Raw genomic sequence first — 56,019 nt, 5'->3', positions numbered from 1 at the left:
CGTCTTCAACGTGTCCGCGCAGACGATCGCGCTGCAGGCCGCCTGCTCGCTCGCGGTCGGCGTCGCGGCCGCGCTCGTGCCGGCGTGGCACGCGGCGCGGGTGCGCGTCGTCGAAGGCCTGCGGGCGATCGGCTAGGCGCCGCGATGGCCATTCCGCTCGCCTACATCGCGCGCAACCTGTGGGCCCGCCGGCTGACCACCGTGCTCACCGCGGGCGGGATGGCGCTCGTCGTGTTCGTGTTCGCGACCGTGCTGATGCTCGACGCAGGCCTCACGAAGACGCTCGTGTCGACCGGCGAGCCCGACAACGTCGTGGTGATCCGCAAGGGCGCGGAAACCGAGGTGCAGAGCGCGATCGACCACAAGCAGGCCAACGTCATCGAGATGCATCCGTCGGTCGCGCTCGGCCCCGACGGCCGGCCGCTGACGTCGAAGGAGGCCGTAGTGCTCATCTCGCTCGTGAAGGCCGCGACCGGCAAGCCGTCGAACGTGGTGATCCGCGGCGTGTCGCCCGCGGGCCTCGGGCTGCGCCCCCGCGCGCGGCTGGTGGCCGGGCGCATGTTCAACGCGGGATCGTCCGAGATCGTCGTCGGCAGCGCGATCGCGAAGGGCTTCAGCGGCACGCGGATCGGCGACCGGCTGCGCTTCGCGCAGCGCGACTGGACCGTCGTCGGCCACTTCGACGCCGGCGGCAGCGGCTTCGATTCGGAGATCTGGGGCGACGTCGACCAGCTGATGCAGTCGTTCCGGCGCACCAGCTATTCGTCGATGATCGTGCGCATCGCGCAGGCCGACGCGTTCGCGCGCTTCAAGGCGGATATCGACGTCGATCCGCGGCTCGCCGACGAAGCGAAGCGCGAGCAGGCGTTCTACGGCGACCAGTCGCGGGCGCTGTCGACCTTCATCAACATCCTCGGCATCACGCTGTCGTCGATCTTCTCGATCGCGGCGATGATCGGCGCGATGATCACGATGTATGCGTCGGTGGCCAACCGGGTCGCGGAAATCGGCACGCTGCGCGCGCTCGGCTTCAAGCGCGCGAACGTGCTCGCCGCGTTCCTGCTCGAGGCGCTGCTGCTCGGCCTCGTCGGCGGCGTCGCCGGGCTGGGCTGCGCGGCGCTGATGCAGTTCGCGTCGTTCTCGACCACGAATTTCCAGACCTTCTCGGACCTGTCGTTCCGCTTCGTGCTCACCCCGGCCATCGTCGTGAAGACGCTGCTGTTCTCGCTCGCGATGGGGCTGGTCGGCGGCTTCCTGCCGGCGATGCGCGCCGCACGAATGAACATCGTCGACGCGCTGCGGGCGCGGTGACGCCCGCTGACGCCGCCCGCCGTCAGGCCGGCGCCCACGCCGGCGCGAGCCGGGCGAGCGGAAGCGCGGCATCGAGCGCGACGTGCCCGTCGAACGCCGTCGAAGCCGGCAGCGGGCGCTCGTCCTCGATCGCGTGGGCAAACTGCACGCCGGGGTCGTCGCCAAGCCGCGCGCGCAGCGCGGCGATGCGCGGGAACGCGGCGCCGTCGAACACCTGGTGATAATCGGCCCAGCGGGCGAGGCCCGCGAAATACGCGTCGGCAAGCGTGCGCTGCCGGCCGAGCAGCCACGGACCGTCGCCGAGCATCGCTTCGAGCTGCCGGTGCGCGCGCATCACGCGGTTGCGGCCGTACGCCTGCAGAGCCTCCTTTTCCGCGCCTTCGCCGGCGTGCTCGTAGACGTACCAGAGCGCGCCGAACGCGCTGAAGAACGTGGTGTTGAGGTACGCGAGCATCCGGTTCAGCCGGTCGAAATCATGCGTGCCCTGCCGGAACGCGAGACCGGTGCCAAGCGCCTGCGCGCCGATATGGCCTAGGATCGCGATGCTCTCGGTCAGCACGTTGCCGGCCTCGGTGATGAATGCCGGCGTCTCGGCGACCGGGTTGAGCTTGAGGAACGCGTCGCTCGTCACGAGGTCGGGCATCGTGATGCGGGAGAGCCGGTAGGGACGGCCGGCCCACTCGAGCGCGACGATCGAGCCGAACGAGCAGCCGGCGGGAACACCGTAGAAAAGGATCGGAGACATCGAACATTTCCGGTTGATTGAACGAGCTCGAATGCTCGCATTTCGAACGCTGCCGCTGTAGCCGGTAAAATCGAAACCCGTCGTTTCTCCTTGTGGACGCTGACCGGTGAATCTGAACGATCTCTACCTCTTCGTACAGGCGGTCGAAGCCGGCAGCATGTCCGCGGCCGCCCGCCTGCTCGACCTGCCCAAATCGACGGTGAGCAAGCGCGTCGCCGAACTCGAGCGCACGCTCGGCGCGCGGCTCGTGCACCGCACGTCGCGCAGCTTTCGCCTGACGCCGGTCGGCGCCGACTTCTTCAACCACGCCCGCGCGGCGGTGATCGAGGCGGAGAGCGCGCGGGACGCGGTGCTGCGGCAGGCCGCCGAGCCGCGCGGGATCGTCCGCATCACGAGCTCGGTGCCCGTCGCGCAGCATTTCCTCGCGCCCTGCCTGCCGGCGTTCGCCGCCGCCCATCCGCAGCTGCAGCTCCAGATCCATGCGAGCGACCGTCAAGTGGATCTCGCGCAGGAAGGCTTCGACATCGCGGTACGCAGCCACTTCGCGCCGCTGCCCGACTCCGCGCTGGTGCAGCGCCCGCTCGCGGTTTCGCCGATCATCCTCGTCGCGTCGCCGGACTATCTCGCGCGATGCGGCGAACCGGCCGAGCCGGCCGGACTCGCGCAGCACGACGGCCTGTATCCGAACCTGCAATCCGCCCCGTGGCGCATCGGCCGCGGGGTCGGCAGCGGCGACAGCGTCGAGATTGCGCCGCGCCCCCGCCTGCACGCGGACGAATCAACGGTGCTGCTGCAGGCGGCCGTCGCCGGCCTCGGCGTCGCGTGCCTGCCGGACTGGATCGCCGGCGCCGCGCTGCGAACGGGCGCGCTCGTGCGCGTGCTGCCCGCGTGGCACGCCGGCCAGGTGACCACGACGCTGCTGATGCCGCACCGCCGCGGCCAACTGCCCGGCGTGCGCGCCGCGGTCGAGTTCCTCGTGCAGCACGTGGCCGGAGTGCGCGCCGCTTCGAACGGCGATTCAAAAGCTGAATCGATCAAGTCATGAATTGGCATGAAAGCGGAATTTTCGCCATGCAAGAATGACCCGGACGTTCTCGATCGTCGCGCGTCGCGGCGACGGTAGAGGCGTCCGGCCGACGCGCGGGCGGCGGGCATCCGCCTGATCCGCGCCGCCGGCCGGCAGCACCGACACGAGATCGAGCGCGCCCGACGCGCCGGCCGCACCGCGGCCCCTTCCGTTTTCGGAGGAGACATCATGAATCCGCTCCACGCGTTGCCGGCGTCCGCGTCGGCGACGGCCGCGCGCACCCGCGTGCGCTGGCTCGTGCTGGCCGCGCTGTTCGCGGTCACGACGATCAACTACGCGGACCGCGCCGCGATCTCGATCGCGGGCCCGAGCCTCGCCCGCGCGCTGCACCTGAGCCACGTGCAGATCGGCTTCATCTTTTCCGCGTTCGGCTGGTCGTACGTCGTCGCGCAGCTGCCGGGCGGCTGGCTGCTCGACCGCTACGGGTCGCGCATCGTCTACGCGTTCAGCATCTTCTTCTGGTCGCTGTTCACGCTGCTGCAGGGTGCGATCGGCTTCTTCGGCGGCGGCGCCGCGTTCGCGCTGCTGTTCGCGCTGCGCTTTTGCGTCGGCGCGGCCGAGGCGCCGTCGTTCCCGGCCAACAGCCGGATCGTCTCCGCGTGGTTCCCGGCCCCCGAGCGCGGCACCGCGTCGGCGATCTTCAACGCGGCGCAGTACGCGGCGACCGTCGTGTTCGCGCCGCTGATGGGCTGGCTCGTGCACGCGTACGGCTGGCAGTCGGTGTTCGCGGTGATGGGCGTGCTCGGCTTCGCGTTCGTCGCGGTGTGGAACCGCATCGTGTACGACCCGAAGGACCACCCGCGCATCAACCGCGCCGAACTCGACTATCTGGCCGACGGCGGCGCGCTCGTCAACATCGACCAGGCGACCGGCCGGCGCGACGGCGGCCCGCAACTGCGCCACGTGAAGGCGCTGCTGAGGAGCCGGATGCTGATCGGCGTCTACGTCGCGCAGTACTGCATCAACGCGCTGACCTATTTCTTCATCACGTGGTTTCCCGTCTATCTGGTGCAGGCGCGCGGGATGTCGATCCTCAATGCCGGGCTCGTCGCGTCGATTCCGGCGGTGTGCGGGTTCCTCGGCGGCATCCTCGGCGGCGTCGTGTCCGATGCATTGCTGAAGCACGGCCTGTCGCTGTCGGTCGCGCGCAAGGTGCCGATCGTCATCGGCATGCTGCTGTCGATGTCGATGGTGATCTGCAACTACACCGAATCGCACGTGCTCGTCGTGCTGTTCATGGCGCTGTCGTTCTTCGGCAAGGGACTCGGCGCGCTCGGCTGGGCCGTCAACGCCGACACCGCGCCGCGCCAGATCGCCGGCCTGAGCGGCGCGCTGCTCAACACCTGCGGCAACCTGTCGAGCATCACGACGCCGATCGCGATCGGCTACATCGTCGACCGCAGCGGCTCGTTCAACGGCGCGCTCGTCTATGTCGTCGCGCATGCGCTCGTCGCGGTGATCTGTTACGTGTTCGTCGTCGGCGAGATCCGCCGCGTCGAGCTGGAATGAACGACGCGGGCGCGCACCGGCGCGCCCGGCCGCCCGCGCCAACCTGGAGCGAAGCAATGTCCGAACCCCGCAGCGCCGGCCCGACGCCGGGCACCCCGCTGGTGACGCGCATGCAGGTGATCCCCGTCGCCGGGCGCGACAGCATGCTGCTGAACCTGTGCGGCGCGCACGCGCCGTACTTCACCCGCAACCTCGTGATCCTCGCCGACAGCAGCGGGCGCACCGGCGTCGGCGAAGTGCCGGGCGGCGAAGGGATCCGCCACGCGCTAGAGCGCATGACCGGGCTCGTGGTCGGCCAGCCGGTCGGGCGCTACCAGGCGACGCTCAACGCGGTGCGCGTGGCGCTGTCCGGCGGCAGTGCAGCGGGCCCGGCGGCCGGCCGCGCGATCCGGCACGAGGTGACGTCGGCCGGCGAAGCCGCCGTGCTGAGGCAGCCGCACGAGATCAACCTGCGGCTCGACAACGTGATCACCGCGATCGAGGCCGCGCTGCTCGACCTGCTCGGCCAGTGCCTCGACGTGCCGCTCGCGGCGCTGCTCGGCGAAGGCCAGCAGCGCGACGCGGTGCCGATGCTCGCGTACCTGTTCTACGTCGGCGACCGGCTGCGCACCGACCTGCCGTACCGCGACGAACGGGGTGCGCGGGAAGCCTGGTTCCGGCTGCGCAACGAGGCCGCGCTGACGCCCGCGGCGATCGCGCGGCAGGCGGAGGCGGCGGTCGAGCGCTACGGCTTCGCCGATTTCAAGCTGAAGGGCGGCGTGATGGCGGGCCGCGACGAGATGGAGGCCATTGCCGCGATCAACGCACGCTTTCCCGATGCGCGCGTGACGCTCGACCCGAACGGCGCGTGGTCGCTCGACGAAGCGGTCGCGCTGTGCCGCGGGCAGGGCCACCTGCTCGCTTACGCGGAAGACCCGTGCGGCCCGGAAGCCGGGTATTCGGGAAGGGAGGTGATGGCCGAGTTCCGCCGCGCGACCGGCATCCCGACGGCGACCAACATGATCGCGACCGACTGGCGGCAGATGGATCACGCGATCCGCCTGCAGGCGGTCGACATTCCGCTCGCCGACCCGCACTTCTGGACGATGCAGGGCTCGGTGCGGCTCGCACAGCTGTGCCGCGACTGGGGGCTCACGTGGGGCTCGCATTCGAACAATCACTTCGACGTGTCGCTCGCGATGTTCACGCATGCGGCGGCGGCCGCGCCAGGCGCGATCACCGCGATCGACACGCACTGGATCTGGCAGGAAGGCGATGCGCGGCTCACGCGCGAGCCGCTCGCGATCGTCGGCGGGCAAGTGGCCGTGCCGGAACGGCCGGGGCTCGGAATCGAGCTCGACATGGCGCAGGTGGAGGTCGCGCACGCACTGTACCGGCAGGTCGGCGGCACGGCGCGCGATGATGCGGCCGCGATGCGCTACCTCGTGCCGGGGTGGACTTACGATCCGAAAAGGCCGAGTTTCGAGCGGGGGTAGGCGGTCGGCGCGGGTCGGCCGAAGCATCAGCAAAACAAAAAGGGCTCGACCTTGCGATCGAGCCCTTCGGATTCTGTTGGTGGAGCGGAGGAGGATCGAACTCCCGACCTTCGCATTGCGAACGCGACGCTCTCCCAGCTGAGCTACCGCCCCAACAAGCAAACATCATACACACGCTTTCGCGCGCTTGGCAACAGCGTCAAATTACTTCGACGGCGCGCCCGCCAGCACCCATTCGACGACCGACCGGGCGTCCGCATCGCTCATGCGCGGATGCGCGGGCATCGGGATTGCGCCCCACACGCCGGAGCCGCCTTCCTTCACCTTCTTCGACAGCTTCGCGACCGCCTGCGGATCACCCTTGTAGCGCGCCGCGATGTCCTTGAACGACGGGCCGACCAGCTTGCGGTCGACCGCGTGGCAGCCCATGCACGCATTGCTGCGCGCGACCTTGAGACCGTCGCCGACGTCCGCGTGCGCGAGCCCGCCGAACATGCCCGCCAGCAGCGCCGCGGCTGCGGCGCCCTTGATCCAGTGCTTCAACTTCATTGCGGTGCCACCTTCGGATTGCCCGGATGAACGTTGGTCGAATTCGAAATCGGCGCGGGCGACTGCAGCGGCGTCGCCGTCACCGACGCGTCGGGCACCGCGCCGACCGTCGCGCCGTCGGCTGGAGCCGCCGCCGCCGCGGATGCGCTGCTCGCGGGGGCCGCCGCCTGCAACGCCTGCGCGTCCATCGGCTTGATGTACTGGAACACCTTCACGACCTTCTCGACGCCGGGCACCTGGCTCGCGACTTCCGCGCCGCGGTTGCCTTCGTCGACCGTGACGAGCCCCATCAGGTACAGGTTGCCGCGCTCGCTGACGACCTTGTAGTTGTTCGCTGAGAGGTCCTTCGTCGCGATCAGCGCGGTCTTCACGCGCCCTTCGAGGTACGAGTCGTTCGCGCGATCCGACAGCGAGCTCGCCGGCCCGACCGCCAGTTCGTTGACGATGCCGTTCACGTTGTTGATGCCGCGCACGATTTCCTCGGCGCGCTGCTTCGACGCATCGTTCGGCACTTCGCCCGTCAGCAGCACGCGGCGGTTGAACACGGTCACGGCCACGTGCGACTGGTCCGGCAGGCCGTTGTTGATCTGCGTCGTCGCCTTGAGCTGGATCTCGCGGTCTTCCGTCTGCGCGCCGAGCGTGCGGCGATCGGTCGCGATCAGCGCGCCGCCGCCGGCCGCGGCGCCCACCACCCCGAGCACGCAGCCCTGTAGCGACACCGCGAGACCGGCCGTCAGCGCGGCCAGGAGCGTGGTTCTGACGAGCGTCTGTTGGACGCGGCTTTTCTTCATCGACGGCTCTCCTTCGTTCAATCCTCACCCAGCAGCATCGCGTCGATGCCGTCGCACAGGCAGTGGATGGTCAGCAGATGGATTTCGTGAATGCGCGCCGCCCGTTCGGCCGGCACGCTGATCAGGATGTCGGTGTCGGACAGCGCGGCTGCCAGCGCAAGGCTGCTGCCGCCCGTCAGCGCGACCACCGTCATCTCGCGCTCGTGCGCCTCGCCGACGGCGGCCAGCACGCGCGGCGACGCGCCGGTCGGGTCCAGCACGAGCAGGATGTCGCCGGTCTGCCCGAGCACGCGCACCTGTTGCGCAAACAGCTGATCCGGCGCCAGCGCGCCGGTCAGGCCGGCGTGGGACACGTCGGTGGCGAGCGCGATCGCCGGCAGGCCCGGGCGCTCGCGCTCGAAGCCGCCGACCAGCGACACGGCGAGGTAGTGCGCGGCGGCGGCCGACGGGCCGTCGCCGCATGCGACGATCTTGTTGCCGTTCGCCAGCGCGGCGAACATCGCGTCGACCGCGGCCGCGATCGGCAGCGACAGCGCGTCGCCGGCTTCGACATGAAGCGCGGCGCTGTCGCGGAAATGTTGCTGAATACGTTCGACTGACATCGATTCCTGATCGTGTGCTAGCGCGATGGCCCATCGCGCGACATCGTGGGTGCGGCGAGTTTACCGTACTCCAGGGCCTCTCCCCGAAGGCCGGCAGAACTCTTTACATCTCGTCACAGCTCGCGTTACGCGTCGTCCGCGCGAAACGCGTCGCGCAGCCATACGAGCTGCCCGGCCTCGAACGCGACCACGTCGAAGCGGCACGGTGCGTCTGCGCCGTGCCGCGCCCAGAAGCGCTGGGCCGCCGCGACGAGCCGCATGCGCTTGCGCCAGCCGACGCTCGCTGCCGCGCCGCCATGCCGGACGCTGCGCCGCGCGCGCACCTCGACGAACACCAGCGTGCCGTCCGGCTCCCGCATCACGAGATCGAGCTCGCCGCCGCGCATCGTCACGTTCGCCGCAACGAACGCGAGCCCGCGACGCTCGAGGAACTGCCGCGCGCGCGCCTCGAACGCCGCGCCGACCGACTTGGATCGCGCCGCGCCGGAAAAGTTGTCCGTGCGCGCAACCGGCTGCCCATCCGCGAGCGACGGCGCACGTGCGCCGCCCGATTCCGCAGGCGCCCCGTGGCACAATGCCGACCTTGTTCCGCTTGCGCCGCGACCGCGCGCGTTGCCCGCCATGACTGCCCTCCTCGAACTTGCGCACACGCAGCACTACCCGAGCGCCGCGCTCTACATCGTCGCGACGCCGATCGGCAACACCGCCGACATCACGCTGCGCGCGCTCCACGTGCTCGGCCTCGCCGACCGCATCGCCGCCGAAGACACCCGCAACACGGGCCAGTTGCTCGCCCGCTACGGGATCTCGAAGCCGCTCATCGCCGCGCACGAGCACAACGAACGCGAAGCGGCGCTGCGCGTGATCGAGCACCTGCGCGCGGGCGAACGCGTCGCGTATGTGTCGGACGCCGGTACGCCCGGCATCTCGGACCCCGGCGCGCGGCTCGTCGACGCGGTGCGCGCGGCCGGCTTCGCGGTGATTCCGCTGCCGGGCGCGAGCGCTGCCGTGACTGCGCTCAGCGTCGCCGGCGACTGGGCCGGCGCGTTCACGTTCGCGGGCTTCCTGCCGCCGAAGGCGAAGCAGCGCGCCAGCGAACTGCAGGCGCTCGCCGCGCATCCGTTCGCGCTCGTGTTCTACGAAGCGCCGCACCGGATCGTCGAGACGGTCGCCGCGCTCGCGGACGCGTTCGGCCCCGCGCGCCGGCTGCTGATCGCGCGCGAACTGACCAAGCTACACGAGCAACTGTTCCAGGGCACCCTGGCCGAAGGGCTGACGTGGCTCGAAGGGGACGCGAACCGGCAGCGCGGCGAGTTCGTGCTCGTCGTCGAAGGCGCGCTGGCCGACAAGGGCGCCGACGACGACACCGCGCACGACGCGCTGCTCAGGCTGCTGCTGGAAGAGGTGCCGGTGAAGAGCGCGGCCAAGCTCGCGGCCGCGCTGACGGGCGCGTCGCGCAATGCGCTGTATGCGCGCGCGCTCGCGCTGAAGGACGGTTGAGCGGCGGCGCCGCAGAAACGACAAAGGGCTGCCGATGGCAGCCCTTTGTCGTTGGGTCCGCTGGGGGAAGCGGAAACCCGTCGCGCGGAAACCCGCAGCGTTACTTCGTCGAGATCGACGCGAGCATTTCATCGCGCGCCGCGCGCGCTTCCTGCGGCGACAGCCCTTCGATCTTCACGCGCCCGGTGCCGGCATGCACGAGCCCGATCAGCTTGGCGGCCGCGTAGGACAGGTCGAGCACGCGGCCACGCTTGAACGGCCCGCGGTCGTTGACCTTCACGACGACCCACTTGCCGGTCGACGCGTTCGTCACCTTGATGTACGACGACAGCGGCAGCGTCCGGTGAGCGGCCGTGAACGCGTTCATGTTGAAGCGCTCGCCGTTCGCGGTGCGGCGGCCGTGGAAGCCCCTGCCGTACCACGACGCCCGGCCGGTCTGGCGGAAATCGGATACGTCGGCGCCGTTGATCGGCTGCGCATCGGCGAGCGACGCGCCCTTGGCTTCCTTGCTGTCGGCAGCCGGCATCGACGCCAGCGCCGAATCGAAATTCAGTTGCGCGTTGCTGTCCGCGGCGGTCGTCCTGACCGCGTTCTTCTGGTTCGTGTTGCTGCTCGTCTGGCTGGGCGGCACGGCACAGCCCGTCAGCGCGAAAAATACAGCCAAAGTTCCGAATCGGCTCGGAAATCGAATTTTCATCGACGTGTCGCCTTCTGGTTCGGGCCGCTTGGTTACTACGTCAATACGCGGCCCGGACGGCAAATGCGCGCACGCCCCGCTCGAACACGAGCAGGCGGCTAGCATGGACGCGGCTATCGTACTCGCCGCAACCGTCCTGATTAGCTTTCACGTCTGGCGCAACCTGTCCCCGGCAGCCTGACCAGACCCCACATGCCGCCATCGAACATGGCTTTCACGTTCGCGCGCGTCGATACTGCCAACGCACAGGAACGGCGGCACAGGCCTCATCCGGCGGCGCGGCAGCAAGGCCGCAGGCGGGCGCGCAGCACCCGGCCGGACAAGACGTGAGCACCGAACGCTCGGTGCTGGATTCACCGCCGGACTCCCCGGCGGCTGATGCTTTGACGGTGCTCATGACCCCGTGTCAATCGGGGCTCGAACACCAGCGGATTGCGTAAATTTCACGCAGGATAGGCGCCATTATACAGAAATCAAAAACGTGTCCCGAAAACCGGCCTGGGCACACCATTGATTCTCGCTATGGCTGTAACAATCGGCATGCGCGCGAGCGCATCGCGCGGCCCGCGCGGCGCGGCCGACCGGCCGCGTGTTCGCCCGGTACAATCGGTCCTTTCAACCTGCCGGTGCTTTCATGAAAGTCACGCTCATCCCGGTCACGCCGTTCCAGCAGAACTGCTCGCTGCTCGTCTGCGAGGCGACCGGCCGCGCCGCCGTCGTCGATCCCGGCGGCGATCTCGAACGGATCGAACAGGAAGTCGCCCGCCAGAACGTGCAGGTCGAGAAAGTGCTGCTCACGCACGGACACATCGACCACTGCGCGGGCGCGAAGACGCTCGCAACCCGCTACGGCGTGCCGATCGAAGGGCCGCAGGAAGACGAGCGCTTCTGGATCGAAAAGCTGCCGACGCAGAGCGAGCGCTTCGGCTTCCCGGCCGCGGACGCATTCGAGCCCGACCGCTGGCTGAACGACGGCGATACCGTGCAGTTCGGCGACGAGACGCTCGAGGTCTACCACTGCCCGGGCCACACGCCGGGCCACGTCGTGTTCTTCAGCCGCCCGCACCGGCTCGCGATCGTCGGCGACGTGCTGTTCGCGGGCTCGATCGGCCGCACCGATTTCCCGCGCGGCAACCACGCCGACCTCGTCCGCTCGATCAAGGAAAAGCTGTGGCCGCTCGGCGACGACGTCACGTTCGTGCCCGGCCACGGCCCGGTCTCGACGTTCGGCGACGAGCGCCGCACGAATCCGTTCGTCTCGGACAAGGTGTTCGGATGAACCAGAAGGCGATTCAGGAAATCTACGTCAGCACCGATGTCGAGGCCGACGGCCCGATTCCCGGCCCGCACTCGATGCTGAGCTTCGCGTCGGCCGCGTACACCGAGGACAAGCAGCTGATCGCGACGTTTTCCGCGAACCTTGAGACGCTGCCCGGCGCGCAGCCGCATCCGGTGCAGGACGCGTGGTGGAAGACCCAGCCCGATGCGTGGGCCGCGTGCCGGCGCGACCTGCAGGCGCCGGAAGCGGCGCTCGTCGCATACGTCGACTGGGTCGAGGCGCTGCCCGGCAAGCCGGTGTTCGTCGCGATGCCGGCCGGCTTCGATTTCACGTTCATGTTCTGGTACATGATGCGCTTCGCCGGCCGCTGCCCGTTCTCGTGGTCGGCGCTCGACATCAAGACGCTCGCGTTCGCGATGACGGGCCTGCCGTACCGCAAGGCGATCAAGCCGCGCTTCCCGAAACACTGGTTCGACGATCATCCGCACACGCACGTCGCGCTCGACGACGCGATCGAGCAAGGCGCGCTGTTCTGCAACATGCTCGCCGACCTGCGCGTGCAGCAGGCCGCGCTCGCGGCGCGGGCGTCCGACGACGACACGGCGGCGGACGACGGCACAGCGGGACAAAATCCTACGGACCCGCGCGCAAATTAGCGAATCTCCCTCAGCGGCGGCGCATCGGATTGCCTTTCCTTTCGCGCCCCTCTAACATTCGGAGTGTTGTAGCTGCCGCATGGAGGCGCAGGTGACGCTCGATTCCTTTTCGCAAAAAATCCTTCGCCTGTTGCAGCTCGACGCGCGCCGCTCGGTCCAGGAAATCTCCGACCAGGTCGGCCTGTCGAGCACGCCGTGCTGGCGCCGCATCAAGGACATGGAGCAATCCGGCGTGATCCAGCGCTACACCGCGCTGCTCGATCGCGAGAAACTCGGCCTGCACGTGTGCGCGCTCGCGCACGTGCACCTGACCCGTCACAACGAGGGCGGCGTCGAGCAGTTCGAGCGCGAGATCGCGACCTGCCCGGAAGTCACCGAGTGCTACAGCACGACAGGCGAAGCCGACTACATCCTCAAGATCGTCGCGCCCGACATCAAGGCGTACGACGTGTTCCTGCACGAACGCATCTTCAAGATTCCGGCGGTGTCGCAGGTGCGCACGAGCGTCGTGTTGCGCGAGATCAAGTTCGATACGCAGTTGCCGCTCTAGGACGCCAGGCAGCGCGCGGACCGCGTCCGCACCAACCTGCCTCCGTTATGGACGCTCCTGCACCGCCCGCGTGAAACGGATCCGGCGCGCGCCGAACTGCCGCGTCAGCGCATCGACGTCGAGGCGGTCGGCCAGCGTCGCGTCGGCGTCGGCAGTTGCGTGCGGATCGGCCGCGAGCGTCACGTCGATCTCGAGCCCCGTGCTCAGGTAGTGAAGATTCACCGTGTCGGCGCGCAGGCCGCGCCGCGCGAGCTCGGCCTCGAGCCGTGCCGCGATCTCGCCGCGCGGCGGCAGCGCGAGCGCCGGCCGGCGCGCGGCGTCGTTCTCCGGATCGACGTGGATCAGCGCATCGAGCACGCGGCGGTCGGACAGCACGCGCGCACGCGCGGTCTCCGCGATGTAATGCCCTTCCGATACCGAGATCATCGGGTCGACGAGGATATGCGCATCGACGAGCGCCGAATCGCCCATCTTGCGCGTGCGCAGGTCGTGCACGTCGCGCACGCCGGGCGTGGCCGCGAGCAGCGCGCGGATCTCCGCGGTGTCGGTCTCGTCGAGCGCGCGGTCGGAGAGGTCCTGCAGCGCGTCATAGCCGAACGTCCAGCCCATCCGCGCGACCATGAAGCCGACGATCGCGGCGGCGATCGGGTCGAGCAGCCTCACGCCGGCAAGACTGCCGACGATGCCGATCGCGACCACGAGCGACGACGCGGCATCCGAGCGCGCATGCCATGCATTCGCGACGAGCATGGCCGAGCGCACGCGCTGCGCCTCGCGCAGCATGTAGCGGAACAGCGCCTCTTTCGACACCAGCACGGTGACCGCGACGATCAACGCACTGAAATGCACGGGCGGAATGTCCTCGAGATGCACGAGGCGATCGCCCGCGCGCCAAAGCATGCCGATCCCCACCGCGATCAGAATCGCGCCGAGAAACAGCGACGCTACCGTCTCGTAACGGCTGTGCCCGTAATTGTGATCGGCGTCCGGCATTGCGCCACTGTGGCGATTCGCGACCAGGACGACAAAATCCGAGATCAAATCGGAGATTGAATGGATGCCATCGGCAATCAGCGCCTGCGAATGCGCAATCGTGCCGACCACGATCTGAAACGTCGCGAGCACGACGTTGAGCACGATACTGACCAGTGTGCTCTTGCGCGCAACCGCGTGCTTTTCGCCGCTTTGCACGTCGCCGGAAAAGGTGGACATGAAATATGAGATAAGGGAGTGTGATATCGGATTCTACCAAGGCGCGTTGCACGCCATTCCGATAACCCCAAATTTCTCATTTAAATCAATCGGTTATGCGAACGGGTCGCATTTGCATTCACACCGATTGTGACGCTTTCGTGACAGTCCGCACCCGCCGGCGGCGCCAAAACAAAAGGCCGCGCTCCAGTGACGGACACGCGGCCTTTCAGCGCAAGACTGTCGAACAGGCGTTTAGATTGCAAACTGTTCGCGGTTCTTGCCGGCGATCCAGCGCGGCGGCTTGCCGCGGCCCGACCACGTCGCGCCCGATTCCGGATCGCGGTATTTTGCCGCGACGCCGGCACGCGGACGGCCGACCTTGCCAGCCTTCGCACGGCTCAGGCCGAGCTCGGCGAGCGTGAAGCCGTAGTCAGCGATTTTCTGCTTCACGTCGTTCAGCACTTCGGCGTATTCGCGCGACTTCGCTTCTTCGATTTGCTTCTCCAGCTTTTCCCGCTGGGCCAGCAGGTCCTTGTAAGAAGACATAGTTTCCCTTTTTATCTGACCAATGGCGCCGGTCTTGAGCCGGTTCACCATTCTTGAAATATTTGTGCCTCGGATTTTGAAGGCAGAGATTAGCACAAAACAGAATTGAATGAAGTGGACTCAATGAAAATACCGAGTTGAATTGCCATTCGGCCGGGTCATTTTGACCCGTCGCGGCCATTTCTCAATTTTCCATGTCCTTACAGCGAGATTAGGACAAAAGCAGGCGACTATTAAGACTTTCAGCATACGCAATTACCCTGCACCCGAAAAATCAAAGCTTTCATCAGACGACAGGATCGGAAAAATCGACTTGTATAGTCAACGGAATAAACACCGATCGACGCCCGCGACCTCACGCCACACGTTGCGCGCATGCGATCAGTTGCGCGCGCAGCACGCCGGCGTCCATCTGCGGCGCGTCGAACGCGGTGCGGACCCGCCGGCCGTCGTGCCGCCAGTCGGCGCCGTAGCGGTCGACGCCCAGCAGGTCGAGCCCGACGCGGCGCACGTCGGCCGCGTCGTAGGCGGCCCACAGGGCCTGCTCGTCGTCGAAGCCGAGCGGCGCACCTGCGTCGAGCGCCGCGCCCTCCACCCAGCCCATCCGGCCGAATCCGCCGATATAGCGCAGCCGCTCGACGTCGAGCGCCCAGAACGTGAAATCGCCGAGCGCGAGATAGCGCGCGGCGTCCGGTTCGTAACGCAGGTAGCGCGCGACGAGATGCGGATCGGCGTCGACCGGCGCGAAGCGGCCGAGCAGCGTCGCGCGCTCGGCGTTCAGCACGTCGCCGTCCGGCGCGTCGACGACGAGAAAGCCCGCGCGCGGATCGGCGGCAAGATTGCGCGTGTGCTCGGCGAGGCCGCTCACGAGGATCACGGGCCGGTGGCGCGCATCCGGCGCGAACGGCACGACCGTCGGATACGGAAAGCCTTGCGGCTCGCGCGCGTGCGTCGCGAGCGTGCCGAGCGCGCAGCGGTGCAGCAGGTGCAGGGCAAGGACGGGGTCGATGTTCACGGGAACTCCTGCGGTCGAAAGGCGGCGCAACGCGTGCGCCGCGGTGGATCGATGTTACGCGTGATGGCCGTCGCGGCGCATCGGGCGACAACCACTGCGCCAGCGAAATCGTAAGCGGTTCGATAGAATCGGACGATTCTCCATCGACGTCTCGCGCGTTCGATCATTTTTCTTCTGCAGAGCTTGACGTGTCCGAATCCTCCCCCGACTTCGCGGCCGCGCCCGCCGCGCACCGCGCCCTCTCGCTCCCCGTTCGCCAGCGGGCCCGCACCGCCACGATGGCGCTGTTCTTCGTCGCCGGCATGATGTACGCGTCGTGGGGCGTGCATGTGCCGACCGTGCGCGACAAGTTCGCGCTGAGTCCCGCACTGCTGTCCATCGCGCTGTTCGCGGTGGCCGGCGGCTCGATCGCCGCGATGCTGACCGTCGCGCGCTGGATCGCGCGCGTAGGCTCTCGCACCGCGTGCCTCGCGGGCGGCCTCGTGATGTCGGCGTGCGCGGCGCTGATCCTCGTGGTGCCCGACTATCCGCTGCTGCTCGCGGTGCTCGCGCTGTTCGGCTTCTCGATGGCGACGCTCGACGTCGCGATGAACGCCGAGGCGAGCGCGGTCGAGATCGCGATCGGCCGGCCGATCATGTCGGCGCTGCACGGAATGTTCAGCGTCGGCGGGATGGCGGGCGCGGCAGCCGGCGGCGCGCTGCTGTCGGCCGGCATGGCTCCCGCTGCGCACCTCGCGCTCGCCGCGGCGGTCAGCGCCGCGGTGCTCGTCGCCGCGTGCCCGTCGGTGCTGCCGCACGTCCCGCACCACGCGCACGCGCACGGCGGCGGCAACCGCTGGCGCTCGCCCGCGCTGTGGATGCTCGGCGGCATCGCGCTCGTGGCGCTCATCGCCGAAGGCGCGATGTACGACTGGGCGACGGTCTACATGCGCGACGTCGTCGCGGCCAGCCCGGCGCTCGCGAGCGCCGCGTATGCGGCCTTCTCCGGCGGCATGGCGGCCGCGCGCTTCGCCGGCGACGCGGTGCGCGCGCGCTTCGGCGCGCCGCAGCTCGTGTTCGCGAGCGCGTCGCTCGCGTGCGCGGGGATGATCGGCGCACTGCTGCTGCCGCACCCGGCCGCGGTGCTGACGGGTTTCACGCTGATGGGCCTCGGGCTCGCGAACATGATGCCGGTGCTGTTCGCCGCGGCCGCGCGCGTGAAGGGCATCCATGCGGCCGAAGGCCTCGCGCACGTGGCCGGCCTCGCCTATTTCGGACTGCTGTTCGGTCCGGTCGTGATCGGCGCGGTCGCGCAGGCCGCGAACCTGACGATCGGGCTCGCGGTCGTCGCGCTGTGCGCGGCGCTCGTCGCGGCCGTCGCGCCGAAGGTGCTTGCGCACCTGAAGATCTGACGGCAGGCCGGCACGCATCGCATGCCCCGCAAAAAAGAAACGCGCATGCGTTACCGCATGCGCGTTTCCACCCCAATTGTCGACCGCTCGATTACATCTTCACTTCGTCGAGGAACGTCTTCTTGCCGCCCTTGTAGTTGTAGAGCGAAATCACGCCGTGCTTCAGGTCGCCCTTCGAATCGAACGTCGTCGTCCCGATCACGCCCGTGTAGTTCGTCTCCGGCATCGCCGCGAGAATCTTCGCCGGATCGGTCGAGTTCGAGCGCTTCATCGCGTCGGCGACGATGTACACCGCGTCATACGTGAACGGCGCGTAGATCTGGATCGGCTGGCCGAAGCGCTTCTCGTACTTCGCCTTGAACGCGGCGCCGCCCGGCATCTTCTCGAGCGAAGCGCCCGCTTCCGAGCACACGACGTTGTCGGTCGCGTCGCCGGCCAGGTCGGCCAGCTTCTCCGTGCATACGCCGTCGCCCGCGAGGATCTTCGCGCGCAGGCCGAGCTGCTTCGCCTGCTTCGCGAACGGGCCGCCCGTCGCGTCCATGCCGCCGTACATGATCGCGTCCGGATTCTCGCCCTTGATCTTGGTCAGAATCGCGCGGAAGTCGACCGCCTTGTCGTTCGTCGCGTCGTGCGACACCACCTTCAGGCCGAGCGCCTTGGCCTTCTTCTCGAACTCGTTCGCGAGACCCTGGCCGTAAGCGGTCGAATCGTCGACCACCGCGACGCTCTTGATGCCCTTCGAATGCGCGTAGTTCGCCAGCGCCGGGCCCTGCTGCGCATCGGTCGCGACGACGCGGTACGTCGTCTTGAAGCCTTGCTGCGTGTAAGCCGGGTTGGTCGCCGACGGCGAGATCTGCACGATGCCCGCGTCGCTGTAGATCTTCGACGCCGGGATCGAGGTGCCCGAGTTCAAGTGGCCGACCACCGCGACGACCTTGTCGTCGACGAGCTTCTGCGCGACCTGCGTCGCCTGCCGCGGGTCGGCGGCGTCATCCTGCGCATCGAGTTGCAGCGTGATCTTCTGGCCGCCGACCGTGAGACCCTTGGCGTTGATCTCCTCGACTGCGAGACGCGCGCCGTTTTCGTTGTCCTTGCCGAGGTGTGCAATGCCGCCCGTCAACGGCGCGACGTGACCGATCTTGACGACTTGATCGGCGAACGCGTTGCCTGCGCCAGCAACGCACAGCGTCGCGGCTGCGGCGATCGGCAGCAGCTTTTGCATCTTGATATTCATATAAGTCTCCAGTTTCGATCCCCAAAAACGCCATCGCCCGGTGCCCCGCTGCCATCCCTGTGTTGCCATCACTGGACGATTCGCCGGTTGCATCGTTCATGCACTTGGCCTCAAGCACGCGAAGCGGCCGCTTTTAGCAGCCGCCCACCCGTACTTGCGCCGAAGTGTAGGTGATCAAATTAATTTGTGGGACTTTTTTGGGGTAGTGATAACACTATCGATACAAGCACGTATCAGGCCACCCCATGACCTCGCCAGAACGTCCGCCGGATAAGGGTTTCCGCTAGTTCTGACACCTTATTGAAAGGCTTTTCCAAGGCGCTCGCGCGACATTTTTAATCATCATTTTAAGCACGGGATCGCGACGCCGAACGCATGCCGAATGCACATCGAAACGCGCGTCCGAACGCGCGTTTCATTGCACTCGAACGATGCACGATTAACGGGCCGTCGCACGCCATTCGGCGTCGAGCGCGTCGATCAGCTGCGACGCCGTCAGCGCGTCGCCGCGCCGCCGCGCGAGCGGCGCGCCCTGCCCGGCCCACAGCGACAGATAGTCGCCGTCGTTCGCGCGCGCGGCGGCCTGGCGCAGCGGCTGCGTGAGCGCGTTCTGCATCGGATACGGCGCGACGTCGCCGGGGCGCTCGCCGAGCCGCGCCATCAGCATGTTGCGCAGCCCGCGCGCATGGCGCCCGGTGATCGCGCGCGTGACCTGCGTCGACGTGTCCGCGCTCGCCAGCAACCGCGCTTTCCAGTCGGCAGCGATCGGGCTTTCCGCGCACGTCAGGAACGCGGTGCCGAGCTGTGCGGCCTGCGCACCAAGCGCGAGTGCCGCCGCGATGCCTCGGCCGTCCATGATGCCGCCCGCCGCGAGCACGGGCAGCCCGGTTGCGTCGACGAGTTGCGGCACGAGCGCGAGCGTGCCGATCAGCGCGTCGTCGGCCGCGCCGATGAACGTGCCGCGATGGCCGCCCGCCTCGGCGCCCTGCGCCGACAGCGCGTCGGCGCCGGCCGCCTGCCAGGCGAGCCCTTCCGCGACATGCGTCGCGGTGCCGATCACGTAGGTGCCGGCCGCCTTCAGCCGGGCGACGTCGGCCGCGTCGAGCACGCCGAACGTGAAGCTCGCGACCGGCACGCGCAGCGACACCAGCATGTCGAGCTGCGCGCGGAAATCGGGCGCGAAGCGTGCGGGCGCGACGCCCGGCGGCAGGCCGAGCGCCGCGTTGAGCGGATCGATCGCGGCGATCGCGCGCGCGATCGTCGCCGCGTCGGGCGCGAGCTCCGGCAGCACGAACAGGTTGACCGCGAACGGACGGTCGGTGGCCGCGCGGATCTGCGCGACCTCGTCGGCGAGACGTTCGGGCGCAAACGCGCCGCCGCCGAGACTGCCGAGCGCACCGGCGTTCGAAGCGGCGGCGACCATCGCGGGCGTGGTCGCGCCGACCATCGGCGCCTGCACGAGCGGCAGGCGCAGGCCGAAGCGTTCGGCGAACGGCGTGGACAGGGAGCGGACTGACATGAGCGGATCCTTCGGTGGCGCGTGAAAGCGCGTTGTAACGGGTCGATGCGGTCGACTTTACCGAAGCGCCACGCCACCGAAAAATGAATAATCGTGAACGGAACGTTCGCTGCGCGAGAAGCGATCGGCGCGCACTGCAACGGCTGCTGAATGGTGGCACACTAGACCGCCCCCTTTTTTCAATCCCGAGGCGCGCGCGGCGCGGCCTCGCTCGCCAGGAGTGCAACGTGACTGCCCAATGGATCGACATCCCGACCGGTAACGACAGCTTCGGCGGCTATCTCGCACTGCCACGGCGCGGCAAGGGGCCCGCCGTCATCATCGTGCAGGAGATCTTCGGCGTGAACGCGCATATCCGCTCGGTCGCCGACCAGTACGCAGCCGACGGCTACGTCGCGCTCGCGCCGGACGTGTTCTGGCGCACCCAGCCGCGCGTCGAGCTGGCCTACGAAGGCGCGGACCGCGACAAGGGCATCGAGCTGCTGCAGAAGACCGACGTGAACCTCGCGGTCGCGGATATCGCCGCGGCGGCCGACCTGCTGCGCGCGCGGCCCGAAGCCGGTGGCAAGGTCGCCGCGATCGGCTACTGCTTCGGCGGCCGCCTCGCGTATCTCGCGGCCGCGACCGGCAAGGTCGACGCGGCGGTCGCCTATTACGGCGGCGGCATCCAGAACGCGCTCGACGTCGCGGGCAAGGTCACGCAGCCGATCCTGTTCCATTACGCGGAAAACGATCACGGCATCCCGCTGACGGCGGTCGACCAGGTGAAGGCCGCGTTCGCCGGCCGCGACAACGCCGCGTTCCATCTGTATCCGGGCGCCGAGCACGGCTTCAACTGCACCGAGCGCGCGTCCTACAACCAGCGCGCGGCGGCGCTTGCGCACGGCCGCACGCTGACGTTCCTTGCCGAGCATCTGTAACGTAAGCGGCCCGGCGGCGCAGCTCGCCCGCGCCGCGCCCTTCCATCGCCACACGTCACAACGGGGGTGACAGCGGTGCATCCGGACTATCTCGCCCACGACGCGATCGGCCTCGCCGAGCTCGTCCGTCAACGCAAGGTGAGCCCGCGCGAGCTGATCGACGCCGCGATCGGGCAGGCCGAAGCGGTCAATCCCGCGATCAACGCGGTCGTGCTGCAGGATTACGACGCCGCGCGCGAGCGCGCCGCCGCGCTGCACGAATCCGGCGGTCCGTTCGCGGGCGTGCCCTATCTCGTCAAGGATCTCGGTGCGGCGGTCGCGGGGCTGCCGACGTCGATGGGCAGCCGGCACTACCGGTATTTCGTGCCTGACGCCGATTCGCCGCTGATCGCGAAAAGCCGCGCGGCGGGGCTCAACTTCTTCGGCAAGACCAACACCTCCGAAATCGGCCAGACGCCGTATACCGAGCCGGAACTGTTCGGCGCGTGCCGCAACCCGTGGAGCCTCGACCACACGCCCGGCGGTTCGAGCGGCGGCGCGGCCGCGGCGGTTGCGGCCGGCATCGTGCCGCTCGCGCACGCGTCCGACGGCGGCGGCTCGATCCGCATTCCCGCGTCGTGCTGCGGGCTGTTCGGCCTCAAGCCGAGCCGCAACCCGGCGCTCGTCGACATCCCGACGAACGGCGACCTGGTCGTCCAGCATGCGGTCGCGCGCAGCGTGCGCGACAGCGCGCTGCTGCTCGACGTCACGACCGGCCGGGCGCTGCCGCCCGGCGCGCCCGGCACCTTCCTCGGCGCGCTCGACGCGCCGCCCGCCGCGCTGCGGATCGGCCTCGTCACCCACCCGATGCTCGCGCCGGCGCTCGCCGACGATACGCGCGCGGCGCTCGACGACGCCGCCGCGCTCGTCGCGTCGCTCGGCCATCACGTCGAGCCGGCGGCGCTGAACCTCGACTACGCGCGCATCGGCGAAACCTTCCTGACGCTGTGGGCGACGATCGCCGAGGAGATGGTGCTCGGTGCGCGCGAGCTGACGGGCCGTACGCCGCAACGCGGCGAATTCGAGGCCGCGACGTGGGCGATGGCCGTGGTCGGCCGGCGCCTCGCGCGCACCCGGCTGCCGGACGTGCTCGAGTGGCAGCGCCAGCTCACCGTGCAGGTCGCGGGCCTCGCCGCGCGCTACGACGTGCTGCTGTGCGCGTCGCTCGCCGGCCCGCCGGTCAAGATCGGCGAGCTGCAGCCGACGCCGTTCGAGCATGCGCAGATGAAGCTGCTCGCGGCGCTGCCGATCAAGCCGCTGCTGAAGGAGATGCTCGCGAAGGCGTCGCAGAAGGCGTTCGCGTGGGCCGGCTGCACCGAGCTCTTCAACCTGACCGGCCAGCCGGCGATGTCGGTTCCGCTCTACTGGAACGCGCGCGGCCTGCCGATCGGCGTGCAGTTCGTCGCACGCCACGGCGACGACGCGCTGCTGCTGAAGCTCGCGCGGCAGCTCGAGCAGGCGCGGCCGTGGTTCGACCGGCGGCCGCCGCTGATGCAGGCGCAGGGGTGACGCGCGCGGCGGCAGCCCGTCGCCCGCCGCCGCCCCCTATCCGCAGACGAAAAAAAACCCCGCCGGCAACGCCGGCAGGGCTTCGTCGCAGTCTGCACAACCGCGCGGCGCTTACACGAGCCGTTCGCAGATCGTCCTGGTCGCGGCCGCGGTGTTCAGCGTATAGAAATGCAGCCCCGGCACGCCGGCGTCGAGCAGCCGCTGGCACAGGCCCGTGACGACGTCCGCGCCGAACGCGCGGATCGCGTCGCGATCATCGCCGAAGCTCTCGAGCCGGCGCGCGATCCAGCGCGGCACTTCGGCGCCGCACATCTCGGAGAAGCGCATCAGCTGCGAGAAGTTCGTGATCGGCATGATGCCCGGCACGATCGGCACCTCGACGCCGAGCTTGCGCGCGTCGTCGACGAAGCGGAAATACGCGTCCGCGTTGAAGAAATACTGCGTGATCGCGGAATTCGCGCCGGCCTTCACCTTGCGCGCGAAGTTCTCGAGATCGGCCTTCGGCGAGCGCGACTGCGGATGGTATTCCGGATACCCGGCGACCTCGATGTGGAACCAGTCGCCGTGCTCCGCGCGGATGAAGCTGACCAGCTCCGACGCGTAGCGCAGCTCGCCGACCTCGCCCATGCCGGACGGCAGGTCGCCGCGCAGCGCGACGATGTGGCGGATGCCGTGCGAGCGGTACTGGTCGAGGATCGCGCGCAGGCTGTCCTTCGACGAGCCAATGCACGACAGGTGCGGCGCGGCCTCGAGGCCGTCCTTCTGCATGTCGAGCACGGTATCGAGGGTGCCCTGCTGCGTCGAGCCGCCGGCGCCGAACGTCACGGAGACGAATTTCGGCTTCAGCGGCAGCAGCTGCGCACGGGTCGCGCGCAGCTTCTCGACGCCTTCCGCCGTCTTCGGCGGGAAGAATTCAAACGAGAGTTCGATCGGTTTCATGATTCAGGAGGGCAGCGCCGCGCCCCTCAGCCGATGTTGCGCTGGCCGAAGATCAGGGCGGACAGCAGCCACGACACGATGCTGTAAAGGATCGAACCGAAGAACGCGGACCAGAACCCGGATACCTCGAAGCCCTTGAGCAGCGACGACGCGAACCAGAAGCACAGCGCGTTCACGACGAGGATGAACAGCCCGAGCGTGACGACCGTGACGGGCAGCGTCAGCAGGATCAGCACCGGCCGGATCACCGTATTGATCAGCCCCAGCACGACCGCGACGATCAGCGCGGTGCCGAAGCTCTTGATGTGGATCGACGGCACCAGGTAGGTGATGATCAGCAGCGCGAGGGCGTTGATGATCCAGGAGAGGATGACGGTCATGGGGTGCTCCGGTTCGGTTGACGCTCAAGGCGGGCCCGCCTGGGCCGAGCCGCCGCCGCGTCGGGCGCAGGTCGCGCCGCGAAAACGCTTCGCGGCGCGGCCCGCCCCGGCGGGCGGGGCGGCTGGTGCATCAGTAGCGGTAGTGGTCCGGCTTGAACGGACCTTGCTTCGACACGCCGATGTACGACGCCTGCTCGTCCGACAGCACCGACAGGTTCGCGCCGATGCGCGCGAGGTGCAGACGCGCGACCTTCTCGTCGAGGTGCTTCGGCAGCACGTACACCTTGTTCTCGTACTCGCCGCCGCGCGTGAACAGCTCGATCTGCGCGAGGGTCTGGTTCGCGAACGAGTTCGACATCACGAACGACGGGTGGCCGGTCGCGCAGCCGAGGTTCACGAGGCGGCCTTCCGCCAGCAGGATCACGCGCTTGCCGTCCGGGAAGATGATGTGGTCGACCTGCGGCTTGATGTTTTCCCACTGGTACTGGCGGGTCGACGCAACGTCGATTTCCGAGTCGAAGTGGCCGATGTTGCAGACGATCGCGTTGTGGCGCATCGCCTTCATGTGATCGTGGCCGATCACGTGGAAGTTGCCGGTCGCCGTCACGAAGATGTCGGCCTTGTCGGCAGCGTATTCCATCGTCACGACGCGGTAGCCTTCCATCGCCGCCTGCAGCGCGCAGATCGGATCGATTTCGGTGACCCACACGGTCGCGCCAAGGCCGCGCAGCGATTGCGCACAGCCCTTGCCCACGTCACCGTAGCCCGCGACGACCGCGACCTTGCCCGCAATCATCACGTCGGTCGCGCGCTTGATGCCGTCGACGAGCGACTCGCGGCAGCCGTACAGGTTGTCGAACTTCGACTTCGTGACCGAATCGTTCACGTTGAACGCCGGGAACGGCAGGCGGCCGTCCTTTTCCATCTGGTACAGGCGGTGCACGCCGGTCGTCGTTTCTTCGGTGACGCCCTTGATGTGCGCGAGGCGCTTCGAGTACCAGTTCGCGTCGATGTCGAGATGCTTCGCGATCGACTTGTACAGCGCGACTTCTTCCTCGTTGGTCGGCTTGGCGATCACCGAACGGTCCTGCTCGGCCTTCGAGCCGAGGATCAGCAGCAGCGTTGCGTCGCCGCCGTCATCGAGGATCATGTTCGCGAATTCGCCGTTCGGCCATTCGAAGATGCGGTGCGAGAACTCCCAGTATTCGTCGAGCGATTCGCCCTTGAACGCGAACACCGGCGTGCCGGCTTCGACGATCGCGGCAGCGGCGTGGTCCTGCGTCGAGAAGATGTTGCACGATGCCCAGCGGACTTCGGCGCCGAGCGCCTTCAGCGTCTCGATCAGCACGCCGGTCTGGATCGTCATGTGCAAGGAGCCTGCGATGCGCGCGCCCTTCAGCGGCTGCTGCGCCTTGTATTCGTCGCGGATCTGCACGAGGCCCGGCATTTCGGTCTCGGCGATGTTCAGTTCCTTGCGGCCCCAGCCGGCAAGCGCCATGTCGGCGACGAGGTAATCGTTGGAAGCTTTGGAATCGATGACGGCGTTCATCACGCCCTCCTTTCTAAAAAAAGTTTAGAAAATGGTGACGTGAGCGCCGTTCAGGAAGCGGGAGCCGGCGCATTGCGCCGCGGCCCGGCCGCTTGGTGAAGCTTTCCGAGCCTGGCGGACGCTGGATGGTCCGTCGCAACGCTCCTCGGAAAACGGGTGGGATTGTAGCAAATCGGCGGGAATATTGCGTACCCGCCGTTCGAAAGGGGTCAGGATTCCGCGCCGACCCACGCCTGTTCGCGCAGCCGGGCGCGCAGCCGCGCGACCGCCTGGCTGTGCAGCTGGCACACGCGCGATTCGCTCACTTCGAGCACCGCGCCGATCTCGCGCAGGTTCAGCCCGCGTTCGTAGTACAGCGACATCAGCAGCTTCTCGCGCTCCGGCAGCCGCTCGATCGCCTCGACCAGCGCCTCGCGCAGGTGCTCGTCGAGCAGCGACGACAGCGGGTCGGCGTGATCGACGCGATAGCGGTCGAGGAACGGCTCGTCGTCGGCCGCGCGGTCGAAATCCTCGTAGTAGATGAGCTGGCTGCCGTGCAGGTCCTGCAGCATCCCCTGGTATTCGTCGAGCGGCATGTTCAGGTGCTGCGCGATCTCGGCCTCGCTCGCCGCGCGGCCGAGGTGCTGCTCGACCTTGTGCACGGCCTGCTCGACCTCGCGCGACGTCTTGCGCAGGCTGCGCGGCAGCCAGTCGTTGCTGCGCAGCTCGTCGAGCATCGCGCCGCGGATGCGCTGCGTCGCGTAGGTCTCGAACTGCGCGCCCTGGTCTTCCTTGTAGCGGCCGGCCGCATCCATCAGGCCGATCATCCCGGCCTGGATCAGGTCGTCGAGATCGACGCTCGCCGGCATCTTCGCGACGAGCTGCAGGCCCAGGCGGCGCACGAGCGGCGCGTATTGCGCCAGCACGTCGGCCTGCGAAATCCTTCCTTGAGCGTTGTACATCATGGCTCTCTCCCTCCGGTGGCCCTCACGCGGCGTGCGCCGCGCCCGCCTCGAACGACGTGCTGCCGCCCGCGCGCGCCGCGCCGGCGCCCGGCCGCGGACGCAGCGGCCAGTACAGCAGGTCGGCGGCAATCTGCCGGTAATCGCGCGCGGCCGGCGACGACGGAAACGCGTCGACGGCCGTACGCACCAGTTCGCGCGCATGCTCGACGAGCGGATCGGCGCTCACGCAGCCCGCGTCGGCGATCGACACGGTCAGGTAGCGGCTCGCGACGCCCGCGAGGTTGTCGAACGCGGTCTTCGCGTCGGCGTGGCTGCCGACGTGGTTGGTCAGCACGCGGAACTGCGCGATCGCATGCGCGAAATGCAGCCGCTTCATGCACGCGTAGGCCTCGGTGATCGCCTGCGCGGCGACGCGCGTGACGATCAGCACGTCGTGCGCTTCGCGCGCGAGCGCCGAAAACCCGCCGTCGGCGTCGAGCTGCGCGTCGACGAGCACGATGTCGGCCGGGCCGTCGACGAAATCGCTGAGCTGCGCATCGCTGTAGCCGACGCGCGCGAGCCGCGACGCGGCGCACACGCCGAACCCGGCGGCCACGCGCGTGCGCTCGCCGTCCCGCAGCCATGAGCCGGCGAGCGTCGCGGCGGCCGAATGCACGTCGGCGCGCTCGTCGACGACGAGCACGTCCTTGCCCAGCGCGGCCAGCGCCGCGGCCAGGTTCACGACGGTCGACGTGCAGCCGACGCCCGCCGGCCCGCCCGCCACCGCGACAATCCTCGATGCGCGCCCGGCCAGCAGGCGCCGCAGTCCTTCGGCCTGGTCGATCATCCTTTTATCCAAAACGCACCTCGTGCAGCTCGGCGGTCGAACGTGCGGTCAACGCGGAAAGCAGCGTCGGCATGTCCTCGTCCTGCGGCACGAAGGGCGAGCCGTCGCGCGGCACACAAAAGGCACTCTTCATCAGGAATTTCTTCGTCGCGACGTACAGGTTCTCCGGCACCTTCTGGCCGGTCGACACGTAGTGGACGGGCAGCTTGTAGCGAATCACCGTGTCGAGCACGCCGCCGAGGTGGGTCGCCTCGTCGAGCTTCGTGAGGATGCAGCCGGCCAGCTCCGGGGAGGCCTCGTCCGGGTGGCCGGCCGCGCTGCGGTACGCCTGCACGACCTCGTTGAGCGTGTCGCCGTGGCTCGTCGCGTTGAGCAGCAGCAGGCGCTGCACCGGCGTGTTCGCGCCGTGCAGCATCGCGATCTGGTCGGACACCGCGCGGTCGCGCTGGCTCATGCCGATCGTGTCGATCAGCACGATGTGCTTGTTGCGCAGCTCGGACAGCGCGAGCTGCAGGTCGCCGGCGTCCTTCACCGCGTGCACGGGCACGCCGAGGATCTTGCCGAAGATCCGCAGCTGCTCGTGGCCGCCGATCCGGTAGCTGTCGGTCGTGAGCAGCGCGACCTTGCTCGCGCCGAAGCGCATCACGCAGCGCGCGGCGAGCTTCGCGGTGGTCGTCGTCTTGCCGACGCCCGTCGGCCCCATCAGCGCGAACACGCCGCCGCGCTCCATCAGCGCTTCCTCGCTGTCGAGCACCGGCAGGTTCGACGCGAGCACCGACTGCGCCCATTCGGCCGCCTGCTCGAAGGTCTGCTCGCCTTCGACCTGCGGCAGGTTGTCGACCATCATCCGCACGAGCTGCGCGGAGAAGCCGGCCGCAAACAGGTGCTTCGTCAGCGCGCCGTGCACCGGGCTGCGGCGCTGGCGCTCATGCCACATCAGGCTGTCGAACTGCTCCTCCATCATCCCGCGCAGCGAGCCGAGCTCGTTCATCACCGTGTCGTTGACGATCCGCTCGATGCGCGCCTTCACCGCGTCGGCCACTGCGGCGGCGGTGTCTTCAGGCATGCGCGCGCGGTCCGCCGCCTTCGGGGCGGGCGCGTCGGCGATGCGGCGCGGCGCGGCGTCTTCCGCCGGCACGCGGCGCGCGACGTTGCGCACGATGTCGCGCGCCCACTCGGGCGGCGTCGCTTCGTGCGCCGCGCGCGGCGCGACTTCCGGCGCCGGCGTGGCCTGCGCGCGCGCGATCAGCGCTTCGCGCTGCTGCGTCAGGCGCTTCGCGTGTTCGACGAGCCACGGCGCGGGTTCGGAGGGGGCTGCGGGCGATCCCGCGGCAGGCGCGGCGGCGGCGGCAGAGCCCGCCACCGGCGCCGCCGGCGCGTCGGTCGTCTCCGCGCTCGCGCCGAACACCGACGAGAACACGTCCGGCAGGCCGCCGTCGCCCATCGCATACGGATTGACGGCCGAGCGCGGCGCCGCAGCAGCCGGCGTCAGCGCACCGGCCCGGAACGCCGCGCCGGGCAGCGCGGCTGCGCCGGCCGCGCCCGGCGGCGTGATCGCCGACAGTTCGGCGTCGGCGAGCGCGACGATTTCGACACTGCCGTCATCGAGCGTGCGGTTCGACAGAACGACGGCGTCGGCGCCGAGCGCCTCGCGCACGAGCCGCAGCGCGTCGCGGCTCGTCGGCCCGGTGAATTTGCGAATGTTCAAGCGGAACCCCCGATGACGTTAACGACTTTGATCGTGCGTGTATCCGGCACTTCGGCATACGACAGCACTTTCAATTGCGGCAGGCTGCGGCGCAGGAAGCGCGCGAGCATCGCCCGCAGCGCGTGCTGCACGAGCAGCACGGGCGGCAGCCCGAGATTCTGTTGACGCAGCATCGCTTCCTGCGTGCCGGTCAGGAGTGCGTGTGCGAGGCCCGGCTCGAGGCCCGGGTTCGCGCCCGTGGCGAGCGCCTGCGACAGCACGCGCTCGAGATTCGCGTCGAGGCCCATCACCTGCATCTCGCCCGAGCCCGGATACCACTGCTGGGTAATCGCGCGGCCGAGCGAGAGCCGCACCGCGGCGGTGATGTCGAATGCGTCGGTGATGCGGCCCGCGTGCTCGGACACGGCTTCGAGGATCGTGCGCATGTCGCGGATCGGCACGCCTTCCTCGAGCAGGTTCTGCAGCACCTTCTGCAGCGTCGTCAGCGAGATCGTCTTCGGCACGAGGTCCTCGACGAGCGACGGCGCGTCCTTGCCGGTGCGCTCGATCAGCGCCTGCACTTCCTGGCGGCCGAGCAGCTCGGCCGCGTGCTGGACGACCAGATGATTCAGGTGGGTCGCGACGACCGTGCTCGCGTCGACCACCGTGTAGCCGTACACCTGCGCCTGCTCACGCATCGCGACGTCGATCCACACGGCCGGCAGCCCGAACGCCGGGTCCGTGGTCAGCGCGCCGGGCAGCGCGGCCGTGACCTGGCCCGGGTTGATCGCGAGCCACTGGCCCGGGAACACTTCGCCCGTGCCGATCTCGACGCCCTTCAGCGCGATCCGGTAGCCGTTCGGCCGCAGCTCGAGGTTGTCGCGGATGTGGATCACGGGCGGCAGGAAGCCGATTTCCTGCGCGAATTTCTTGCGGATGCTCTTGATCCGCTTGAGCAGCTCGCCGTCGCTGTTCTTGTCGACGAGCGGGATCAGCCGGTAGCCGACCTCGAGGCCGAGCGGGTCGATCAGCTGCACGTCGTCCCAGGTCGCCTCGTGGCTGTCGGCGGGGAGCGCGGCGGGCGGCGCGATCTCGGTGACGTCGCCGGCCGCCTTGCGGGCCGCCGCGCGCTTCGTCTGCGTGCGGGCGAGCCAGATCGCGCCGCCGCCGAGCAGCAGGAACGCGAAGTGCGGCATGCCGGGGATCAGCCCCATGATCAGGATGATCACGCCGGTGATCGTCAGCACGCGCGGGTTCGCGAACAGCTGGCCGGTGATCTGCGTGCCGATGTCCTCGTCGGTCGCGACGCGCGACACGATGACGCCGGCCGCGGTCGAGATCACGAGCGACGGGATCTGCGCGACGAGGCCGTCGCCGATCGTCAGCAGCGTGTAGTTCGTGCCGGCCGCGGCGAACGTCATGTCGTGCTGGATCATCCCGACGATCAGCCCGCCGATCACGTTGATCGCCATGATGATCAGGCCCGCGATCGCATCGCCGCGCACGAACTTCGACGCGCCGTCCATCGAGCCGTAGAACTCGGCTTCCTGCGCGACCGCGGTGCGGCGCTTTCTCGCCTGCTCCTCGTTGATGAGGCCCGCGTTCAGGTCGGCGTCGATCGCCATCTGCTTGCCGGGCATCGCGTCGAGCGTGAAGCGCGCGGACACTTCGGCGATCCGCCCCGCGCCCTTCGTGATCACCATGAAGTTGATGATCATCAGAATCACGAACACGACGATGCCGACCGCGAAGTTGCCGCCGACGAGGAAGTGGCCGAACGCCTCGATCACCTGGCCGGCCGCGTCCGGGCCCGTGTGGCCCTCGAGCAGCACGACGCGGGTCGACGCGACGTTCAGCGACAGGCGCAGCAGCGTCGAGAACAGCAGCACGCTCGGGAACGCCGCGAAGTCGAGCGGCTTCATCGTGTACATGCTGACGAGCAGCACCATCACGGACAGCGCGATGTTGAACGTGAACAGCAGATCCAGCAGCAGCGGCGGCAGCGGCAGGATCATCATCCCCAGGATCATGCAGATGAGGATCGGGCCCGCGAGCGCGCGCAGGTTGGTTCCCGCGAGCAGGTTCGGGCGCTTCGCGAACAGGCCGGCCGGCGTGCTCATGCGTTACCTCCCTGGGCGCGGGCGTGCGCGCCGAGCACGTCTTCGGCTTCCTCGCGCTCGTCTTCGTCGGACACCGACGCGCCCTTGTCGAGTTCGGCCGGCACCTCGAGATCGACCGGCGCCGCCGGGAACGCGCCGCCTTCCGAACGGAAGCGCTTCAGCTGGTAGACCCATGCGAGCACCTCGGCGACGGCCGAGTACAGCGAGCCGGGGATCTCGCGTTCGAGTTCGACGTTGTGATACAGCGCCCGCGCGAGCGGCGGCGCTTCGAGCAGCGGCACGTTGTGCTCGGCCGCGAGCTCGCGGATGCGCGTGGCGACGAGGTTCACGCCCTTCGCGACGACCTTCGGCGCGCGCATCGCGCCGTCCGTGTATTGCAGCGCGACGGCGAAGTGCGTCGGGTTCGTGACGACGACGTCGGCCTGCGGCACGGCCGCCATCATCCGGCGCCGCGCGAGCGCACGCTGCTGCTGGCGGATCCGGCCTTTCACGTGCGGATCGCCTTCGTTCTCGCGATGTTCGCGCTTCACTTCTTCCTTCGTCATGCGCAACTTCTTGTTGTACTGCCAGAGTTGATACGGCACGTCGAGCGCGGCGACGACCAGCATTCCGGCGACCGTGGTGCCGCAGCACACGGCGACGAGATGCAGCGCGTCGGCGAACGCGTCCTGGAGCGGCTGCGTCGCGAGGCCGAGCAGTTCGTCCTTGCTGCGCCAGATCGCGATGCCGCCGATGCCGCCGACGACCAGCGTCTTCGCAAGCGACATGCCGAGCTGGATCGGCCCCTGGATCGAGAAGATCCGGCCGAGGCCGGAAATCGGGTTGAGGCGGTCGAACTTCAGCTCGAACGTCTTCGACGAGATCAGCCAGCCGCCGAGCGCCATCGGCGCGAGCAGGGCGGCAATCCCCATCATCGCGAGCAGCGGCGCGAGCGCGGCGAGCCCTTCGAGGCTCACGCTGCCCGCCGAAATCAGCATCCGGTTGGTATCGAACGCGATCCCGCGGTCGAACGTGAAGGCGCCGCGCAGCATCGTCTGCAGGTGTTGGCCGATCGGTCCCGCGAGCAGCCACGTGCCGTAGAAGCCCGACGCGAGCAGCGCGAACGAAGCCAGCTCGCGCGAGCGCGCGACCTGCCCCTCCTCGCGCGCCTTCTCGCGGCGCCTGGGAGTGGCGGCTTCGGTTTTGTCGAGATCGCTCTCGTCTGCCACGGGGCCTCCAGACGGATACGGCGGGATGCCGCTTTCCAGTGACACCGATTATTCATGGACGCGTCAAACGCCGATCGGTCGAGCAAAGCCTGGAAAGGGGGGTATTTCGGGGAATCGGGCGGGCGGCCAGCTGTGGAGGGCGGCTGCGGGCGGCCAGCTGCGGGTGGGCAGCCGCCGGCAGCCGCGTCGCCGTCGCGGCGACCTGCCGCGCGCCGGTCAGGCGGCGGCGCGTGGATCGGGACCGAAGCGGTTGGGGCCTTCGGTGCCGCGCGCGCACATCCAGACGAGCAGGATGATCCCGCCGATGATCGGAATGAGCGCGATCAGCAGGAACCAGCCCGAACGGCCGATATCGTGGAGGCGGCGGACGGTCACCGCGAGGCTCGGCACGAGCAGCGCCAGCGAGATCAGCAGGGCCGCCACCGACAGCAGCAGCGCGGGCGTGCTCGCGTCATGGCCGAGCATCGTGATCAACTGGCAGACGAGCGACACGGCGAACGTGAGCAACGCGAAATACCAGTATTCCGCGCGGCGCGCCCGGCCTTCGAATGTCGCATATTGATTGAACGCTGAACGAACGGCATCGGTGAAATTCATTTTGTTCACCTCGTGTTCCAGGGCCTGTTCACGCTAATAACGGGCTTGCGCTTGCCGCCAGAAGGGCCGAGCGCAAGGAATGGGACGCAGCGAATACCGGGCGTATTCGCAAGGAGCATGACGCGGCGATCGGCCCTTCTGGCGGCAAGCCCCACAAATGATTTTTTTAATCACGGGAACGTACCTTGCCGGCCGCATTGCGGCGTTGCTCGTCGCTTGTTTGGCTCGGCCAAACGGCGCTCCTCACGCCTTGCACTGCGACCGGCAAGGTACGTTCGCAAGCCCGTTATTAGCGTGAACAGGCCCTAATCAACGACCCCGGAAACCACGCGAAAAGTATAGGTGGAATTTCGTCGGATTTAAGCGATTTTATGCGGCCGGCCGTCCGCGCGATAACCGTCACGCATCATGCCGCGTTATTTTTAAATAACAGCAGACAAAATCGACCGCCCCCGGCTCAATAAAAAAAAGGGGGCGATCGCTCGCCCCCCTTTGTCATGCGGTCCGCCCGCCGCCGCTCAGAATGCGACGTAGGGTGCGGCGCCGCCGCTGCCGCGCAGGTCCATCCCGAAGTAGATCGTTTTGCCGTAGAAATGCGGCAGGCCGATATCGAGCCATGGCGCCGGGTTCGTGACCGGCGCGGAGCCGAAAGGCCCGCCGATATCGTTGAACGCGAACGTCGACGGGTTCGCGAACAGCGCATCCGCATTCGCGACCGGCATGGTCACCATCGCCTGCGCACCGTTCTGGCCCGTGAGCGTCGCCGTATAGTTCACGGTCCCCGACGGACAGTAGAACGGGGTATTGCGCGTGCAGCGAGTCTGCGTGTCGTCGAAGAAATAGGCGTTGGAACCCGTATCGAAGAACGCGCCGCCACCGGCCGCCGGCGACAACGTACGGCCGAGGAACGATGCGGTGACGTCGCCCGTCGTCGTGGACGGCAGCACGTTCGAGGCGCCCAGCGCATTGTTGGACTGCGTGCCGATGCCGAACGTCAGCAGCCCCGTCGCGCTCGCCTGGCCGGTGGCCGAGATGCCCGGCATCTGCACGATCACGCCATTGTTGTCGCTCGCGAAACGCTGCACCGGATTGGCCACCTGCTGCGCGAGCGGCACGAGCGTCACGTTGCAGCTCGCATTGCCGTTCGGGCACGCGTAGTAGTTGTTGCTCAACGACGACGTCGACGTCGTGCAGCTCACGCCGCAGTCGAACGGCGCCGGCCCGATGCCGAGGATGCCGTTCGCGCCGAGCGCCCCCGCCGAGTTGGCGGCCGTGCCGTTGTTCGTGCACGAGGTCGGGACGTTGGTGGAGCCGAGGTCGCCGAGGATCTGCACCGGCAGCGAGCTGGCAATTTCGCCGCCGATCTTCAGGTCGGCGGTGCGCACCGAGCCCCACGTGTAGGTCGACACGAACTTGCCGCACTCGGCGAGCGGCGCGCCGTTCACGGTCGTCACGGGCAGGTTGCCCAGCACGCCCGGCACCGCGTCGCTGACGAGCCGCAGCCCGTACGACGCGGTATCGACCAGCACGTTGCTGACGACCTGGCAGTTCGACGTGCCCGGCGCGCAGACGGTCACGCTGACGGTCGGGATGTTGATGACGTTGGCGACGCCCCGGTCCACGGTGATGACCGCTGTGTTCGACGCGGTGGGCGCGGGCGGCGGCGGGGAACCGCCGCCGTCGCCGCCGCCGCACGCGGCGACGAGTACGGCCGTGGCGGCCGCGAGGCTCAGTGCGCCGAGCCAGCGAATGAAGGTACGAGAAATTCGCAAGATCACTCTCCCGGTCACTGGATGTCGTTGCCGGTCACGCCGGCAGGCAGCGCCTGCGGCAGCCAGGCTTGCCCCGAGAACGAGCCCATGTGGCCGCCCGTCCGGATCACGATGGCGCTCGAGTCGACCGACACGGGCGCGCGCCAGCCGCGCGCCGCGTGCGCCGCTTCGACGCCGGCCTTGTACTGCGGAAGATAGCTGCCGAACACCTGGCCGAAATCGGGCATCGTCGGGCCGCGCCACGCGACGCCGAACACGGTGCCGGCGGCGGACGTGTATTCGCGGATCACGGTGCCGGATGCGACCGAGAGCTCGCGCACGGTGTAGGCGGCCGCGCTCGCCGACGAGCCGTCGGCCGAGCGCATCGCGCGCTGCAGCGCGCGCACGGTGGCGGTGCGATCGTCCGCCGGCGGCGACATCGGCGCGCCGCCCAGTTCCGCGTGCGCGTGGATGCTCCACAGCACGCCCATCGAGGCCGTCGCGCACGCAACGGCACAGCCCAGACGTTTCAGGTTCACGTTCCCCCCCAGGGACTTGCCTCGTTGTCGACGGCGAGCGCGGTGCGAACCGCGACGCCATCGCGTCATGTCGTGTCAGACAAACCGACGAACGGTGATTCTGATACAGCTTGAAGCGTAGTATGCCTGCGGAGTGTAACCAAGTGTCAACGGCGCGCATGAGGATTCGCCCGGGGCCGTGCCGCCGGGGAGCCGCCGGAGCGGCCGCCGCGCGAGGCCCGGGCGGGCGGCGCCGGACGGCGCGCCCTCGGGAAGGTCAGAAGCCGAGGCTTGCGAGCAGATCGTCGACCTGCGCCTGGTCCTGGACGACGTCGGTCTTGCCTTCCGGGTTGATCTGCGGGCCGTTCAGCAGCGATTCGGGGCTGCCGGTGCTGCTCATCACCTGCTCGGCCGCGAACGCCGCGAACTGCTCGCGCCGCTCCGGCGCGATGTTCTCGACCAGCACGGTCAGGAGCTGCTGCTCGATCAGGTAGACCATGTCCATGATCTTCTTGATCACCTGCCCGGTCAGGTCCTGGAAGTCCTGCGCGAGCATGATCTCGAGCAGCTGCGCGCTGGTCGCGGACGTCGCGTCCGGCAGCGCGCGCAGGAACGAGCGCGTGTCGTCCATCAGCTCGCGGACCTCCGCGCGCTCGATCGGCGCCGCGTACCACTGCGCCCAGCGCGCGTCGAGCGCCTCGGCCTCGTTCTGCATGCGCTCCTGCATCGGCTTCGCGACCTCGATCGCGGTCAGCACGCGCTCGGCCGCCTGCTCGGTCATCGTCGCGACGTAGCGCAGCCGGTCGCGCGCGTCCGGCACGGCTTCCGCCGCGCGCTCGACGTGCTTGTCGAGTCCGAGCTCGCGCATCGAGTCGCGCAGCGCGCGCGTGACGGAGCCAATGCGCGCGAGGATGCGGTCGGCCGCCAGGTCGGCGCCTTCGGGATGGCTGTCGGCGGCAAAGCCCGCGCCCGCCATCGCCGCGTGGATCGGCTCGTTCACGTCAGCTCCCGGTCTTCGCCATCTTCTCGATGATCTTGCTCAGCTTCTCGTCGAGCACCGCCGCCGTGAACGGCTTCACGACATAGCCGCTCGCGCCGGCCTGCGCCGCCGCGATGATGTTCTCCTTCTTCGACTCGGCCGTGACCATCAGCACCGGCAGGTGCGTGAGCGTCGCGTCCGCGCGGATTTCCTTCAGCATCGCGAGGCCGTCGAGGTTCGGCATGTTCCAGTCGGAGATCACGAAGTCGAAGCCGCCGCCGCGCAGCCGCGCGAGACCGGCCGCGCCGTCCTCCGCCTCGTCGACGTTCGTGTAGCCCAGTTCCTTGAGCAGGTTGCGGACAATCCGGCGCATCGTCGGGAAGTCGTCCACCACCAGGATTTTCATGCTCTTGTCCATCATTGTTCCTTTCCAGATTCGTTTCGTCGAAACGCGTGCATGATAGCGCGCGTCCGGCACAATTCCTTATACGCGCTGCACGCGATCCGCGAGGCGCGACATCACGCGGCGGCTCATGTCGGCGAGCGGCACGATTTCTTCCGCGCCGCCCAGCGCGATCGCCTCGCGCGGCATCCCGAACACGATGCAGCTCGCCTCGTCCTGCGCGAACGTGTAAGCGCCCGCGCGCTTCATCTCCAGCAGGCCGGCCGCGCCGTCGCGGCCCATCCCGGTCAGGATCACGCCGATCGCGTTCTTGCCGGCGTGCGTCGCCGCCGAGCGGAACAGCACGTCGACCGACGGCCGGTGCCGGTTGACCGGCGGCTCGTCGGACAGCTGCGCGATGTAGTTCGCGCCGCTGCGGGCCAGCAGCAAGTGCGCGTGGCCGGGCGCGATGTACGCGTGGCCGGGCAGCACCCGTTCACCGTGCTCGGCTTCCTTCACCGCGATCCGGCACAGGCCGTTCAGGCGCTGCGCGAACGACTTCGTGAAGCCGGGCGGCATGTGCTGCGCGATCAGCACCGCCGGTGCATCCGGCGGCAGCGGCGTCAGCACTTCGCGGATCGCCTCGGTGCCGCCCGTCGACGCGCCGACGATGATCAGCTTTTCGGTACTGACGAGCGGATTGTTGAGCATCGGCGCAGTCGGATGGCCGCTCGCCGCGCGTGCGGCCGCGGCCTGCGGCTGCGGCGCCTGCCGGACGCGGGCGCGCGACGCCGCGCGGATCTTGTCGGCGAGCTTCTCCGCGTAGTCGAGCATTCCGTCGCGGATGCCGACACGCGGCTTCGTGACGAAGTCGACGGCGCCCAGCTCGAGCGCGCGCAGCGTGATTTCCGAGCCGCGCTCGGTCAGCGACGACACCATCACGACCGGCATCGGCCGCAGGCGCATCAGCTTCTCGAGGAAGTCGAGCCCATCCATGCGCGGCATTTCGACGTCGAGCGTCAGGACGTCCGGATTGTGCTGCTTGATGAGATCGCGCGCGACGAGCGGATCCGGCGCGGTCGCGCACACTTCCATGTCGGGCTGGGCGTTGATGATCTCGGTCATCAGGCTGCGAATCAGCGCCGAATCGTCGACGCACAATACTTGGATCTTTTGCACTGCGTTCTTGCCTCCTGCTATTTCGATATCGTCTGGGCGAACGGGCCGCCTGCGCCGCTGCGCGCGCCGAACAGCTCGATGCGCGCACGCGCCGGCTGGGCCGCGCCCGGCTGTTTCGCGAGTGAGACCCCACCGGACTGGCCCGGCGCGGGCCGCTTCGCCGGCGCGCTGAACAGCTCGACGTGCGGGCGGGGCCGCGCGGCGCGTTCCGCCGAGTGCGCGAGCGCGGCTTCGCGCTCCGTGACGCCGTGCACCTGCAGGCGCAGCTTCTTCACCGCCGCGCGCCCCGAATGCGGCATGAACGCGACCTTGCGAGGATGCACGCCCTGCAGGTCTTCCGCCGTGATCCGGATGCGCTCCAGCGCGAGATAGCGGCGCACGAAGTCCGCATTGCGGTCGCCGATGTTGATCGTCGTCATGCCGGCGAGCACGGCCGCGCCGCCGAACACCTTCGCCTCGAAGCGCTCGCGCCGGCCGCCCGCCTTGATCATTTCGTTGATCAGCACTTCCATCGCGTAGGCGCCGTAGCGCATCGACTCGGACGCGGCCGCGCACGCGTCCGCGCCGTCGTCGGGCAGCATGAAGTGGTTCATCCCGCCGATGCCCGCGTACGGATCGTGCAGGCACGCGGCCACGCACGAGCCGAGCACGGTCATCAGCACCATGTCGTCGTGGGTCGTATAGAACTCGTTCGGCAACAGCTTCACGCCCGGCAGGCCGAAGTGGTTGTCGAAGTAGCGGTTGGTCGCGATCGGCAGCGCACTCATCGGCGTTCCCCGACGGCCGGCGTCGCGGCCCCGCTCAGGCGCGCGCGCGGCGCGCCGCCGCCCGACGCGGCCAGGCGCGACGTGTCGCGCGTCAGTTCATAGACCGTCTGGCCGCGCAGCCGGAATGCCTGCGTGACGTACGTGAAGTTCTCCGAGTGGCCGGCGAACAGCAGGCCGCCCGGCTTCACGAGCGGCTCGAAGCGGGACAGCACCTGCCCCTGCGTCGGCTTGTCGAAGTAGATCATCACGTTGCGGCAGAAGATCGCGTCGAACGGCTTGCCGATCCCGTAGTCGGCATCGGTCAGGTTGAGCTGCTCGAAGCGGATCATCGCGCGCAGCTCCGGGCGCACCTTCACGCGGCCGGCCTGCGCGCCCGTGCCTTTCAGGAAGAAGCGCTTCAGGCGCTCCGGCGACAGGTGCTTGACCTGGTCGTACGTGTAGATGCCGGCCTCGGCCTTCGCGAGCACCTGCGTGTCGAGGTCGGTCGCGAGGATCGACGCGCTGCGCGCCGCCGAGTCGCCGAGCGCCTCGATCAGCGTGATCGCGATCGAATACGGCTCCTCGCCGGTCGACGCGGCCGAGCACCACACCGACACCGGCGCGTCGCGGCCCTTCACGAAATCGGCGAGGATCGGGAAGTGATGCGCCTCGCGGAAGAACGCGGTGAGGTTCGTCGTCAGCGCGTTGGTGAAGGCCTCCCACTCGACGGGATCGTCCTCCCGCTCGAGCTGGTCGAGATAGTCGCGGAACGTGTCGAGACCGCGTGCGCGCAGCCGGCGCGCGAGCCGGCTGTACGCCATGTCGCGCTTGTGCTCGGACAGCGAAATCCCCGCGCGCTGGTGGATCAGCGTGCGGATGCGCGCGAAGTCGGCGGCCGTGAACGCGAAGTCGCGCCCGGCTTCACCAGCCCGTGGCGATGCGTCCTGGGGTTCGGCACGATGCGGAGCGCGCGCGGTCAACATGGCTTAGAAGGTCTCCCAATCGTCGTCGGACCTGCCGGCAGCCGCGGGCGCCGGCTTCTCGCCGGACAGCGCGGGCCGCACGAGCGCGGGCTTCGCCGCCGGCGCGGCAGGCTTCGCGGCGGCCGGCTTCGCGACGCGCGGCGCATAGCCGCCCGCTGCCGGCGCGTTGCCCGACGACGCCCTCGGTTCGGCGGCGAGCGCGGCGCGCTTCACGGGCTGCGGTTCATGCTTGTGTGCGGATGCCGCGTGCGGCAGCGCCGGCACGGCGGCCGGCTGCGGCGCCGGACGCGCGGCGGGCAGCGCGGGCGGTGCGGACCGCACGGGCGCGGCCGCATGCGCGATGCCGCCGATCACGCGCCAGCCGGACACGACCGCCTTCATCTGACGCGTCTGCTCCTCGAGCGACGCGGCGGCGGCCGCGGCCTGCTCGACGAGCGCCGCGTTCTGCTGCGTGACGGCGTCCATCTGGCCGACCGCGCGGTTGACCTGCTCGATGCCGGTCGACTGCTCTTCGGACGCGGCGCTGATCTCGCCCATGATGTCGGTCACGCGGCGCACGGCCTGCACGATCTCGTCCATCGTCGAGCCGGCGCGCGCGACGAGCTCGGAGCCGCTTTGCACCTTGTCGGCGGAATCGCCGATCAGCTGCTTGATTTCCTTCGCGGCGGTCGCGCTGCGCTGCGCGAGCGAGCGCACCTCGCCCGCGACGACCGCGAAGCCGCGGCCCTGCTCGCCGGCGCGCGCCGCTTCCACCGCCGCGTTCAGCGCGAGGATGTTGGTCTGGAACGCGATGCCTTCGATGGTGCCGATGATGTCGACGACCTTGCCCGAGCTCGTCGCGATGTCCTGCATCGTGTCGACCACCTGGCCGACCACGTCGCCGCCCTGCGTCGCGATGTCCGACGCGTTGACCGCGAGCTGGCTCGCCTGGCGCGCGTTCTCGGCGTTCTGCCGCACGGTGCCGGTCAGCTGCTCCATGCTCGACGCGGTTTCCTGCAGCGACGCGGCCTGCTCTTCCGTGCGCTGCGACAGGTCGGTGTTGCCGGTGGCGATCTCGCGCGCGCCGACGTCGATCGACTCCGCGCCGCGATGCACGGACTGCACCATCGTCGTGACCGCGTCCTGCATCCGCCGGATGCCGCCGAACAGGCGCCCGATCTCGTTCGTGCTCTGGACCTGCACCGGCTCGGTGAGGTCGCCCGCGGCGATGCGCTCGAAGTGCGTGACCGCCTGCTCGAGCGGCTGGATGATCAGCCCGCGCAGCGCGAAGCGAATGGCGACCACCATCACGAGCGACAGCGCGATGCCGGCCGTGATCAGCGCGATCATCAGCGCAATGCGCGACTGCGTCGCGCCCTGGCTTGCTTCCGCGCGTGCCTGCAGCGCGTTGAAGGCCGCCGACGACGCCTGGTCGTACGCGACGAACATCGGGCTGATCTTCGTGTCGGCGATCGCGTGATACGCCGCCATGTCGCCCGCGCGCGCGGCCGCGAACTCGGGCTCGATGCCTTCCTTGACGATCGTCGCGTAGCGCGCGGCGAGCTCGTCGACAAGCGCCTGGTCGACGCCGTTCTTCGGCGTCGACTGGAACGTCTGCCAGTTCTGGGTCGACTTCGCGAACAGCTCCTGCGCGCGCGCCAGCACCTTGGCGGCCTCGTCGGCATTGCCGCCTTCGGCCATCGAGCGGAAGCGGTCGAGCGACACGCGGGCGCGCAGCAGATATGACGACGTGTCGTCGAGCGAGGCGATCGCCGGCAGGTCGTTATGCGCGATCTCGTCGAGCGAGCGGCTCGCGTGATGGAGCGCATAGAGGCCGAGCCCGCCGACCGCCGCGGCGAGGCACGCGAGGATGAGTCCGACCGCCGTGAGCGTCGTGCGGATCGACCAGTTTTGCAACATTGCAGGTTCTCCCGAAATTCCTTGCGCCCGGCGCGCTTATACGCCGAGCGTCTCGATCAGCGCCATTTCCCGGCTCGACATCAACTTCTCGATGTCCATCAGGATCAGCATCCGGCCGTCGACCGTGCCGAGGCCCGTCAGGTACTCGGTCGTCAGCGTCGCGCCGAATTCCGGCGCCGGCATGATCGCGTCGGTCTGCAGCGTCAGCACGTCGGACACGCCGTCGACCACCATCCCGACCACGCGGTTCGACACGTTCAGGATGATCACGACGGTCTGGTGGTCGTACTCGACGCGGCCCAGGTGGAACTTGATCCGCATGTCGACGATCGGCACGATGATCCCGCGCAGGTTGATCACGCCCTTGATGAAATCGGGCGCGTTCGCGATGCGCGTGACGCTGTCGTAGCCGCGGATTTCCTGCACCTTCAGGATGTCGATCCCGTACTCCTCGTCGCCGAGCGTGAAGACGAGGAACTCCTGACCCGTCGCGTCGCCATGCTCCGCGTCGCGGCGGCTCGTGGCCGCATTCGCCGCGGCCGGATTGATCATTTGGACTTCAGCAGACACGTTTGCCCCCAATCAGTTGAATGGCGAGAGTCAGAAATTCGCGAGCGCGGCTGCCGCATTGGCGCCATGCGTCGCACGGGTTTCGCGGTTCAGCGCCGCGACGTCGACGATCAGCGCGACGCTGCCGTCGCCGAGGATCGTTGCTGCCGAGATGCCGTGCACCTTGCGGTAGTTGGTTTCGAGGTTCTTCACGACCACCTGCTGCTGGCCGACCAGCTCGTCGATCAGCATCGCGAAGCGGCGGCCCTCGGTTTCCATGATCGTGACGATCCCCTGGGTCGGGTCGGTGCGCGCGTCGTCCACCGAGAACACCTCGTGCAGCGCGACGAGCGGCAGGTATTCGCCGCGCACGCGCACCACGCGCTCGCCGTTGCCGACCGTGTAGATGTCTTCCGCGGACGGCTGCAGCGACTCCATCACGAAATTGAGCGGCAGGATGAAGATCTCGCCGCCGACCTTCACCGACATCCCGTCGAGGATCGCGAGCGTGAGCGGCAGCACGATGCGCGTCGTCGTGCCCTTGCCGGCGTGCGACGAGATCTCGACGTGGCCGCCCATCGACTGGATGTTGCGCTTCACGACGTCCATGCCGACGCCGCGGCCCGACACGTCGGTCACCGTCTCGGCGGTCGAGAAGCCCGGCGCGAAGATCAGCTGCCACACTTCGTCGTCGCTGATGTTGTCGGGAATCTGCATCCCCTGCTTCGCGGCCTTCGCGAGGATCCGCTCGCGGTTCAGGCCGCCGCCGTCGTCGCTGACCTCGATCACGATGTTGCCGCCGTGATGCGCGGCCGACAGCACGAGCTGGCCGACCGCGTCCTTGCCGGCCGCGCGCCGCTTGTCGACGGTCTCGATCCCGTGATCGAGGCTGTTGCGCACGAGGTGGGTGAGCGGATCGATGATCCGCTCGATCAGGCTCTTGTCGAGTTCGGTCGCCTGGCCGAACGTGACGAGCTCGACCTGCTTGCCGAGCTTGCCGGCGAGATCGCGCACGAGCCGCGGGAAGCGGCTGAACACGTAGTCCATCGGCATCATCCGGATCGACATCACCGCTTCCTGCAGGTCGCGCGCGTTGCGCTCGAGCTGCGCCATCCCGTTGAAGAGACGGTCGTGCAGCGCGGGGTCGAACGCGCTCGCCGTTTCCGCGAGCATCGCCTGCGTGATCACGAGCTCGCCGACCAGGTTGATCAGCTGGTCGACCTTCTCGACGCCGACGCGGATCGAGCTGCCCTCGCCGCCCGATGCGGCCGCGGCGGCCGGACGCGCGCGCTTGTCGTCGTGGTGCGGCTGCGCCTGCGGCGCGTGCGCCGGCTCGGCGGCGGCCTGCGGGGCTGCCTGCGGTGCGGCAGCCTGCGGCGCGGGCGCGGCCGGCGCGGGCGCGGCTGCTGCTACTGCGGCCGGCGCAGCCGGGGCTGCGGCGGGCTGCGCGGCGGCGGCCGGCGCGTCAGCGGACGCGGGTGCGGCCGGCGCGGTGCCGCGGCCGATCTTGATCTGGCTGTCGTCGATCACGAAGCAGCACACCGCGACGATGTCGTCGGACGACACGTCCGACTGCAGCCACAGCGTCAGGTCGGCGCCGGCCTCCTCGCGGCCGACGATGTGGCCGAGATTGCCGAGTTCCTCGGCGAGCAGCTCCCGGTCCTTCGCATCGACGCCGGACAGCGTGATCTTCAGGTGCGGGCCGCCGGCGTCCGCGGCCGCGGCGGGTTCGGCCGCCGCGCCGGCGGCCGGGTGTGCGGCCTCGAACGCCTGTTCGACGACGTGGTCGGGCGCACCGGCGCCCGCCGATGCGGCCGGCGCTTCCGGTGCGGCAGGCGCAGCGGCTGCCGCCGGCTCGCCCGCGCCGCCGCCGGTCTTCAGCCGTTCGAGCTTCGCGCAGATCGCCGCGGCGGCTGCCGCATCGGGCTCCGCGCTCGCGCGGTAGTCGGCGAGCTGGTCGGACAGCACGTCCTTCGCCTCGAGGAAGACGTCGACCATCTCCTTCGTCAGCTTCAGCTCGTGGTTGCGCACGCGGTCAAGCAGCGATTCGAGGATGTGCGTCGTTTCGGTGAGCGCCGTGAAGCCGAAGGTCGCCGCGCCGCCCTTGATCGAATGTGCGGCGCGGAAGATCGCCGCCCCATCCTCGGGATCGAGCGCGTCGACGTCCAGATTCAGCAGCAGCTGCTCCATCTGCGCGAGCAGCTCGTCCGCCTCATCGAAGAATGTCTGGTAGAACTGAGTGATGTCGAGAGTCATGCCGGGTCACCGGATAAGGTCGTCGCGGTCAAATCAGGAATCGGCCGGCGCGGACAGCGTCGCGACCAGGTCGATCAGCACGGCCGGATCGATAGGCTTCTCGATCCAGCCGGTTGCGCCCGCATCGCGCGCCGCGGCCTTGAACGCATCGCTGCCCTCGGTCGTCAGCACGAGGATCGGGGTGTCCGCGTAGGCGGTCAGCTTGCGCAGCGCCGCGATCACTTCGAGGCCGCTCTTGCGCGGCATGTTCTGATCGGTCAGCACGAGGTCGTACGCGACGGTGGCCGCCATGTCGAAGCCGGCTTCGCCGTCCGGCGCAACCGTCACGTCATAGCCGGCCTGGGCAAGCGTCCCCTGCAGGAGCGCACGCATGGTCGCGGAGTCGTCGATGGCAAGAATGGTTCGGATCATGTCAGTCTCGGAAGCCTCAGTGTCGCGGCGCGGATGCGGCGGCGCCGGCCAGAGCCGGACGCACGCCCACCGTCGCCGGGGGGGCGATCTGCTGCGCGAGCTGCTTCGAGCCCGCGGCGTCTGCCGACAGCGTCGTGGTCGTCGCGTCGTCGCGCATCAGCGCCTCTTCGGATTTGCGATTCAGCACGATCACGCTGATCCGGCGGTTCTCCGGATCGAGCGGATCGGCCTTGTTCAGGTTCTGCGTCGACGCAAGGCCGAGCACGCGCAGCACCTTCGATTCGTCCATGCCGCCCGCGATCAGCTCGCGGCGCGATGCGTTCGCGCGGTCGGCCGACAGCTCCCAGTTGCTGTAGCCGCCTTCGCCGCCGGCGTACGCCACCGCGTCGGTGTGGCCCTGGACGATGATGCGGTTCGGCACGTCGTTCAGCGTCTTGCCGATCTCGCGCAGGATGTCGCGCATGTACGGCTCGACGTGATCGCTCGACATCGCGAACATCGGCCGCTTCTGCGTGTCGACGATCTCGATGCGCAGCCCCATCAGCGTCGAGTCGATGCGGATCTGCTGCTTGAACTGGCGCAGCGTCGGGTTCGCCTCGATCGCGGCCATCAGCTTGATCTGCAGGTCGTGCAGGCGCGCCTGCTCGCGGCGCTCGAGCGCGCCCTGCGCCTGGGCCTGCGCTTCGTCGTCGTTCTTCTTCGCGACGCGGTCCGCCAGGCTGGTCGAGCCGTCGGTGCGGCGCGTCGAGCCCGCGTCGATGCTCGAGATGTCGCGCCCGCCGCCGTTGATGATGCTCGAATCCTGCGAGCTGCGGTCGCCGCTGCCGAACAGCGCGGCCTGCAGCGGCGTGTTGAAGTATTCGGCGATCCCCTTCAGCTGCACCGGCGTCACCGAGCTCAGCAGCCACATCAACAGGAAGAACGCCATCATCGCGGTCATGAAGTCCGCATACGCGAGCTTCCAGGCGCCGCCGTGGTGGCCCTTCTTCGCCGGGGCCACCCGCTTGACGACGATTGCGCGATCCTTGCTCTTGCTCATCGGGCGCTCCGCGTCACTTCGCCTTCACGCGGCGCACGTGCTCTTCGAGCTCGGCGAACGACGGCCGCTCGGTCGAGAACAGCACCTTGCGGCCGAACTCGACCGCGATCGCCGGCGCGTAGCCGTTCAGGCTCGCGAGGATCGTCACCTTGATGCACTGGAACATCTTCGTCGACTCGGCGACGCGCTGCTCCGCGAGGCTCGCGAGCGGCCCGATCAGCCCGTACGACAGCAGGATGCCGAGGAACGTGCCGACCAGCGCCTGCGCGATCATCGCGCCGAGCACCGCGGGCGGCTTGTCGGCGGACGCCATCGTGTGCACCACGCCCATCACGGCCGCGACGATACCGAACGCCGGCATCGCGTCGCCGACGCGCATCAGCGCGTGCGCCGGGCCTTCGCCTTCCGCGTGATGCGTCTCGATCTCCTCGTCCATCAGGCTCTCGATCTCGAACGCGTTCATGTTGCCGCCGACCATCAGCCGCAGGTAGTCGGTCAGGAATTCGACGATGTGGCGGTCGGCCAGGATCTTCGGGTACTGGGTGAAGATCGGGCTCTTGTCCGGATCGTCGATGTCGGCCTCGAGCGTCAGCGTGCCTTCCTTGCGCGCTTTCGCGAGCAGCACGTACAGGAGCCCCATTAGCTCCATGTAGACGTCCTTGTTGTACTTCGAGCCCTTGAAGAGCGTCGGCAGCACTTGCAAGGTCGCCTTGATGGTCTTCATGCCGTTGCCGAGGATGAACGCGCCCACGCCCGCGCCGACGATCATCAGAATTTCGATCGGCTGGATCAATGCGCCCAGATGCCCGCCTGCCAGCGCGTAACCGCCGAAGACGGACAAAATCGTCACGAGTGTTCCTACGATAATCAGCACTGCCTGTCCCTCACGAATGGCCGGCGGGGAGACCGCCGTTAAGTGGTTTACGGCAGTCGGCAGGAAAACTTTGGGCGCCCCGCGGCGGCCTCCGGGCCGTGTTTACCAGCATTCCGCGGCGGCTCGCGCCTGCCCGCGGCACGCGGCTGCGGCCCGCCGCCTCCGCCCCGAGGGGCTCAGACCGCGAGCGCCGCCTGCCCCGCCTGCGCGGCCGCCGCCTTGCGGGTCTTGCCGGCGCGCGACGGCGGCTGGCAGAGCCCGCACACGAATCCTTGATGCGGATCATGCGCATGCGCGACGAAATGGCCGCCGCAGCGCGTGCACGGCGTCATCTGCAGCATCCCCGAATCGAAGAAGCGCACGAGCGTCCACGCGCGGGTCAGGCTCAGCGCCGCCTCGTCGCCGGACAGGTTCACGTGCTCCAGATACAGCCGGTACGCCTTCACGATCGCCTGGATCGGCTCGCAGCGGCCGTGGTCCTGCATGAACCGGTAGATGTTGTAGAACAGCGACGAGTGGATGTTCGGCTGCCACGTCATGAACCAGTCGGTCGAGAACGGCAGCATCCCCTTCGGCGGCGATACGCCCTTCAACTCCTTGTACAGCTTGATCAGACGGTCCCGCGACAGGCTCGTCTCCGCCTCCAGCAACTGCAGCCGGGCACCCAGTTCGATCAGTTCGATGGCGAGGGTGATTTCCTTCACCTCGACCACGACGCTTTTGCTTGCCATAAGTGTTAGCTGCCTGCTTTTCGTTGCTTCGGATCAAATGCCCATGCGCCGGCCGCCGGCGCGGCGCACCGGGACAAACGCAAGGCAGGGAGCGTCAGCGGACGCTTTCGACCGGCTGGCCGGCCATCAGGATCGCCGAATGGGCGTGCGAGACCACGGTGCTGCGCCCCTTGTCGGCTAGCGACGACAGCAGTGCGTGATCGTCGAAACGAAAGCGGCACAGCATCTGGTTCGACGCCGCGAGCTTCACGGTCTGGGCGAGCGTGAGGTTCCCGAGGACATCGGCCAGCTCCTCGGAAATTCCCATGCGGAACATGCCCATCGCTTTGTCCTCGCGCAGCAGGCGTTGCGCGAGCAGGAGGTACGACAGGTTTACCTCTTTGATCTCACTGAGCATTTCGCTTGTAGCGCTCATGATTTCCCCGTTAAGTGCCTTTGGCCATTCGTGTTATGAAAACGTTTGCTCGATGTGGCGGCTCGTGGCGCGCAATCGGCATGTTTATGGTCTTACAACGGGATTTTGGCTAAACGGGTTTTATGCCGGTATCAGCAAAGTGGCGTGCGCCGCGCAGGATTTGTCTGTAAACCGTGTAGGAATTTTTCCTACAAAGGCAATTGAAAGGAAGATTGTTGAAATTCACGCGGCGGAATGCCGCGGATGACCGAGTGGCGAGGCTGTCGGCGCGAAGATCGGTAAAAATTATAGTACTTTTTCACGGCGACGCAACAATTGACTTGGACGTCTCACATTCCGCGTCCCACCCCGTTTATCGGGGTTTTCTCGTATTTCAGCGTGTAACAAGCCTTAAGTGTTTGAAAAAACACTCGAACCCTTCCGACCGATCCCGATAATGGCTCCAATGGGCGGTGGCGCGATGCTTGCCGGTCCGCCCCGCAGCTTGCCGCCCGAAGCCCTGCCGCGCGCCGCCACCCGCGTGCGTCGGCAAGTTTCGCCACCCGTGCAGCTTTGTCCGGGATCGGAGTCCGACGCTGAAGGATACGCTCCGATCGACCGTTTTACATGGGGCCCGAGCAGGCGCTCTAACGCCGAGCCGGGTCGATATCGGAGATCGCCCATGCGCATTGCCCAGATCGCACCGCTCTACGAAGCCGTCCCGCCGAAACTCTACGGCGGCACCGAGCGCGTCGTGTCCTACCTCACCGAAGCCCTGGTCGAGCTCGGCCACGACGTCACGCTGTTCGCGAGCGGCGACTCGGTCACGTCCGCACGCCTCGAAGCGGCCTGGCCGCGCGCGCTGCGGCTCGATCCGTCGATCCGCGATACGATGGCGCCCCATATGCGCCTGCTCGAGCAGGTCGCCCGGGTCGCGCACGAATTCGACGTGCTGCACTTCCATCTCGATTACCTGCCGTTCCCGCTGATGTCGCGCCTCGACACGCCGTACGTGACGACGCTGCACGGGCGGCTCGACCTGCCGGAACTGCAGCCGGTGTTCGACGCGTTCCCCGACACGCCCGTCGTGTCGATCTCGAACAACCAGCGCAAGCCGCTGCCGCAGGCCGCGTGGGCCGGCACCGTGTATCACGGGCTGCCCGGCACGCTGCTCACGCCGCAACCGGGCGTGAAGCCCGAGTACCTCGCGTTCCTCGGCCGGATCTGCCCGGAAAAGCGCGTCGACACCGCGATCCGGATCGCCGCGCAAAGCGGGCTGCCGCTCAAGATCGCCGCGAAGGTCGACAAGGCCGACGCCGACTATTTCAAGGAAGTAATCGAGCCGCTGCTCGGCGAGGCGCACGTCGAATTCATCGGCGAGATCAACGAGGCGCAGAAGCCCGCGTTTCTCTCCGGCGCGAAGGCGCTGCTGTTCCCGATCGACTGGCCGGAGCCGTTCGGGCTCGTGATGATCGAGGCGATGGCGTGCGGCACGCCGGTCGTCGCATTCAACCGCGGCTCGGTGCCGGAAGTGATCGAGGACGGCGTGACCGGCTTCATCGTCGAGGACGTGCAGGGCGCGGTCGGCGCGCTGCACCGGATCGACAGCCTGTCGCGCGACGCGATCCGCGCGCGCTTCGACACGCGCTTCAGCGCGAAAGCCATGGCGCAACGCTACGTCGACACCTACGAAACACTGTGCGCATCGACTAAACAGCCGGTATTGCGCCGGGTCGCAGGCGGCTGACGCCACTGCAAATTCGCCCGGGAACGGGCGTGAAAATGCGCGCCGAAATCGGCCGCGAAAAACGAAAGAGCCACATCGACGATGCGGCTCTTTTCGTTACGTCCTCTGCATCAGGCGATCAGAAAACGGTCGCGGTTTTTACCGACGATCCAATTCGGCGGCTTGCCTCGGCCACTCCAGGTGGCGCCCGACTTCGGGTCGCGGTATTTCGCCGGCAGCGGCGCCTTTTTCGGCGGACGGCCGCGCCGCGCGCGCTCGGCAAATCCCAGATCCTGGGCGGTCAGGCCGTATTCGGCGATCACCCGCTGAACATCGGCAATCACCGCCTCGACTTCCTGGCGGCGCACTTCATCCGCCTGGGCCTGCAAATCGGCGATCTGCGCCCTGAGTTTCGCGTATTGAGACATTTTCGGCTCCCTGTTTCATGATGCGGCCCCGGCAATTCCAGCCTAGACACAAAGCATCCGTTACGCAATCCGCACTGCCACTGTGCCCGTCGAAATAAATGCCGGCATTTTTAACCGAAACGGCTATATCGGGAATGCGGACTTATTCTAATAAAAGCCGTTCGTCCAGCATTCCTATTTAACAATCGTTGACCCTCTTCGCCCCGATTCGTTTCCTATAATCCAGACCAAATCAGGGCGGCGGCATCGAGTGCGCGCCGCCGTCGTGTCTCACCTCATTGGAACTGGATTGCTCACATGAACCTTTCTCAGCGGCTCGCGGCAGAGGTATTCGGCACCTTCTGGCTGGTGCTCGGCGGGTGCGGCAGCGCCGTGCTGGCAGCGGCCTTTCCGGGGCTCGGCATCGGTTTTGCCGGCGTCGCGCTGGCCTTCGGCCTCACCGTGCTGACGATGGCGTTCGCGATCGGACATGTTTCGGGGTGCCATCTGAATCCTGCGGTGAGCGTGGGCCTGACGGTCGCCGGCCGCTTCCCGGCGCGCGACCTCGTGCCGTACATCGTTGCGCAGGTGATCGGCGCGACGATCGGCGCGTTCGTGCTGTACCTGATCGCGACCGGCAAGCCCGGCTTCGACGTTGTCGGCAGCGGCTTCGCGACGAACGGCTTCGGCGAACGCTCGCCCGGCCACTACTCGCTCAGCGCGGCATTCATCTGCGAAGTCGTGATGACCGGCTTCTTCCTGTTCGTGATTCTCGGCGCGACCGACAAGCGCGCGCCGGCCGGCTTCGCGCCGATCGCGATCGGCCTGTGCCTGACGCTGATCCACCTGATTTCGATTCCGGTCACCAACACGTCGGTGAACCCGGCCCGCTCGACCGGCCCGGCGCTGTTCGTCGGCGGCGAGGCGATCGGGCAGCTCTGGCTGTTCTGGGTCGCGCCGCTGATCGGCGCGGCGCTCGCCGGGGTCATCTATCCGCTGGTCGCGGGGCGTGACGACGCCCCCGGCCTGCTGCCGTCGGCATCCGCTCGCACAAGCGAATAAAACACTACGGGGTTATGCGGGCAGGAGCAGCGAGCCTCACGCTGTCGAACAAAAGCGAGGCAGGCAAATTCAACGGGCGCCGTCGGCGCCCGTTTTTCATTGGAGGATTCAGCGCGCCGCGACGCCGTCCTCGAGCGCGAACAGTGCGCGCAGATGGCGCGCGACGCCCGCGTCGAAGTTGTTGCCGATCCGCGGGATGTGCGGCAGGCGCGCAACGAGGTCCGGGTTCGCGTTGTTCATCATGAACGCGTGGCCCGCGGTTTCGAGCAGGTCGATGTCGTTCATGTTGTCGCCGAACGCGATGCAGTGGCCCGGCTCGACGCCGATCCGCCCGAGCACCGCGCGCAGCGCGCGGCCCTTCGACACGTTCGCCGCCATCACTTCGAGACAGTCGGGCAGCGAGTACGTCACGTACAGCGCGTCGCCAAATTGCGCCTGCAACCGTTCGGAGACGACCGCCAGGTCCGCCGGCTCGCCGATGTACAGCACCTTCGCGATGTCGGCGCCCGCATGCGCCGCCATGTCGATCACGTCGTAGCGGAAGCCCGAATCCTGATGGAAATCGAGCAGGTGCGGCGCATCGCGGTCGATCAGCCAGCCGTGATCGGCGAACAGGTTGACGATCACGCGGCCATGCGCGCCGACGACGTCGGGCTGCACGGCACGGCGCACGATCGCCGGATCGATGTCCTGCGCGTGGATCGTCGTGTCGTCGGGCGCATGCACGCGCGCGCCGTTCGACGTGATCAGGTACGGCCGGATGCCGAGCAGGTCGCGGATGCCCGCGACGTCCGCATAGTGGCGCCCCGTCGCGATGATGAACTGCAGGCCGTCGCGGTCGAGACGGCGCACGGTCTCGATCGTGTACGGGTCGAGCTGGTGATCGCTGTTCAGCAGGGTGCCGTCGAGATCGGTGGCGATGACTTTGTACATGGGACGGGATAAGGCGCGGTTGGCTCTGCGGAACCGCTATTCTAGCGTCGCGCGCCGGGCCGTGTCGGGCAGTTGTCAGGTTGGCGCGCCGCGCGCCGGCACGCCGGCGCCGCTCAGCCGCCCTGTGCCGCCGCCAGCGCGAGCCTCAGCGCGCCGTGCGCGGAATCCTCGAGCGGCGCGCGCAGCCGCCCGGCGTGGCGCGCCGGCACCGCGGGCGCGAGCGCGTCGGCGAGCCCGCCGCACAGCGCGACCGGCAACGCGCGCTGCGGATCGAGCGCGTCGATCATCTTGCCGATCTCGCCGCCCGCCTGCGCGATCAGCGCCGCCGCGTACGGATGCGCGCGATGCGCGAAGACGATCGGCGCCAGGCGCGCGTAGGCCGTCTGGTTCGCGTCGCACGACCACTCGACGAGCGTGTCGCGATCCGCTGCGCCGATCTCGGCAAGGAGCGCGTCAGCCAGCGCGTCGCGCGGCACGCGGCCGTCGAGCGCCTGCTGCACATATGCGAGCGCGCGCAGGCCGAGCCACGCGCCGCTCGCCTCGTCACCCGACGGAAAGCCGAAGCCGCCCGCGATCCGGCACGCGCCGGCCGGATCGAGCGCCGCCGCGATGCTGCCGGTGCCGAGCGCGACGATCAGCCCCGGCGCGCCGCCGTGCGCGCCGACAACCGTCGTATACGCGTCGCTTTCGACCACCAGCGCGGCGAGCGGCGCCTGCGCGCGAAACGCCGCGAGCCAGCTCGCGTTGTTGACGCCCGCCAGCCCGCAGCCGAGCACGCAGCGCGACCAGTCGAGCGCGAACCCCGCTTGCGTGAACGCTTCCGCGCACGCGGTGCCGATCGACGCCCACGCACGCTCGATGCCGAGACCGAGCCCCGACGGGCCGCCGCGCCCCTGTGCGAGCTCGCGGCCCTGCCGATCCGCCAGCACCGCGCGGGTGCCGGTGCCGCCGCCGTCGATGCCGATCGCGAAAAGAAAATCCGTCATCACTTCATCCTGCCGATTCGAACAGGCGCCAAGCTTAACCGGATCGGCGCCGCGCGCCCATCTGCCGTTCGGCCGCCTTTGCCGCGTACCGGGCATCCGCTATGCTGGCGCGATCGAATCGATACTGGAAGCGAGGCACACGATGTCGCAGCGGTGCAACTGGGTAAAAACGGAAGCGGACGCTCACTATCACGATACCGAATGGGGCGTGCCGTCGCACGACGACCGGCACCTGTTCGAGATGCTGATCCTCGAAGGCGCGCAGGCGGGACTGTCATGGTCGACGATCCTGAACAAGCGCGCGGGCTACCGCGCGGCGTTCGCCGATTTCGACGTCGACGCCGTCGCGCGCTTCACGCCGCAACGCATCGAGAAGCTGCTGCAGGACCCGGGCATCGTGCGCAACCGCGCGAAGGTTCAGGCCGCGGTCGCGAACGCACAGGCCGTGCAGCGGATTCGCGAAGAACACGGCTCGCTCGCCAAATTCCTGTGGTCCTTCGTCGATCACGCACCGATCCAGAACGCGTGGCAGTCGTATCGCGACGCGCCCGCGTCGACCGAGCGCTCCGACGCGCTCAGCAAGGCGCTGAAGGCTTACGGCTGCAAGTTCGTCGGCTCGACGATCTGCTACGCGCTGATGCAGGCGACCGGCATGGTCAACGATCATGAGGTCGGCTGCCCGTGTCACGCGCAGTGCGCGGCGCTGGGCGGCAAGCGGCCGACACGCAGGCGCGCGGGCGGATAACGGCGGGCGCGGCCCGGACGGGCCGCGTGCCGGGCCCCGCACCGCTCGCGCCCGCCAGAGCGCCTGAGCGCTGCCCAAAAAGCAAAACGGCGGAGCGGCTTCTTTCGAAGCACGCTCCGCCGTTTTGCGGCGAACCGTAAGACGCTCTTAGTGGAGCTTCTTCGGCAGCATCTGGCTGCGCAGGCGCTTGTGCAGGCGCTTGACGGCAGCTGCCTTCTTGCGCTTGCGGACTGCGGTCGGCTTTTCGTAGGACTGGCGCTCGCGCAGTTCAGCGATCAGGCCATTTTTTTCGATAGCGCGGCGAAAGCGGCGAATCGCCACTTCGAACGGCTCGTTTTCTTTCAGAAGAATCGTCGTCATGTCGTTCCTAAATTGCTTAAACGGTCAAAAACGTAGCGGCCAAGCGCCACGCACCGGCCATCCGGGCGTTCCCACAACAGGCGAAACGAGCGGAAATACGGCCTCGGAGGCCGGAAAAGAGAGGCGGAAAGCACCGCGAGTACGCTTCACAAGCCGCGTGCAGCGCCGCGTTTGACTGCCAGCAAACGTGCCGAGCCGGCACAGGCGTGACAGAAAATCTCAATTCAGCCCGCCATCATATCAGGGAATCACAGAGAAAACCACCCTTTTCACGAGCGCCGCCGACGGCCCTCCGGGGCCGCGGCCGGACGGGCGACTTGACGGTCAGTCGCCCGAACCGTCCGGCGCGCCCGCCGGCCTTGTGTTGGCCGAGGTCAGCGGGGCCGTTCGATCTTTCCGTCCCGAATTTCCTTGAGCAACCCTCTAAAGTTTTCTCCGGATGCCGCCGTCAACCAGGAAAGGCGGCCAGCGCTACTCGCGATAAGCGCAACGCCGAGATTGAAAACCTGCCTCTCACAGGCGTTTTCCCAAACGAGGAAGCAAATGCTGAACATCAACACCAACATCCTGTCGCTGTCGACGCAGACGAACCTGTCGGGCACGCAAAACGCGCTGTCGCAGGCAATCAACCGCCTGTCGTCGGGCAAGCGCATCAACACCGCAGCTGACGACGCGGCAGGCCTCGCGATCTCGACGTCGCAAACGGCAGCGATCAACGCGCTGACGCAAGGCGTGGCAAACGCGAACAACGGCATCTCGATGATCCAGACCGCCAACGGCGCGCTGCAATCGACGATCGACAACCTGCAGCGTATCCGCGTGCTGGCACAACAATCCGGCGACGGCTCGCTGGATTCGGGCGCCCGCGCAAACCTGCAGGCTGAAGTGACGACGCGTCTCGGCGAAATCGACCGTGTCTCGACGCAAACGACGTTCAACAGCCAGACCATCCTGAGCGCTGCCGGCAACGTCACGTTCCAGATCGGCGCGGCAGCGAACCAGACCGTCGCCGTCAACTTCGGCGCAACGGTGTGGAACAGCTCGGGCATGAACGTCAACACCCTGAGCGTCAGCGACCAGACGGCAGCACAGTCGGCACTCACGTCGATCGACGCGGCACTGAAGCAAGTCAACACGTTCCAGGCACAGCTGGGTGCAGCACAGAACACGTTCTCGGCTGCCATCTCGACGACGCAAACCCAGGCAACCAACATGAGCGCTGCTCGCTCGCAGATCACCGACGCGGACTTCGCGACGGAAACGGCGAACCTGAGCAAGGCGCAAGTGCTGCAGCAAGCAGGCATCTCGGTTCTGGCGCAAGCGAACTCGATGCCGCAGCAAGTCCTGAAGCTCCTCGGCTAATCGAGAAGCACGCGCGGCGGGCGGTTCGCCCGCCCGCCTCCGGGCTCGGCGGCGTCGCCATGCGACGCATCGCGACGCCGCCGGAACAGCCCCGAAACGAATTCTCCAGGGAGGCCCGCCTCCCTCTTTGCATTGAACCGCGGCCACCCGCCGCATCGCGCGCGTTGATTGCGCGGACGACCGGAGCAACGGCATGACCACCACCACCCCCGTCAGCAGCGCGGATATCAGCAGCATCCTGGCCCAGGCCGGGCAATCGCTCATCAGTGGCTCGACCAATTCGACGCTCGACGTCAATTCGCTCGTGTCGACGCTGGTTCAGTCGAAGACGGCAGGACAGGCGGCCATCCTCAATGGCAAGCTGACCGCCGACAACACCCAACTGACTGCGATCGGCCAGCTGAAGTCCGCCCTGTCCGCGATTCAAACCGCGATCACCGGCCTGTCGAACGGCAGCACGCTCAGCAGCCTCGCAGCGACGGCGAGCGGCACCGGCATCACGACGACGATCAAGAGCGGCGCCGGCGCCGTGGCGGGCTCGTACCAGGTCAACGTCTCGCAGTTCGCGACCGCCAACAAGCTGACGTCGGCCGGCGTCACGTCGTCGGATACGATCTCGGCCGGCTCGCTGAGCATCACGTACGGCAGCAACCCCGCGTTCAACGTCAACGTGTCGGCCGGCGCGGCGCTGTCCGACATCGCCACGTCGATCAACTCCGCATCGGGCAATTCCGGCGTCACCGCGTCGGTCGTCACGGGCTCGGACGGCCAGCACCTCGTGCTGCAATCGAACCAGACCGGCGCAGCCAATACCATCGCGATCACGGGCACGGGCGTCAATTCGAAACTGACGTCGGGCTACGGGACGACCACGCCGGCCGCCGACGCGAAGCTGACGATCGACGGCACGCCGGTCACGAGCGCGTCGAACAGCGTATCGGGCGCGCTGACGGGCGTCACGCTGACCCTGGCGCCGGGCACGCTCGCGCTCAACACGCCGCAGACGATCACGCTGTCGCAGGACACGTCCGCGATGACGACCGCGGTCAACAATTTCGCGACCGCGTACAGCAACTTCGTGACCACCGCGAAACAGCTGTCGTCCTACGATCCGACGACGTCGAACGCCGGCCCGCTGCTCGGCGACTCGATGCTGACCTCGATCCAGAACACGCTCGCGACGGCGCTCAGCAGCGGCGTCACGACGGGCGGCAAGACCTATTCGCTCGCCTCCATCGGCATCAACCTGAACGCCGACGGTTCGTTGAAGGTCGACACCGCCGCCCTGACCACTGCCCTCACGTCGAACAGCTCGGCGGTGTCGTCGATCTTCAACACGACCAACGGCATCGGCCAGACGCTCAATTCGCTGATCACCG

Annotated in this window: 57 protein-coding genes, 1 tRNA gene and 1 riboswitch (2 of these 59 running past the window's edge); of the genes, 17 read left to right on the top strand and 41 right to left on the bottom strand. The window is 68.2% G+C overall.

Annotation, left to right across the window (positions count from 1 at the left end; genetic code table 11):
* Positions 1–136, top strand: the 3' end of a protein-coding gene (locus B7P44_RS01325) for an ABC transporter permease (RefSeq protein ID WP_084899814.1). 1,019 nt of this gene lie to the left of the window's left edge; only the last 136 of its 1,155 coding nucleotides appear in the window; its start codon lies off the left edge, out of view; the stop codon is at positions 134–136.
* 8 nt (positions 137–144) lie between these two features.
* Positions 145–1,311 carry an ABC transporter permease gene (locus B7P44_RS01320; protein ID WP_084899811.1) on the top strand — a complete coding sequence of 389 codons (1,167 nt, stop codon included), beginning with the start codon at positions 145–147 and terminating at the stop codon, positions 1,309–1,311.
* A 22-nt stretch (positions 1,312–1,333) separates the two neighbouring features.
* Here B7P44_RS01320 and B7P44_RS01315 read toward each other — a convergent pair whose 3' ends face one another.
* Positions 1,334–2,056 carry a glutathione S-transferase family protein gene (locus B7P44_RS01315; RefSeq protein ID WP_084899808.1) on the bottom strand — a complete coding sequence of 241 codons (723 nt, stop codon included), beginning with the start codon at positions 2,054–2,056 and terminating at the stop codon, positions 1,334–1,336.
* A 106-nt stretch (positions 2,057–2,162) separates the two neighbouring features.
* Here B7P44_RS01315 and B7P44_RS01310 point away from each other — a divergent pair, with 106 nt between their 5' ends.
* On the top strand, positions 2,163–3,101 hold the full coding sequence (locus B7P44_RS01310; RefSeq protein ID WP_084899805.1) for a LysR family transcriptional regulator: 939 nt from the start codon (positions 2,163–2,165) through the stop codon (positions 3,099–3,101).
* Here B7P44_RS01310 and B7P44_RS36100 read toward each other — a convergent pair.
* On the bottom strand, positions 3,096–3,326 hold the full coding sequence (locus B7P44_RS36100) for a hypothetical protein (RefSeq protein WP_133117986.1): 231 nt from the start codon (positions 3,324–3,326) through the stop codon (positions 3,096–3,098). The genes B7P44_RS01310 and B7P44_RS36100 overlap by 6 nt on opposite strands.
* Between B7P44_RS36100 and B7P44_RS01305 the strand changes: the two genes are divergently transcribed.
* Both B7P44_RS01305 and B7P44_RS01300 read left to right on the top strand, forming a co-directional pair.
* On the top strand, positions 3,312–4,652 hold the full coding sequence (locus B7P44_RS01305) for an MFS transporter (protein WP_084899803.1): 1,341 nt from the start codon (positions 3,312–3,314) through the stop codon (positions 4,650–4,652). The genes B7P44_RS36100 and B7P44_RS01305 overlap by 15 nt on opposite strands.
* 56 nt (positions 4,653–4,708) lie before the next feature.
* Entirely contained in the window at positions 4,709–6,127 is a 1,419-nt protein-coding gene (locus tag B7P44_RS01300; protein ID WP_084906332.1) for an enolase C-terminal domain-like protein, read from the top strand.
* 77 nt (positions 6,128–6,204) lie between these two features.
* Here the strand turns inward: B7P44_RS01300 and B7P44_RS01295 are convergent.
* The 5 genes from B7P44_RS01295 to B7P44_RS01275 all read right to left on the bottom strand — a co-directional run bounded on the left by B7P44_RS01295 (position 6,205) and on the right by B7P44_RS01275 (position 8,644).
* Positions 6,205–6,280 (bottom strand) — tRNA-Ala (locus B7P44_RS01295).
* Positions 6,281–6,331: 51 nt separating this feature from the next.
* Positions 6,332–6,676: a c-type cytochrome gene (locus B7P44_RS01290; RefSeq protein WP_084899800.1), complete on the bottom strand. Its 345-nt coding sequence runs from the start codon at positions 6,674–6,676 to the stop codon at positions 6,332–6,334.
* On the bottom strand, positions 6,673–7,467 hold the full coding sequence (locus B7P44_RS01285; protein WP_084906331.1) for a BON domain-containing protein: 795 nt from the start codon (positions 7,465–7,467) through the stop codon (positions 6,673–6,675). The genes B7P44_RS01290 and B7P44_RS01285 overlap by 4 nt, the downstream gene beginning before the upstream one ends.
* A 17-nt stretch (positions 7,468–7,484) precedes the next feature.
* Positions 7,485–8,069, bottom strand: coding sequence for an SIS domain-containing protein (locus B7P44_RS01280; protein WP_084899798.1), 585 nt, complete (start codon positions 8,067–8,069; stop codon positions 7,485–7,487).
* A gap of 125 nt (positions 8,070–8,194) precedes the next feature.
* Positions 8,195–8,644, bottom strand: coding sequence for a YraN family protein (locus B7P44_RS01275; protein WP_407924009.1), 450 nt, complete (start codon positions 8,642–8,644; stop codon positions 8,195–8,197).
* A gap of 46 nt (positions 8,645–8,690) precedes the next feature.
* Here B7P44_RS01275 and rsmI point away from each other — a divergent pair, with 46 nt between their 5' ends.
* Positions 8,691–9,569, top strand: a complete 879-nt coding sequence (gene rsmI / locus B7P44_RS01270; RefSeq protein ID WP_084899793.1) for a 16S rRNA (cytidine(1402)-2'-O)-methyltransferase — start codon at positions 8,691–8,693, stop codon at positions 9,567–9,569.
* Positions 9,570–9,669: 100 nt separating this feature from the next.
* Here rsmI and B7P44_RS01265 read toward each other — a convergent pair whose 3' ends face one another.
* A complete protein-coding gene (locus tag B7P44_RS01265; protein ID WP_084899790.1) occupies positions 9,670–10,266 on the bottom strand; it encodes a septal ring lytic transglycosylase RlpA family protein in 597 nt (198 codons plus the stop codon).
* Positions 10,267–10,900: 634 nt separating this feature from the next.
* On the opposite strand from B7P44_RS01265, the gene B7P44_RS01260 reads away from it, so the two are divergent.
* The 3 genes from B7P44_RS01260 to B7P44_RS01250 all read left to right on the top strand — a co-directional run bounded on the left by B7P44_RS01260 (position 10,901) and on the right by B7P44_RS01250 (position 12,751).
* The gene (locus B7P44_RS01260; protein WP_059725336.1) at positions 10,901–11,545 is read left to right on the top strand and encodes an MBL fold metallo-hydrolase; all 645 of its coding nucleotides are present in this window, start codon (positions 10,901–10,903) and stop codon (positions 11,543–11,545) included.
* Positions 11,542–12,201 (top strand): 3'-5' exonuclease family protein, encoded by a 660-nt coding sequence (locus B7P44_RS01255; RefSeq protein ID WP_084899787.1) that lies wholly within the window; start codon positions 11,542–11,544, stop codon positions 12,199–12,201. Before B7P44_RS01260 ends, B7P44_RS01255 begins: the two co-directional genes overlap by 4 nt.
* Positions 12,202–12,280: 79 nt before the next feature.
* On the top strand, positions 12,281–12,751 hold the full coding sequence (locus tag B7P44_RS01250) for an Lrp/AsnC family transcriptional regulator (protein WP_006477376.1): 471 nt from the start codon (positions 12,281–12,283) through the stop codon (positions 12,749–12,751).
* 45 nt (positions 12,752–12,796) lie between these two features.
* On the opposite strand, the gene B7P44_RS01245 is transcribed toward B7P44_RS01250, so the two are convergent.
* The 3 genes from B7P44_RS01245 to B7P44_RS01235 form a co-directional block, all read right to left on the bottom strand.
* A complete protein-coding gene (locus B7P44_RS01245; RefSeq protein ID WP_084899784.1) occupies positions 12,797–13,963 on the bottom strand; it encodes a cation diffusion facilitator family transporter in 1,167 nt (388 codons plus the stop codon).
* 234 nt (positions 13,964–14,197) lie between these two features.
* Positions 14,198–14,491: an H-NS histone family protein gene (locus B7P44_RS01240; RefSeq protein WP_010092987.1), complete on the bottom strand. Its 294-nt coding sequence runs from the start codon at positions 14,489–14,491 to the stop codon at positions 14,198–14,200.
* A 355-nt stretch (positions 14,492–14,846) separates the two neighbouring features.
* Entirely contained in the window at positions 14,847–15,506 is a 660-nt protein-coding gene (locus B7P44_RS01235; RefSeq protein WP_084899781.1) for a HugZ family pyridoxamine 5'-phosphate oxidase, read from the bottom strand.
* A gap of 188 nt (positions 15,507–15,694) precedes the next feature.
* On the opposite strand from B7P44_RS01235, the gene B7P44_RS01230 reads away from it, so the two are divergent.
* Positions 15,695–16,897, top strand: coding sequence for an MFS transporter (locus B7P44_RS01230; protein WP_084899779.1), 1,203 nt, complete (start codon positions 15,695–15,697; stop codon positions 16,895–16,897).
* A 91-nt stretch (positions 16,898–16,988) separates the two neighbouring features.
* Here B7P44_RS01230 and B7P44_RS01225 read toward each other — a convergent pair whose 3' ends face one another.
* Together B7P44_RS01225 and B7P44_RS01220 are read right to left on the bottom strand one after the other, a co-directional pair.
* Positions 16,989–18,131, bottom strand: coding sequence for a branched-chain amino acid ABC transporter substrate-binding protein (locus tag B7P44_RS01225; protein WP_084899775.1), 1,143 nt, complete (start codon positions 18,129–18,131; stop codon positions 16,989–16,991).
* Between the two features lie 439 nt (positions 18,132–18,570).
* Positions 18,571–19,650, bottom strand: a complete 1,080-nt coding sequence (locus tag B7P44_RS01220) for an NAD(P)H-dependent flavin oxidoreductase (protein WP_084899773.1) — start codon at positions 19,648–19,650, stop codon at positions 18,571–18,573.
* A gap of 227 nt (positions 19,651–19,877) precedes the next feature.
* On the opposite strand from B7P44_RS01220, the gene B7P44_RS01215 reads away from it, so the two are divergent.
* Together B7P44_RS01215 and B7P44_RS01210 are read left to right on the top strand one after the other, a co-directional pair.
* Positions 19,878–20,570, top strand: coding sequence for a dienelactone hydrolase family protein (locus B7P44_RS01215; RefSeq protein ID WP_084899770.1), 693 nt, complete (start codon positions 19,878–19,880; stop codon positions 20,568–20,570).
* A gap of 75 nt (positions 20,571–20,645) precedes the next feature.
* On the top strand, positions 20,646–22,118 hold the full coding sequence (locus tag B7P44_RS01210) for an amidase (RefSeq protein ID WP_084899767.1): 1,473 nt from the start codon (positions 20,646–20,648) through the stop codon (positions 22,116–22,118).
* Between the two features lie 111 nt (positions 22,119–22,229).
* Here the strand turns inward: B7P44_RS01210 and metF are convergent, their stop codons facing one another.
* From metF to flhD, 24 genes are all read right to left on the bottom strand, one after another.
* Positions 22,230–23,057 (bottom strand): methylenetetrahydrofolate reductase [NAD(P)H], encoded by an 828-nt coding sequence (gene metF, locus B7P44_RS01205; RefSeq protein ID WP_084899765.1) that lies wholly within the window; start codon positions 23,055–23,057, stop codon positions 22,230–22,232.
* Between the two features lie 26 nt (positions 23,058–23,083).
* A complete protein-coding gene (locus B7P44_RS01200) occupies positions 23,084–23,437 on the bottom strand; it encodes a phage holin family protein (protein WP_084899762.1) in 354 nt (117 codons plus the stop codon).
* Between the two features lie 130 nt (positions 23,438–23,567).
* The gene (gene ahcY / locus B7P44_RS01195; RefSeq protein ID WP_084899760.1) at positions 23,568–24,986 is read right to left on the bottom strand and encodes an adenosylhomocysteinase; all 1,419 of its coding nucleotides are present in this window, start codon (positions 24,984–24,986) and stop codon (positions 23,568–23,570) included.
* 34 nt (positions 24,987–25,020) lie between these two features.
* A riboswitch (S-adenosyl-L-homocysteine riboswitch) is annotated at positions 25,021–25,139 on the bottom strand.
* Positions 25,140–25,195: 56 nt separating this feature from the next.
* The gene (locus B7P44_RS01190) at positions 25,196–25,930 is read right to left on the bottom strand and encodes an RNA polymerase sigma factor FliA (RefSeq protein WP_084899757.1); all 735 of its coding nucleotides are present in this window, start codon (positions 25,928–25,930) and stop codon (positions 25,196–25,198) included.
* A 22-nt stretch (positions 25,931–25,952) separates the two neighbouring features.
* Positions 25,953–26,768, bottom strand: coding sequence for a MinD/ParA family ATP-binding protein (locus tag B7P44_RS01185; RefSeq protein WP_084899755.1), 816 nt, complete (start codon positions 26,766–26,768; stop codon positions 25,953–25,955).
* Complete coding sequence (flhF, locus tag B7P44_RS01180) at positions 26,761–28,464, bottom strand: flagellar biosynthesis GTPase FlhF (RefSeq protein WP_084899752.1); 1,704 nt, start codon at positions 28,462–28,464, stop codon at positions 26,761–26,763. The genes B7P44_RS01185 and flhF overlap by 8 nt, the downstream gene beginning before the upstream one ends.
* On the bottom strand, positions 28,461–30,563 hold the full coding sequence (flhA, locus tag B7P44_RS01175; protein ID WP_084899750.1) for a flagellar biosynthesis protein FlhA: 2,103 nt from the start codon (positions 30,561–30,563) through the stop codon (positions 28,461–28,463). The genes flhF and flhA overlap by 4 nt, the downstream gene beginning before the upstream one ends.
* Complete coding sequence (gene flhB / locus B7P44_RS01170; RefSeq protein WP_084899747.1) at positions 30,560–31,771, bottom strand: flagellar biosynthesis protein FlhB; 1,212 nt, start codon at positions 31,769–31,771, stop codon at positions 30,560–30,562. The genes flhA and flhB overlap by 4 nt, the downstream gene beginning before the upstream one ends.
* 216 nt (positions 31,772–31,987) lie before the next feature.
* Positions 31,988–32,368, bottom strand: coding sequence for a DUF805 domain-containing protein (locus tag B7P44_RS01165; protein WP_084899744.1), 381 nt, complete (start codon positions 32,366–32,368; stop codon positions 31,988–31,990).
* Between the two features lie 518 nt (positions 32,369–32,886).
* Positions 32,887–34,140, bottom strand: coding sequence for a DUF3443 domain-containing protein (locus B7P44_RS01160; RefSeq protein WP_084906328.1), 1,254 nt, complete (start codon positions 34,138–34,140; stop codon positions 32,887–32,889).
* Positions 34,141–34,154: 14 nt separating this feature from the next.
* Positions 34,155–34,658, bottom strand: coding sequence for a DUF2844 domain-containing protein (locus tag B7P44_RS01155; RefSeq protein ID WP_084899741.1), 504 nt, complete (start codon positions 34,656–34,658; stop codon positions 34,155–34,157).
* Positions 34,659–34,914: 256 nt separating this feature from the next.
* Positions 34,915–35,637 carry a protein phosphatase CheZ gene (gene cheZ / locus B7P44_RS01150; protein WP_084899739.1) on the bottom strand — a complete coding sequence of 241 codons (723 nt, stop codon included), beginning with the start codon at positions 35,635–35,637 and terminating at the stop codon, positions 34,915–34,917.
* A 1-nt stretch (position 35,638) separates the two neighbouring features.
* A complete protein-coding gene (gene cheY, locus B7P44_RS01145; RefSeq protein ID WP_029226639.1) occupies positions 35,639–36,034 on the bottom strand; it encodes a chemotaxis response regulator CheY in 396 nt (131 codons plus the stop codon).
* 66 nt (positions 36,035–36,100) lie between these two features.
* Positions 36,101–37,123, bottom strand: coding sequence for a protein-glutamate methylesterase/protein-glutamine glutaminase (locus tag B7P44_RS01140; protein WP_269148817.1), 1,023 nt, complete (start codon positions 37,121–37,123; stop codon positions 36,101–36,103).
* A gap of 71 nt (positions 37,124–37,194) precedes the next feature.
* Positions 37,195–37,944 carry a chemoreceptor glutamine deamidase CheD gene (cheD, locus tag B7P44_RS01135; protein WP_084899734.1) on the bottom strand — a complete coding sequence of 250 codons (750 nt, stop codon included), beginning with the start codon at positions 37,942–37,944 and terminating at the stop codon, positions 37,195–37,197.
* Positions 37,941–38,906: a CheR family methyltransferase gene (locus B7P44_RS01130; protein WP_084899731.1), complete on the bottom strand. Its 966-nt coding sequence runs from the start codon at positions 38,904–38,906 to the stop codon at positions 37,941–37,943. Before B7P44_RS01130 ends, cheD begins: the two co-directional genes overlap by 4 nt.
* Positions 38,907–38,909: 3 nt before the next feature.
* Positions 38,910–40,805, bottom strand: a complete 1,896-nt coding sequence (locus tag B7P44_RS01125; protein WP_084899729.1) for a methyl-accepting chemotaxis protein — start codon at positions 40,803–40,805, stop codon at positions 38,910–38,912.
* Positions 40,806–40,841: 36 nt separating this feature from the next.
* Positions 40,842–41,357: a chemotaxis protein CheW gene (cheW, locus tag B7P44_RS01120; RefSeq protein WP_010093021.1), complete on the bottom strand. Its 516-nt coding sequence runs from the start codon at positions 41,355–41,357 to the stop codon at positions 40,842–40,844.
* Positions 41,358–41,405: 48 nt separating this feature from the next.
* Positions 41,406–43,610 (bottom strand): chemotaxis protein CheA, encoded by a 2,205-nt coding sequence (gene cheA, locus B7P44_RS01115; RefSeq protein ID WP_084899726.1) that lies wholly within the window; start codon positions 43,608–43,610, stop codon positions 41,406–41,408.
* Positions 43,611–43,643: 33 nt separating this feature from the next.
* Positions 43,644–44,021 (bottom strand): response regulator, encoded by a 378-nt coding sequence (locus B7P44_RS01110; RefSeq protein ID WP_010093024.1) that lies wholly within the window; start codon positions 44,019–44,021, stop codon positions 43,644–43,646.
* Between the two features lie 16 nt (positions 44,022–44,037).
* On the bottom strand, positions 44,038–45,060 hold the full coding sequence (gene motB, locus B7P44_RS01105; protein ID WP_084899723.1) for a flagellar motor protein MotB: 1,023 nt from the start codon (positions 45,058–45,060) through the stop codon (positions 44,038–44,040).
* 13 nt (positions 45,061–45,073) lie between these two features.
* Positions 45,074–45,934, bottom strand: a complete 861-nt coding sequence (gene motA / locus B7P44_RS01100; protein ID WP_017334904.1) for a flagellar motor stator protein MotA — start codon at positions 45,932–45,934, stop codon at positions 45,074–45,076.
* A 176-nt stretch (positions 45,935–46,110) separates the two neighbouring features.
* On the bottom strand, positions 46,111–46,665 hold the full coding sequence (gene flhC / locus B7P44_RS01095) for a flagellar transcriptional regulator FlhC (protein WP_042586778.1): 555 nt from the start codon (positions 46,663–46,665) through the stop codon (positions 46,111–46,113).
* A gap of 94 nt (positions 46,666–46,759) precedes the next feature.
* Positions 46,760–47,080, bottom strand: coding sequence for a flagellar transcriptional regulator FlhD (gene flhD / locus B7P44_RS01090; protein ID WP_010093028.1), 321 nt, complete (start codon positions 47,078–47,080; stop codon positions 46,760–46,762).
* A 661-nt stretch (positions 47,081–47,741) separates the two neighbouring features.
* Here flhD and B7P44_RS01085 point away from each other — a divergent pair.
* Complete coding sequence (locus B7P44_RS01085) at positions 47,742–48,806, top strand: glycosyltransferase family 4 protein (RefSeq protein ID WP_084899721.1); 1,065 nt, start codon at positions 47,742–47,744, stop codon at positions 48,804–48,806.
* A gap of 110 nt (positions 48,807–48,916) precedes the next feature.
* On the opposite strand, the gene B7P44_RS01080 is transcribed toward B7P44_RS01085, so the two are convergent.
* The gene (locus B7P44_RS01080) at positions 48,917–49,213 is read right to left on the bottom strand and encodes an H-NS histone family protein (RefSeq protein WP_084899718.1); all 297 of its coding nucleotides are present in this window, start codon (positions 49,211–49,213) and stop codon (positions 48,917–48,919) included.
* A 297-nt stretch (positions 49,214–49,510) separates the two neighbouring features.
* On the opposite strand from B7P44_RS01080, the gene aqpZ reads away from it, so the two are divergent.
* Positions 49,511–50,254 carry an aquaporin Z gene (aqpZ, locus tag B7P44_RS01075; protein WP_084899715.1) on the top strand — a complete coding sequence of 248 codons (744 nt, stop codon included), beginning with the start codon at positions 49,511–49,513 and terminating at the stop codon, positions 50,252–50,254.
* A 108-nt stretch (positions 50,255–50,362) separates the two neighbouring features.
* Here the strand turns inward: aqpZ and B7P44_RS01070 are convergent, their stop codons facing one another.
* Entirely contained in the window at positions 50,363–51,187 is an 825-nt protein-coding gene (locus B7P44_RS01070; protein WP_084899713.1) for a Cof-type HAD-IIB family hydrolase, read from the bottom strand.
* A 113-nt stretch (positions 51,188–51,300) separates the two neighbouring features.
* A complete protein-coding gene (locus B7P44_RS01065; RefSeq protein ID WP_084899710.1) occupies positions 51,301–52,173 on the bottom strand; it encodes a glucosamine kinase nucleotide-binding domain-containing protein in 873 nt (290 codons plus the stop codon).
* A gap of 142 nt (positions 52,174–52,315) precedes the next feature.
* Between B7P44_RS01065 and B7P44_RS01060 the strand changes: the two genes are divergently transcribed.
* Complete coding sequence (locus B7P44_RS01060; RefSeq protein WP_084899707.1) at positions 52,316–52,918, top strand: DNA-3-methyladenine glycosylase I; 603 nt, start codon at positions 52,316–52,318, stop codon at positions 52,916–52,918.
* Between the two features lie 147 nt (positions 52,919–53,065).
* Here the strand turns inward: B7P44_RS01060 and rpsU are convergent, their stop codons facing one another.
* Positions 53,066–53,278: a 30S ribosomal protein S21 gene (gene rpsU, locus B7P44_RS01055; protein ID WP_006401410.1), complete on the bottom strand. Its 213-nt coding sequence runs from the start codon at positions 53,276–53,278 to the stop codon at positions 53,066–53,068.
* A gap of 543 nt (positions 53,279–53,821) precedes the next feature.
* On the opposite strand from rpsU, the gene B7P44_RS01050 reads away from it, so the two are divergent.
* Both B7P44_RS01050 and fliD read left to right on the top strand, forming a co-directional pair.
* A complete protein-coding gene (locus tag B7P44_RS01050; protein ID WP_084899704.1) occupies positions 53,822–54,640 on the top strand; it encodes a flagellin domain-containing protein in 819 nt (272 codons plus the stop codon).
* A gap of 193 nt (positions 54,641–54,833) precedes the next feature.
* On the top strand, positions 54,834–56,019 hold the 5' portion of the coding sequence (gene fliD, locus B7P44_RS01045) for a flagellar filament capping protein FliD (RefSeq protein ID WP_084899701.1). The gene runs 239 nt beyond the window's last position; the window shows 1,186 of its 1,425 coding nt (coding positions 1–1,186); the start codon lies at positions 54,834–54,836; its stop codon lies off the right edge, out of view.

The sequence above is a fragment of the Burkholderia ubonensis subsp. mesacidophila genome (genome assembly GCF_002097715.1).
Classification (GTDB): domain Bacteria; phylum Pseudomonadota; class Gammaproteobacteria; order Burkholderiales; family Burkholderiaceae; genus Burkholderia; species Burkholderia mesacidophila.
This window is presented reverse-complemented; position numbering and strand designations above follow the sequence as displayed.

Coding starts and splice junctions, on each gene's coding strand:
- B7P44_RS01320 (WP_084899811.1), top strand. CDS start 145: ATGGCCATTCCGCTCGCCTACATCGCGCGCAACCTGTGGGCCCGCCGG.
- B7P44_RS01315 (WP_084899808.1), bottom strand. CDS start 2,056: ATGTCTCCGATCCTTTTCTACGGTGTTCCCGCCGGCTGCTCGTTCGGC.
- B7P44_RS01305 (WP_084899803.1), top strand. CDS start 3,312: ATGAATCCGCTCCACGCGTTGCCGGCGTCCGCGTCGGCGACGGCCGCG.
- B7P44_RS01300 (WP_084906332.1), top strand. CDS start 4,709: ATGTCCGAACCCCGCAGCGCCGGCCCGACGCCGGGCACCCCGCTGGTG.
- B7P44_RS01290 (WP_084899800.1), bottom strand. CDS start 6,676: ATGAAGTTGAAGCACTGGATCAAGGGCGCCGCAGCCGCGGCGCTGCTG.
- B7P44_RS01285 (WP_084906331.1), bottom strand. CDS start 7,467: ATGAAGAAAAGCCGCGTCCAACAGACGCTCGTCAGAACCACGCTCCTG.
- B7P44_RS01280 (WP_084899798.1), bottom strand. CDS start 8,069: ATGTCAGTCGAACGTATTCAGCAACATTTCCGCGACAGCGCCGCGCTT.
- rsmI (WP_084899793.1), top strand. CDS start 8,691: ATGACTGCCCTCCTCGAACTTGCGCACACGCAGCACTACCCGAGCGCC.
- B7P44_RS01265 (WP_084899790.1), bottom strand. CDS start 10,266: ATGAAAATTCGATTTCCGAGCCGATTCGGAACTTTGGCTGTATTTTTC.
- B7P44_RS01260 (WP_059725336.1), top strand. CDS start 10,901: ATGAAAGTCACGCTCATCCCGGTCACGCCGTTCCAGCAGAACTGCTCG.
- B7P44_RS01255 (WP_084899787.1), top strand. CDS start 11,542: ATGAACCAGAAGGCGATTCAGGAAATCTACGTCAGCACCGATGTCGAG.
- B7P44_RS01250 (WP_006477376.1), top strand. CDS start 12,281: ATGGAGGCGCAGGTGACGCTCGATTCCTTTTCGCAAAAAATCCTTCGC.
- B7P44_RS01245 (WP_084899784.1), bottom strand. CDS start 13,963: ATGTCCACCTTTTCCGGCGACGTGCAAAGCGGCGAAAAGCACGCGGTT.
- B7P44_RS01240 (WP_010092987.1), bottom strand. CDS start 14,491: ATGTCTTCTTACAAGGACCTGCTGGCCCAGCGGGAAAAGCTGGAGAAG.
- B7P44_RS01225 (WP_084899775.1), bottom strand. CDS start 18,131: ATGAATATCAAGATGCAAAAGCTGCTGCCGATCGCCGCAGCCGCGACG.
- B7P44_RS01220 (WP_084899773.1), bottom strand. CDS start 19,650: ATGTCAGTCCGCTCCCTGTCCACGCCGTTCGCCGAACGCTTCGGCCTG.
- metF (WP_084899765.1), bottom strand. CDS start 23,057: ATGAAACCGATCGAACTCTCGTTTGAATTCTTCCCGCCGAAGACGGCG.
- B7P44_RS01200 (WP_084899762.1), bottom strand. CDS start 23,437: ATGACCGTCATCCTCTCCTGGATCATCAACGCCCTCGCGCTGCTGATC.
- ahcY (WP_084899760.1), bottom strand. CDS start 24,986: ATGAACGCCGTCATCGATTCCAAAGCTTCCAACGATTACCTCGTCGCC.
- B7P44_RS01190 (WP_084899757.1), bottom strand. CDS start 25,930: ATGATGTACAACGCTCAAGGAAGGATTTCGCAGGCCGACGTGCTGGCG.
- flhA (WP_084899750.1), bottom strand. CDS start 30,563: ATGAGCACGCCGGCCGGCCTGTTCGCGAAGCGCCCGAACCTGCTCGCG.
- B7P44_RS01165 (WP_084899744.1), bottom strand. CDS start 32,368: ATGAATTTCACCGATGCCGTTCGTTCAGCGTTCAATCAATATGCGACA.
- cheY (WP_029226639.1), bottom strand. CDS start 36,034: ATGGACAAGAGCATGAAAATCCTGGTGGTGGACGACTTCCCGACGATG.
- B7P44_RS01140 (WP_269148817.1), bottom strand. CDS start 37,123: ATGACCGAGATCATCAACGCCCAGCCCGACATGGAAGTGTGCGCGACC.
- cheD (WP_084899734.1), bottom strand. CDS start 37,944: ATGAGTGCGCTGCCGATCGCGACCAACCGCTACTTCGACAACCACTTC.
- B7P44_RS01130 (WP_084899731.1), bottom strand. CDS start 38,906: ATGTTGACCGCGCGCGCTCCGCATCGTGCCGAACCCCAGGACGCATCG.
- B7P44_RS01125 (WP_084899729.1), bottom strand. CDS start 40,805: ATGTTGCAAAACTGGTCGATCCGCACGACGCTCACGGCGGTCGGACTC.
- cheW (WP_010093021.1), bottom strand. CDS start 41,357: ATGATCAATCCGGCCGCGGCGAATGCGGCCACGAGCCGCCGCGACGCG.
- cheA (WP_084899726.1), bottom strand. CDS start 43,610: ATGACTCTCGACATCACTCAGTTCTACCAGACATTCTTCGATGAGGCG.
- B7P44_RS01110 (WP_010093024.1), bottom strand. CDS start 44,021: ATGATCCGAACCATTCTTGCCATCGACGACTCCGCGACCATGCGTGCG.
- motB (WP_084899723.1), bottom strand. CDS start 45,060: ATGAGCAAGAGCAAGGATCGCGCAATCGTCGTCAAGCGGGTGGCCCCG.
- flhC (WP_042586778.1), bottom strand. CDS start 46,665: ATGGCAAGCAAAAGCGTCGTGGTCGAGGTGAAGGAAATCACCCTCGCC.
- flhD (WP_010093028.1), bottom strand. CDS start 47,080: ATGAGCGCTACAAGCGAAATGCTCAGTGAGATCAAAGAGGTAAACCTG.
- B7P44_RS01085 (WP_084899721.1), top strand. CDS start 47,742: ATGCGCATTGCCCAGATCGCACCGCTCTACGAAGCCGTCCCGCCGAAA.
- B7P44_RS01080 (WP_084899718.1), bottom strand. CDS start 49,213: ATGTCTCAATACGCGAAACTCAGGGCGCAGATCGCCGATTTGCAGGCC.
- aqpZ (WP_084899715.1), top strand. CDS start 49,511: ATGAACCTTTCTCAGCGGCTCGCGGCAGAGGTATTCGGCACCTTCTGG.
- B7P44_RS01070 (WP_084899713.1), bottom strand. CDS start 51,187: ATGTACAAAGTCATCGCCACCGATCTCGACGGCACCCTGCTGAACAGC.
- B7P44_RS01065 (WP_084899710.1), bottom strand. CDS start 52,173: ATGACGGATTTTCTTTTCGCGATCGGCATCGACGGCGGCGGCACCGGC.
- B7P44_RS01060 (WP_084899707.1), top strand. CDS start 52,316: ATGTCGCAGCGGTGCAACTGGGTAAAAACGGAAGCGGACGCTCACTAT.
- rpsU (WP_006401410.1), bottom strand. CDS start 53,278: ATGACGACGATTCTTCTGAAAGAAAACGAGCCGTTCGAAGTGGCGATT.
- B7P44_RS01050 (WP_084899704.1), top strand. CDS start 53,822: ATGCTGAACATCAACACCAACATCCTGTCGCTGTCGACGCAGACGAAC.